Source organism: Clostridium tertium (assembly GCF_017873245.1).
Taxonomy (GTDB): domain Bacteria; phylum Bacillota; class Clostridia; order Clostridiales; family Clostridiaceae; genus Clostridium; species Clostridium tertium.
On the sequence record NZ_JAGGJY010000012.1, the window covers coordinates 57,672 to 115,342 of the forward strand.

The 57,671-nt window shown below is 27.8% G+C and carries 56 protein-coding genes and 1 tRNA gene (2 of these 57 cut by a window edge); 10 read left to right on the forward strand and 47 right to left on the reverse strand.

Translation table 11 applies throughout. From position 1 onward, the window contains the following. Positions 1 to 195, reverse strand: partial view of an ABC transporter substrate-binding protein gene (locus J2Z25_RS13180; protein ID WP_209740943.1) — the beginning only. The gene continues 834 nt to the left of window position 1, outside the view; 195 of the gene's 1,029 nt are visible here — the first part of the coding sequence; the start codon lies at positions 193 to 195; its stop codon lies beyond the left edge, outside the window. Positions 196 to 404: 209 nt separating this feature from the next. On the opposite strand from J2Z25_RS13180, the gene J2Z25_RS13185 reads away from it, so the two are divergent. Together J2Z25_RS13185 and J2Z25_RS13190 are read left to right on the forward strand one after the other, a co-directional pair. Then, on the forward strand, positions 405 to 782 hold the full coding sequence (locus J2Z25_RS13185; RefSeq protein WP_008679603.1) for a CidA/LrgA family protein: 378 nt from the start codon (positions 405 to 407) through the stop codon (positions 780 to 782). Next, positions 782 to 1,486 (forward strand): LrgB family protein, encoded by a 705-nt coding sequence (locus J2Z25_RS13190; protein WP_008679606.1) that lies wholly within the window; start codon positions 782 to 784, stop codon positions 1,484 to 1,486. Before J2Z25_RS13185 ends, J2Z25_RS13190 begins: the two co-directional genes overlap by 1 nt. Before the next feature lie 48 nt (positions 1,487 to 1,534). Here J2Z25_RS13190 and J2Z25_RS13195 read toward each other — a convergent pair whose 3' ends face one another. The 5 genes from J2Z25_RS13195 to J2Z25_RS13215 form a co-directional block, all read right to left on the reverse strand. Further along, positions 1,535 to 3,487: a DNA topoisomerase gene (locus tag J2Z25_RS13195; protein WP_209740944.1), complete on the reverse strand. Its 1,953-nt coding sequence runs from the start codon at positions 3,485 to 3,487 to the stop codon at positions 1,535 to 1,537. Positions 3,488 to 3,555: 68 nt separating this feature from the next. Beyond that, on the reverse strand, positions 3,556 to 4,158 hold the full coding sequence (locus tag J2Z25_RS13200; RefSeq protein WP_209740945.1) for a TspO/MBR family protein: 603 nt from the start codon (positions 4,156 to 4,158) through the stop codon (positions 3,556 to 3,558). 60 nt (positions 4,159 to 4,218) lie between these two features. Then, positions 4,219 to 6,222 (reverse strand): sensor histidine kinase, encoded by a 2,004-nt coding sequence (locus J2Z25_RS13205; RefSeq protein WP_209740946.1) that lies wholly within the window; start codon positions 6,220 to 6,222, stop codon positions 4,219 to 4,221. A gap of 18 nt (positions 6,223 to 6,240) precedes the next feature. Then, positions 6,241 to 8,160, reverse strand: a complete 1,920-nt coding sequence (locus J2Z25_RS18910) for a sensor histidine kinase (RefSeq protein WP_209740947.1) — start codon at positions 8,158 to 8,160, stop codon at positions 6,241 to 6,243. A gap of 151 nt (positions 8,161 to 8,311) precedes the next feature. Then, positions 8,312 to 9,229, reverse strand: coding sequence for an alpha/beta hydrolase (locus J2Z25_RS13215; RefSeq protein WP_195960120.1), 918 nt, complete (start codon positions 9,227 to 9,229; stop codon positions 8,312 to 8,314). A gap of 207 nt (positions 9,230 to 9,436) precedes the next feature. Between J2Z25_RS13215 and J2Z25_RS13220 the strand changes: the two genes are divergently transcribed. Together J2Z25_RS13220 and J2Z25_RS13225 are read left to right on the forward strand one after the other, a co-directional pair. Continuing rightward, on the forward strand, positions 9,437 to 10,795 hold the full coding sequence (locus tag J2Z25_RS13220; RefSeq protein WP_209740948.1) for a MurT ligase domain-containing protein: 1,359 nt from the start codon (positions 9,437 to 9,439) through the stop codon (positions 10,793 to 10,795). A gap of 16 nt (positions 10,796 to 10,811) precedes the next feature. Continuing rightward, positions 10,812 to 11,540, forward strand: coding sequence for a type 1 glutamine amidotransferase (locus tag J2Z25_RS13225; RefSeq protein ID WP_209740949.1), 729 nt, complete (start codon positions 10,812 to 10,814; stop codon positions 11,538 to 11,540). Positions 11,541 to 11,582: 42 nt separating this feature from the next. Here the strand turns inward: J2Z25_RS13225 and J2Z25_RS13230 are convergent, their stop codons facing one another. After that, a complete protein-coding gene (locus tag J2Z25_RS13230) occupies positions 11,583 to 12,233 on the reverse strand; it encodes a polysaccharide deacetylase family protein (RefSeq protein WP_280916512.1) in 651 nt (216 codons plus the stop codon). 518 nt (positions 12,234 to 12,751) lie between these two features. Here J2Z25_RS13230 and J2Z25_RS13235 point away from each other — a divergent pair. From J2Z25_RS13235 to J2Z25_RS13245, 3 genes are all read left to right on the forward strand, one after another. Beyond that, positions 12,752 to 14,047, forward strand: a complete 1,296-nt coding sequence (locus J2Z25_RS13235) for a D-alanyl-D-alanine carboxypeptidase family protein (protein WP_245173362.1) — start codon at positions 12,752 to 12,754, stop codon at positions 14,045 to 14,047. A 119-nt stretch (positions 14,048 to 14,166) separates the two neighbouring features. Next, positions 14,167 to 14,922, forward strand: a complete 756-nt coding sequence (locus tag J2Z25_RS13240) for a flavin reductase family protein (RefSeq protein WP_209740952.1) — start codon at positions 14,167 to 14,169, stop codon at positions 14,920 to 14,922. 154 nt (positions 14,923 to 15,076) lie between these two features. Then, complete coding sequence (locus J2Z25_RS13245) at positions 15,077 to 15,946, forward strand: 50S ribosomal protein L11 methyltransferase (RefSeq protein ID WP_209740953.1); 870 nt, start codon at positions 15,077 to 15,079, stop codon at positions 15,944 to 15,946. 60 nt (positions 15,947 to 16,006) lie between these two features. Here the strand turns inward: J2Z25_RS13245 and J2Z25_RS13250 are convergent, their stop codons facing one another. The 4 genes from J2Z25_RS13250 to glsA all read right to left on the reverse strand — a co-directional run bounded on the left by J2Z25_RS13250 (position 16,007) and on the right by glsA (position 20,844). Beyond that, positions 16,007 to 16,555: a lytic transglycosylase domain-containing protein gene (locus J2Z25_RS13250; protein WP_209740954.1), complete on the reverse strand. Its 549-nt coding sequence runs from the start codon at positions 16,553 to 16,555 to the stop codon at positions 16,007 to 16,009. 14 nt (positions 16,556 to 16,569) lie between these two features. Further along, positions 16,570 to 17,169 carry a dephospho-CoA kinase gene (gene coaE, locus J2Z25_RS13255; protein WP_008679630.1) on the reverse strand — a complete coding sequence of 200 codons (600 nt, stop codon included), beginning with the start codon at positions 17,167 to 17,169 and terminating at the stop codon, positions 16,570 to 16,572. Positions 17,170 to 17,185: 16 nt separating this feature from the next. After that, positions 17,186 to 19,798 carry a DNA polymerase I gene (gene polA, locus J2Z25_RS13260; RefSeq protein ID WP_209740955.1) on the reverse strand — a complete coding sequence of 871 codons (2,613 nt, stop codon included), beginning with the start codon at positions 19,796 to 19,798 and terminating at the stop codon, positions 17,186 to 17,188. A gap of 128 nt (positions 19,799 to 19,926) precedes the next feature. Beyond that, positions 19,927 to 20,844: a glutaminase A gene (glsA, locus tag J2Z25_RS13265; protein ID WP_097033781.1), complete on the reverse strand. Its 918-nt coding sequence runs from the start codon at positions 20,842 to 20,844 to the stop codon at positions 19,927 to 19,929. Between the two features lie 182 nt (positions 20,845 to 21,026). Here glsA and J2Z25_RS13270 point away from each other — a divergent pair, with 182 nt between their 5' ends. Continuing rightward, positions 21,027 to 22,259, forward strand: coding sequence for an aminopeptidase (locus J2Z25_RS13270; RefSeq protein WP_209740956.1), 1,233 nt, complete (start codon positions 21,027 to 21,029; stop codon positions 22,257 to 22,259). A gap of 136 nt (positions 22,260 to 22,395) precedes the next feature. Then, positions 22,396 to 23,340 carry an SDR family oxidoreductase gene (locus J2Z25_RS13275; protein ID WP_209740957.1) on the forward strand — a complete coding sequence of 315 codons (945 nt, stop codon included), beginning with the start codon at positions 22,396 to 22,398 and terminating at the stop codon, positions 23,338 to 23,340. A gap of 180 nt (positions 23,341 to 23,520) precedes the next feature. Here J2Z25_RS13275 and J2Z25_RS13280 read toward each other — a convergent pair whose 3' ends face one another. The 12 genes from J2Z25_RS13280 to J2Z25_RS13335 all read right to left on the reverse strand — a co-directional run bounded on the left by J2Z25_RS13280 (position 23,521) and on the right by J2Z25_RS13335 (position 35,674). Beyond that, complete coding sequence (locus J2Z25_RS13280; protein WP_111931520.1) at positions 23,521 to 23,976, reverse strand: DUF3284 domain-containing protein; 456 nt, start codon at positions 23,974 to 23,976, stop codon at positions 23,521 to 23,523. 107 nt (positions 23,977 to 24,083) lie between these two features. After that, a complete protein-coding gene (locus J2Z25_RS13285) occupies positions 24,084 to 24,248 on the reverse strand; it encodes a hypothetical protein (protein ID WP_008679636.1) in 165 nt (54 codons plus the stop codon). A gap of 76 nt (positions 24,249 to 24,324) precedes the next feature. Beyond that, on the reverse strand, positions 24,325 to 25,140 hold the full coding sequence (locus tag J2Z25_RS13290; protein ID WP_209740958.1) for a glycerophosphodiester phosphodiesterase: 816 nt from the start codon (positions 25,138 to 25,140) through the stop codon (positions 24,325 to 24,327). Positions 25,141 to 25,256: 116 nt separating this feature from the next. Beyond that, positions 25,257 to 26,474, reverse strand: a complete 1,218-nt coding sequence (locus J2Z25_RS13295) for an NADP-dependent isocitrate dehydrogenase (RefSeq protein ID WP_111931516.1) — start codon at positions 26,472 to 26,474, stop codon at positions 25,257 to 25,259. 216 nt (positions 26,475 to 26,690) lie between these two features. Continuing rightward, the gene (locus tag J2Z25_RS13300) at positions 26,691 to 27,731 is read right to left on the reverse strand and encodes a YeiH family protein (RefSeq protein ID WP_111931514.1); all 1,041 of its coding nucleotides are present in this window, start codon (positions 27,729 to 27,731) and stop codon (positions 26,691 to 26,693) included. A 106-nt stretch (positions 27,732 to 27,837) separates the two neighbouring features. After that, on the reverse strand, positions 27,838 to 28,731 hold the full coding sequence (locus J2Z25_RS13305; RefSeq protein WP_209740959.1) for a LysR family transcriptional regulator: 894 nt from the start codon (positions 28,729 to 28,731) through the stop codon (positions 27,838 to 27,840). 59 nt (positions 28,732 to 28,790) lie between these two features. Further along, positions 28,791 to 29,078, reverse strand: coding sequence for a hypothetical protein (locus tag J2Z25_RS13310; RefSeq protein ID WP_008679641.1), 288 nt, complete (start codon positions 29,076 to 29,078; stop codon positions 28,791 to 28,793). Positions 29,079 to 29,206: 128 nt separating this feature from the next. After that, the gene (locus tag J2Z25_RS13315; RefSeq protein WP_097033784.1) at positions 29,207 to 30,640 is read right to left on the reverse strand and encodes an amino acid permease; all 1,434 of its coding nucleotides are present in this window, start codon (positions 30,638 to 30,640) and stop codon (positions 29,207 to 29,209) included. A gap of 305 nt (positions 30,641 to 30,945) precedes the next feature. Beyond that, positions 30,946 to 32,109 carry a glycoside hydrolase family 113 gene (locus J2Z25_RS13320; RefSeq protein ID WP_245173364.1) on the reverse strand — a complete coding sequence of 388 codons (1,164 nt, stop codon included), beginning with the start codon at positions 32,107 to 32,109 and terminating at the stop codon, positions 30,946 to 30,948. Between the two features lie 156 nt (positions 32,110 to 32,265). After that, positions 32,266 to 33,501, reverse strand: coding sequence for an NCS2 family permease (locus J2Z25_RS13325; protein ID WP_370836641.1), 1,236 nt, complete (start codon positions 33,499 to 33,501; stop codon positions 32,266 to 32,268). Positions 33,502 to 33,962: 461 nt separating this feature from the next. Further along, positions 33,963 to 34,961 carry a GGGtGRT protein gene (locus J2Z25_RS13330; RefSeq protein ID WP_209740960.1) on the reverse strand — a complete coding sequence of 333 codons (999 nt, stop codon included), beginning with the start codon at positions 34,959 to 34,961 and terminating at the stop codon, positions 33,963 to 33,965. 20 nt (positions 34,962 to 34,981) lie between these two features. Beyond that, positions 34,982 to 35,674, reverse strand: a complete 693-nt coding sequence (locus J2Z25_RS13335) for an iron-sulfur cluster assembly scaffold protein (protein WP_008679647.1) — start codon at positions 35,672 to 35,674, stop codon at positions 34,982 to 34,984. 245 nt (positions 35,675 to 35,919) lie between these two features. On the opposite strand from J2Z25_RS13335, the gene J2Z25_RS13340 reads away from it, so the two are divergent. Further along, positions 35,920 to 36,003 (forward strand) — tRNA-Leu (locus J2Z25_RS13340). Positions 36,004 to 36,135: 132 nt separating this feature from the next. Here J2Z25_RS13340 and J2Z25_RS13345 read toward each other — a convergent pair. From J2Z25_RS13345 to J2Z25_RS13460, 24 genes are all read right to left on the reverse strand, one after another. Then, positions 36,136 to 36,567: a hypothetical protein gene (locus tag J2Z25_RS13345; protein ID WP_209740961.1), complete on the reverse strand. Its 432-nt coding sequence runs from the start codon at positions 36,565 to 36,567 to the stop codon at positions 36,136 to 36,138. Positions 36,568 to 36,826: 259 nt separating this feature from the next. After that, positions 36,827 to 37,408 carry a hypothetical protein gene (locus J2Z25_RS13350; RefSeq protein WP_209740962.1) on the reverse strand — a complete coding sequence of 194 codons (582 nt, stop codon included), beginning with the start codon at positions 37,406 to 37,408 and terminating at the stop codon, positions 36,827 to 36,829. A 1-nt stretch (position 37,409) separates the two neighbouring features. Further along, positions 37,410 to 38,729 (reverse strand): FtsK/SpoIIIE domain-containing protein, encoded by a 1,320-nt coding sequence (locus tag J2Z25_RS13355; RefSeq protein WP_209740963.1) that lies wholly within the window; start codon positions 38,727 to 38,729, stop codon positions 37,410 to 37,412. Positions 38,730 to 38,823: 94 nt separating this feature from the next. After that, positions 38,824 to 39,027, reverse strand: coding sequence for a helix-turn-helix transcriptional regulator (locus tag J2Z25_RS13360; RefSeq protein WP_410053772.1), 204 nt, complete (start codon positions 39,025 to 39,027; stop codon positions 38,824 to 38,826). 119 nt (positions 39,028 to 39,146) lie between these two features. Beyond that, entirely contained in the window at positions 39,147 to 39,635 is a 489-nt protein-coding gene (locus tag J2Z25_RS13365; protein WP_209740964.1) for a hypothetical protein, read from the reverse strand. A gap of 228 nt (positions 39,636 to 39,863) precedes the next feature. Continuing rightward, a complete protein-coding gene (locus J2Z25_RS13370) occupies positions 39,864 to 41,471 on the reverse strand; it encodes an FG-GAP-like repeat-containing protein (RefSeq protein ID WP_209740965.1) in 1,608 nt (535 codons plus the stop codon). 127 nt (positions 41,472 to 41,598) lie between these two features. After that, entirely contained in the window at positions 41,599 to 42,366 is a 768-nt protein-coding gene (locus J2Z25_RS18825) for a peptidoglycan recognition protein family protein (RefSeq protein ID WP_280916531.1), read from the reverse strand. Between the two features lie 51 nt (positions 42,367 to 42,417). Beyond that, the gene (locus J2Z25_RS13380; RefSeq protein WP_209740966.1) at positions 42,418 to 42,843 is read right to left on the reverse strand and encodes a phage holin family protein; all 426 of its coding nucleotides are present in this window, start codon (positions 42,841 to 42,843) and stop codon (positions 42,418 to 42,420) included. A 40-nt stretch (positions 42,844 to 42,883) separates the two neighbouring features. After that, positions 42,884 to 46,972: a phage tail protein gene (locus J2Z25_RS13385; RefSeq protein ID WP_209740967.1), complete on the reverse strand. Its 4,089-nt coding sequence runs from the start codon at positions 46,970 to 46,972 to the stop codon at positions 42,884 to 42,886. Between the two features lie 33 nt (positions 46,973 to 47,005). Next, on the reverse strand, positions 47,006 to 47,389 hold the full coding sequence (locus tag J2Z25_RS13390) for a hypothetical protein (protein ID WP_142691648.1): 384 nt from the start codon (positions 47,387 to 47,389) through the stop codon (positions 47,006 to 47,008). Continuing rightward, positions 47,390 to 47,650 (reverse strand): hypothetical protein, encoded by a 261-nt coding sequence (locus J2Z25_RS13395; RefSeq protein ID WP_209740968.1) that lies wholly within the window; start codon positions 47,648 to 47,650, stop codon positions 47,390 to 47,392. 42 nt (positions 47,651 to 47,692) lie between these two features. Further along, a complete protein-coding gene (locus J2Z25_RS13400; protein WP_209740969.1) occupies positions 47,693 to 48,391 on the reverse strand; it encodes a phage distal tail protein in 699 nt (232 codons plus the stop codon). A gap of 4 nt (positions 48,392 to 48,395) precedes the next feature. Next, positions 48,396 to 51,806, reverse strand: coding sequence for a phage tail tape measure protein (locus tag J2Z25_RS13405; protein ID WP_209740970.1), 3,411 nt, complete (start codon positions 51,804 to 51,806; stop codon positions 48,396 to 48,398). Positions 51,807 to 51,818: 12 nt separating this feature from the next. Continuing rightward, positions 51,819 to 52,001, reverse strand: coding sequence for a hypothetical protein (locus J2Z25_RS13410; RefSeq protein WP_209740971.1), 183 nt, complete (start codon positions 51,999 to 52,001; stop codon positions 51,819 to 51,821). Positions 52,002 to 52,057: 56 nt separating this feature from the next. Beyond that, positions 52,058 to 52,414: a hypothetical protein gene (locus tag J2Z25_RS13415; RefSeq protein ID WP_209740972.1), complete on the reverse strand. Its 357-nt coding sequence runs from the start codon at positions 52,412 to 52,414 to the stop codon at positions 52,058 to 52,060. Between the two features lie 48 nt (positions 52,415 to 52,462). Further along, positions 52,463 to 53,332, reverse strand: a complete 870-nt coding sequence (locus J2Z25_RS13420; protein ID WP_209740973.1) for a major tail protein — start codon at positions 53,330 to 53,332, stop codon at positions 52,463 to 52,465. A gap of 2 nt (positions 53,333 to 53,334) precedes the next feature. Continuing rightward, on the reverse strand, positions 53,335 to 53,679 hold the full coding sequence (gene gp17, locus J2Z25_RS13425; protein ID WP_209740974.1) for a tail completion protein gp17: 345 nt from the start codon (positions 53,677 to 53,679) through the stop codon (positions 53,335 to 53,337). After that, positions 53,680 to 54,027, reverse strand: coding sequence for an HK97-gp10 family putative phage morphogenesis protein (locus J2Z25_RS13430; RefSeq protein WP_142691654.1), 348 nt, complete (start codon positions 54,025 to 54,027; stop codon positions 53,680 to 53,682). Next, positions 54,011 to 54,349, reverse strand: a complete 339-nt coding sequence (locus J2Z25_RS13435) for a phage head closure protein (RefSeq protein ID WP_209740975.1) — start codon at positions 54,347 to 54,349, stop codon at positions 54,011 to 54,013. Before J2Z25_RS13435 ends, J2Z25_RS13430 begins: the two co-directional genes overlap by 17 nt. Further along, a complete protein-coding gene (locus J2Z25_RS13440; protein ID WP_209740976.1) occupies positions 54,346 to 54,624 on the reverse strand; it encodes a head-tail connector protein in 279 nt (92 codons plus the stop codon). The genes J2Z25_RS13435 and J2Z25_RS13440 overlap by 4 nt, the downstream gene beginning before the upstream one ends. 29 nt (positions 54,625 to 54,653) lie before the next feature. Then, positions 54,654 to 54,809, reverse strand: coding sequence for a Rho termination factor N-terminal domain-containing protein (locus J2Z25_RS13445; RefSeq protein WP_209740977.1), 156 nt, complete (start codon positions 54,807 to 54,809; stop codon positions 54,654 to 54,656). Positions 54,810 to 54,819: 10 nt separating this feature from the next. Continuing rightward, positions 54,820 to 56,022 (reverse strand): phage major capsid protein, encoded by a 1,203-nt coding sequence (locus tag J2Z25_RS13450; protein WP_209740978.1) that lies wholly within the window; start codon positions 56,020 to 56,022, stop codon positions 54,820 to 54,822. A gap of 44 nt (positions 56,023 to 56,066) precedes the next feature. Continuing rightward, a complete protein-coding gene (locus J2Z25_RS13455) occupies positions 56,067 to 56,888 on the reverse strand; it encodes a head maturation protease, ClpP-related (protein ID WP_209740979.1) in 822 nt (273 codons plus the stop codon). Next, positions 56,872 to 57,671, reverse strand: partial view of a phage portal protein gene (locus J2Z25_RS13460; protein ID WP_245173378.1) — the 3' portion only. Its footprint extends 481 nt past the window's final position; only the last 800 of its 1,281 coding nucleotides appear in the window; its start codon lies off the right edge, out of view; it ends in the stop codon at positions 56,872 to 56,874. The genes J2Z25_RS13455 and J2Z25_RS13460 overlap by 17 nt, the downstream gene beginning before the upstream one ends.

Sequence of the window (57,671 nt, forward strand, 5' to 3'; positions counted from 1 at the left end):
TTCTTCTTCGAATAATCCTTCATTTATAGCAACGTACATTGGTGCATAAAATACAGAACGAACAACTTCATTTAATCTAACCTTTGTTAATTCATTATTAGAATTTTTATTATCTTTTGAGCAAGAAATAAAACTAAGGCTTGTGATACCTATTAATGCTATTAGAGATGCAACTTTAATTAATTTACTTTTCATTCAAACCTCCTTAAGGTTTCTAATTGTTATCATAATTTATAATATGAGTTCAGAGCAAATTTTGTTAAAAAATAAGATATTTTAATTTATACTAGGTATTTCTGTAACTGATTACATTTAAAAGTAAGTTATGTAAATTTTATTATTGCATTTACATCTTTATTTAATAGTGATAAATTATTAATTGGATAGTTTAAGGAGGTCACAAAATGAAAATTTTTAGAGAAGCAATAATAATTCTTGGTATTTACTTAATTGGAGAGCTTATTTCTAAAGGTCTTTCGTTACCTATACCTGGTAATATATTAGGAATGATAATCTTATTAATATTACTATGTAGCAAGACAATTAAAGTTGAAAAAGTTGAAACTGTATCTAACTTCTTTTTAGATCACCTTGCCTTTTTCTTCATTCCTGCTGGTGTAGGACTTATTACATCCTTTGATTCTATTAAAGATAGTTTAATACTTATTATACTATTATGCATAATTACTACATCTATCGTTATAGTAGTCACAGGAAGTGTAGTTCAATTTGTTATGAATTTCCAAAAGAGAAAAACTAAGAAAGGATATGAATTAAAATAATGAACATTTTAACTGAAAACATCTTATTTGGACTAGTAATTTCACTAATAGCCTTTGAAATCGGACTTTTTATCTATAAAAAAACAAAAATCCCACTATTTAATCCACTACTAATATCTATAGCTTTAGTAATTGGATTTTTAGTATTATTTAATATAGATTTTGATGTTTATAATAAAGGTGGACAATTTATAAATATGTTTCTAGGACCTGCTACAGTAGTTTTGGCAGTACCTTTATATAAACAATTGCAATTACTTAAAGAACACTTATTACCAATAGTGACAGGTATATTGATTGGAAGTAGTGTTGGAATAGCTTCAGTTTTCTTAATAGGTAATATTTTTGGAATGGAAAATATACTTACTATCTCTTTACTTTCTAAATCTGTTACTACACCTATAGGAATAGAAATTACAAATCAACTTGGGGGATTAGCTCCTGTAACAGTATTGTCCATAATTCTATCTGGAATAATCGGTGCTGTAGTAGGACCTATTCTTTGTAAGGTATTTAAGATTAAAGAAAGGGTTGCAGTTGGAATTTCATTAGGAACTGCTGCACATGCTGTAGGAACAACAAAGGCATTAGAACTTGGTGAAACTGAAGGAGCTATGAGTTCTTTATCTATTGGAATTGCAGGTATAATGACAGTATTTTTAGCTCCAGCTTTATATAGTTTATTTTTAATATTTATAAAATAAATAAAACTAGTAAAGTTTAATTATATGTTAAACTTTACTAGTTTTATTTTATTGGTTCTTTATTTTTAATAGCTTTGTATTTAAAAGTCCTATATTAGAATTATTCAATACTCTAGAAGTATTCTTCCTAGTATAAGCTTCTAATTTAACCATAAATTCATCTGGTTTAATTTCTTTATCATTTACCATCTTTAAGCCCTTTTCCCAAGAAGCTGTCAAAGATGGATTTAAAAGCGAAGGAATAGATACACTAATTGCTTCATAAATCATTTCCCCAAGTTCTGTTGGAGTTATAACTTGTGTTTTTTTATTTGATTGTATGTATTCTATATTAATTAATTTTTTTAATATTTCAGCCCTAGTTGCTGAAGTTCCTATACCAGCGCCCTTTATATGCTCTCGTAACTCTTCATCTTCTATTAACTTACCTGCATTTTCCATAGCAATTATCATTGAACCTGTTGTATATCTCTTTGGAGGAGATGTTTCTCCCTCTTTTATTTCCAACTCATTTAGATTTAATTTTGTTCCTTTTCTTAAATTCTCTGGAAAGGCTTCTTGTTCTTCATCTTTTTCATTCCCAAGAACAATTAAATATCCTCTATCAACACATATCTTTTTATTTAAAATAAAATTTTCCTTCCCAACTGAAATTGTAATAGACATTTTGCTATATTGAGCTGGTGGATAGAAAATAGATAAAAATCTTCTAAGTATAATATAATAAACTTGTTTATCTAGACTAGGTAATTTACTTAGAGTATCTTTTCCCTCCCCTGTTGGTATAATAGCATAGTGATCTGTAATTTTACTATCATCTACGTATTTACTTTTCATTATAGACTTTGAATAATCTTTTTCTAGTATCTCACTTGTAATATTAGTTAATTCTTCTCCAATTGGCATATTTTTAAGTTTTATTATATTACCTTTTATTCCTTTTGCAACTGCAGTAGATAGCACTCTTGCATCTGTTCTTGGATATGTAACCATCTTTTTTTCATACAATCCTTGAACTATTTTTAATGTTTCATCAGGACTTATTTTAAATCTCTTTGTGCATTCATTTTGTAATTCTGCTAAATTATATAAAAGTGGTGCATTCTTTTTTTCCTTTGTTTTTTTAACTTCCTTAACTGTTCCAAAGCCAATATCTCTTAAATCCTTAATTAAAATTTCAGCATCTTCTTTTTTTTTGAATCCTACCTCATTATAAAGCTTTGGAGATTCAAAATACTCAGAGCCTTCTATTGCTTTCCAATCACCTTTTATAATAGACTCATCATTATCCCTAATAAAGTCTCCAGATATCTTATAAAAAGATGTCTTTTTAAAACTTCTTATTTCTCTTTCTCTTTCTACTACCATTCCAAGAACGCAAGTCATCACTCTTCCAACCGCTACCACCACATTCTTATCTTTTCTTAATACATTAGCTAGTGTCTTTCCATACATAAGAGTCAATAACCTTGAAAAATTTATACCAAAGATATAATCTTCCTTTGCTCTTAAATATGCTGAATGTGCTAATGAATCATATTCTGATAGTGGTTTTGCTTCTTTAATACCTCTTTTTATTTCTTCTTCTGTTTGAGAGTCAATCCAAACTCTTTTTTTTATCTTATTGGGTTTACCAGCCATATCATCTACTAATCTATATATATATTCTCCTTCTCTTCCAGAGTCAGTACATACATATATACTATCAACATCTTCTCTATTCATTAAACTACTAACAATATTAAATTGAGCTGAAGCTGAAGAAATAACTTCATATTTATACTCAGTAGGTAAAAAGGGTAAATCTCTCAAGTTCCAAAATTTTAATTTTTCGTCATAAGCTTCTGGATAACTCATAGTAACCATATGACCTACACACCATGTAAAAATGCTTTTTTCTCCCTCTATATATCCATTGCTTCTTTTCCCCTTAACATTAAGTAGCTTTACAAAATCCATAGCTACTGATGGTTTTTCTGCTATAAATAAAGTTTTCCCCATAGAAACTTCCTTTCCAAATGAAATAAACCTTCAGAAGAAGGCTTATTAATATTATACTACATATTAAATTACATTTCATTAAGTAACCAAATAAAATAATTCAAAACTCCTGCAAATATAAGCCATAACATATATGGAGTTATTAAAAATGCAGATATTTTATCTACTCTAATAAATTTAATAAATGTTATTATTACTAAAACAAATAGTATTATAATCCAAAAAAATGAAATTGCATATAGCCTAAATGTAAAAAATATAAAACTCCACATCAAATTAAATATAAGTTGAACCAGATAGAAAAAATACGCTCCCTTATCATCAACCCCTTGCTTATTTCTCATATATATTCTATATGCTGCAATTCCCATCAATATATATAATATGTTCCATACTATTGGAAATACAATAGCTGGCGGATTAAAAAAGGGCTTTTTTAAAGTCTCATATGTAGCAATAGAGTTTTTATTAAGATATCCTACTATAAATCCAGATACTACTGGTATTAGTATATTAATTATTAAAGGTATTAATTTAAATTTACCATTTACTTTAAATATATTTAAACTTTTATGTTTGTTAGGAGTTTTTTTATGTTTTATTTTCTTAGGCTTCTTAATATCCTTTTTATTAAATTTCTTTTTATTGAGTTTACTTTCCTTATTCTTCATTTAATGCACCTCTATATAATATTCATTATTATATATGCATTAGTATTTTAATTTATGAAATTAAAAATATATATCCGAAAACTCTATATCTATTTTTTCTTGTAATTCATTAATTTCTACATTATTATTCAGTAATACAACTTCTCCTTTAATATTATTATCATATGGGAATGTTATTTTGAATATATTTCCATACTTTATTCCTGCGTTTATTGTTATTTTCCCATTATGTAATTCTACTAATCCCTTAGTTAAAAATAACCCTAAACCACTTCCCTCCGATGGCCTATTTAATGATGTATTTACTTTTGTAAATTTATCAAATATAACCTTCCTCTTATCTTCTGGAATAGCTTCTGCATCATTTATAACTTCTATAATTATATTTTTCTTATTTTCTATTCTTAGCATAACGTATATATTACCTTTAAATTTACCATATTTTAAAGAATTAGATAAAATATTTAACATTATTCTCTCTATATAATCTTTATCACAATAAAAGTATATTTCTTCATACTCAGGATCAAAAGTTAATTTTGTTTCTCTGAGATTCATATAAAAATTACATGATAATACTACATTTTCTATTATATCTACAATATTATAAACTCTTTTATTAATTTCTAAAAATCCTTCTGAAAGCTTATTACTATCTATAAAGTTATTAATCGTTCTAATTAATCTTAGACAGTTTTGCCTTATTATATTATTATTTCTATTAATTTTTGTTACTTCACAATTCTTTAAATACATATCATTTAATTGAAGTGCAGAATAAATAACATTTATAGGCGTTCTTAATTCATGTGATATATTAGAATAAAATTCATCCTTAATATTTTCATCATTAATTTTTTTCTCAAGTTTTAAAATTTCATCTCTTTGCTTTACTAATTTAGTTACATCATTAAATAATAATATTTTTTTATCATCATAAATCTTAACTAAACTAACCTCTAGCTCTTTAATTTCTCCATATTCATCTTGTATGCTTACCTCAGCAGAAAAATTATTTATCTCATAATCATCAGGATATTCTATACCTATAATTTTATTTAATATATAGTTTAGTCTTAATTCACTTTGAGTACATACTATTTTACTAGGCATATTATAATATATATCATTATAATAATTTGAATGAACCATTATATCATTTTCAAAAAGTAACAATCCATCAGAAAAGGCATTGACAACATCGTAATACCTTTTTTCACTTTTTTCTAAAAGCAAATTTAATTCTTTTAATTCCTTTTCTCTTCTTTTTAGATTTTTATGTAAATTGGTTTCAATCTTTCTTACTCTATTTAAACTTTCATATGCACTGGAATAAGCATTAGATAATAAAGCTTCTTCAAATTTATCATAGGCTAAAAAATATGATAATAATTTTATAATCCATATAAAAGAAATTAAATTAACACCCAATATTCCCATTAATGTAATAAGACTATCACTTACTATTAGTAATACACTAGTATATATAATCCATTTATTTCCCTTATCTAGCTTCTTATATTGATATACTATAAATCCAAATAAAATAAGTAATATAATTTGATTTATAATAAATTGCTTATTAGGATTATATATATATCTTAAATAAGTTAATCCATTGTATGCTCTTAATGGAAACATATAAATTATAGGTATAACTATAATAAAAACTAAATTTTGAATTTTAGGAGAATATCTTTTTTTATATAAAATTATGCTTGATATTATGTTTATTAGCTCTAAATATGTAATAATCCCTATAAAAGACAAAGGAAATCCAAGTATTTCCTCTTGCCATAAATACTCTAGGTCTATGAACCTTAACATAGCTATATAAAAATAACCAACTCCAATGTATTTTAACAATCCTAAATCCTTGTTGTTAACTTTTACAATGCTTATTATGAATATTAGTATTGATATTGAAAAGCAAAGTAATCTAGTTATAAATATGTATTCATTTACCATTTTAAAAACTATATTAATAATAATTAGCATTACAAGTATAGGTATAAATACATTAAACATTAACCCTTTACGCCTATAATTTTTTTCACTTAACATCTATCTTCTAATCACCCTTCATTTATACAACTTAATTGTAAAAATAGTTCCTTTTCCTATATCACTAATTATTTCTACATCTCCATTTTGAGCCTTAATTAAATTATATACAACAAAAAGACCTACTCCAAAACCTGTTGAGCTATTATTTTTTACTCTATCTTCAACTTCATACTTTTTAAATGCTTTTTTTATAAATTCTTTGCTCATACCTATTCCAGTATCACCTACCTCTATAAGTACTTCCTCTTCTGAATCTTTTATATTTATAAATATAGTTCCATTCTCATTAGTAAATTTTAATGAATTTGATACTAAATTTAATATAACTCTTTGCATCATCTCTTTATCAAAATAAACATATATCTCTTCTTCATCAGTATCGAAAAGTATATTTATTCCTTTGCTCTTTATATGTGTAGAAAGAGAATCTAGGTAATCCTCAACAAATTCTACGATATTATCTAAAACTAAGTGAGCCTCTAAGTTTTCCGAATCTATTTTACTTGTATCTATAAGATTATTAGCAAACTTAGTAAGAAGAAAGCAATTTTGCTTACTTATTTCATTATAAGCACTTATTTTTTCTATATCATTATTTTCAATTAATATTTTCTCTAATTGTATTGCCGAATATATTACACTTATAGGTATCTTTAAATCATGAGAAATATTCGATAAAAAGTTTTTCTTTATTTCTTCTTTCATCTTTATGCTCTCTAACTCTTCTTTCATAGATACGAGCTTTATTTCTTCAGTTAAGTCTTTTAATAATAATATACATTCTGATTCTTCACCATTTAAAGAAAAGAATCTAACTTCTACTTTCTTATCATCTTTATCTATTGTCGTTGAATATGGCCCTTTATTTATATCAACTACTATTTTTCTTATATCAATATTAAAATCTATATAGTTATCTATTCTTCTATTTACAACTTCTCTTAAATTTTCTTTTTCTATTATTTTCAAAAAATTTGAATTACAATAAGATATCCTAAGATTATTATTTATTATCACTATAGGATCAGGTAAACAACCTAAAAAACTTTTATATACTAAATGTCTATCCTTTAACTTTCTATAAGCTTCTTCTAGTTTATAGTTACTTTCTATTATTTCTTTATTTATCTCTTCTAATTTTTTATTTGTCTCAACTGTTTCTTTAAAAATAAAATTATAATTTTCCTTTGCTATATTGACTATTACAAATAAAATTGTAGCTGTATAAATCAACAATTTTATTACACTAACTATATCAACTAGCAAATATATTTCTATATTTTTCATAAAAATTCTAATAATAAAATCTATCGTTATAATATTAAAATTTAACTTTAGTAAATATATTTTTTTATTAAATATTCCCTTATTTATATTAAGATATCTATATGTTGCTATTAGAAGCACTGCAGTTGTAATTATATATAATAAATATATAAAATTCTTATATGTAATATTATTTATTAAACTTAAAAATGAAACAATCCCAAATAATAAAATATACTCTAAATATATTTTATTACAAATTCCAGTATCATCTTTATATTTAGCTATTATATAATATAGAAGTACTATATTAAGAGATTTAAACTCATAACACCTACTATATCCCATCTTAGAAAGAACTATTTTCAATTCTTGAAATTGATTTTCAGGAGTTGAAAATACCATAAAAACTATACACATAATAAAAAGAAATATTTGCAATATTCCATATATTTGCTTCTTAGTTAGACTCTTTAAATGTATTATAAACATAAGTAAAATCATAACTATTATTATATTCAACGCTTGTACAATATCATATATGGCTATAAAGTCATATATTAAAGCTATCTGGTACATACTAAAGAAAATTAAGCTTATTAATATATATGATAATAATTTTTTCATATCAATATAATAAATTTTCATTCTAAAATTATTATAATCCACACTATTTCTCCTCGCTAGCAATTATTACTACATAATTTTACATCATTTACTTTTATATGTGAATAAATTTAGAAAATTTTGTAGATTTTTTGTAGATATGGTAAGTATATGAACTTATTATATAAGTTCATATACTTATTTCTTTAATATTCTATTTTTCTAACCATTTTATAATATCATTAATAACTTCATCTTTATTTGCTTCATTTAGCATCTCATGCCTTCCATCTTTATATAACTTATAACTAATGTCTTTTACACCAATTTTTTTATAGCTTTCATAAAGATTTATTATTCCTTCCCCAAAATAACCAACTGGATCTCTATCTCCCGCAAAAATATAAATAGGAATGTCTAAAGCTTTTACTTTTTCTAAATTTTCATTTTTATGTATATCCCATAATCCATTTATTAAATCATAATAAAAAGGAGTTGGATATATAAATCCACAGTACTCATCATTTATATATTTGTCTACTTCATTTTCATCTGAGCATAACCAATCAAAACTAGTCCTTGGATTTTTTACACTTTTATTAAATCCCCCAAATGATAACTTGTCCATTAATCCACTTCTTTTATTATTTCCTTTAATAAACATTTCAAATTTAGCAACAGCTAATCCAGCTTTAGTAAAGGCTTTTGGACTTCCATTGCTTCCAGATAAAATAAGAGCATCAATAGTATCCCCATACATTTGTATATATCTTTGACTTAAGAAAGATCCCATGCTATGACCAAATAATATTAATGGTATCTCTTTATTTTCATTTTTTATAATTTCATTTAATCTTCTTATATCTTCAATCATTGAATAAAATCTATTTTCTTTACTTATAAAACCCAGTTCATTTAAGTCATTTACACTTTTTCCATGCCCACTATGATCATGAGCATAAACTGTATATCCCTCTTCAACAAGTCTATTTGCAAAATAATCATATCTTCCAGCCCATTCTGACATCCCATGAACTATTTGAATAACAGCTTTTGGCTTCCTTGAATTATCACTCCATTTATAGCAACTAATATTTATTCCTTCTTTATTCTTAAAAACAAAATTTTTCATAGTAACTCCCCCGATTTTCTATTTATTATATTATCTCTTCTATATTTATCCCTGTCAAACTTCAATAATTAATAAAATCTTATAACAACCTTATTTGTAAGTATATAAAGTTATGATATACTATTCATAGTTAAAATCAAAAATTTATTATTATTTGATTATCTATTAATATTATTGTATATAATATTGGATAAGTATTATAAGGTGGTGAAAAAGATTAGTATTAAATCAATAATAAGCATTATAGCTTCAAAAATTACAATTTTTCTAACAAAAACAATACTAAAAGGGGGAACAACCTTTCCTGGAAAAGTAGCCTTAAAAATAGATAGAAATATACTTTCAAAGGTATCCAAAGGCTACAAAGTAGTTTTAATCACAGGTACTAACGGTAAAACTACTACGACTAGCATGATTTATAACATTATAAAAGAAAGCGGAAATAAGGTTATTACTAATAATACTGGTGCAAACCTTTTTCCTGGAATAGTTACAACCTTCATTGATAACTATAAGTTCTTTAATAAAGTTGAAGATTCTTATGCAGTTATTGAAGTTGATGAAGCTAACTTAAAATATATAACTGAATATATTAATCCAGAAATAATAACTGTGACAAACCTTTTTAGAGATCAGCTAGATAGATATGGTGAAGTTTACACTACTTTATCAAAAATATTAGAAGGAATACATCTTTCTCCTAATACTACATTAGTCTTAAATGGAGATGAATCTCTCTTAGGTAAATTAGAACTTCCAAATAAAACTGTATTTTATGGTTTTAATGCAAGTATAGGAGATAATAAAGATATAGAAATAAATGCTGATGCTAAGTTCTGCAAATTCTGTAAGTCTCCTTATGAATATAATCATATTACATATAATCATTTAGGTGACTTCTACTGTACAGGCTGTGGCTTTAAAAGAGCTCCTTTAGAATATGCAGTAACTGAAATTTTAGAACTAACACCTGATAGTTCAACTGTAAAGCTTAATGATTTAGAAGTTACTATAAGCCAATCAGGTGCTTATAACATTTATAACGGTCTTTGTGCTTATGCTGTAACTAAAGAAATTGGAATAAATGATACTTCAATAAAAAAATCATTACAAAACCAAGATTCTAGTTTTGGAAGACAAGAAGCATTAAATATTGAAGGTAAAGATGTAAAGATTATTTTAGTTAAAAACCCTGCAGGATATAATCAAGCTTTAGATACGCTTTGTTTAAATAAAGATCCTTTTGCTGCAGCATTTCTTTTAAATGATAATTATGCAGATGGTACTGATGTTTCTTGGATATGGGATGTTGACTTTGAAAAGCTTCATGACCTTAATATTAATGAAGTATTTGTTTCTGGTATAAGATGTTATGATATGGCAGTTAGACTTAATGTAGCTGGATTAAATAAAGATAACTTTATAATTGAAGAAACTTTTGAAAGGCTAACAGAAAAAATTAAAAATAGTAAAAATGATAAAATTTATATTCTTGCTACTTACACTGCTATGATTAACTTTAGAAAATATCTTCATTCAAAAGGTTACATTAAAAAACTTTGGTAAATAAGGAGGTTTATAAATGGAATTAAATATTTGTCATCTTTATCCTGATTTACTTAATGTTTATGGAGATGTTGGTAATATTCTAATACTTAAACATAGAGCTGAGCAAAGAGGAATAAAGGTTAATATAATTAATACGTCATTAAATGATGAATTTGACTCAGAAAATACAGATATACTATTTTTTGGTGGCGGTCAAGATTTTGAGCAATCAATAGTTTCTAATGATTTAAAAACTATAAAAAAACCTAGCTTGCAAAAATATATTGAAGATGAAAAGGTCGTTATTGCAATTTGTGGTGGTTATCAATTGCTTGGAAAATATTATATGGCTCCAAATGGAGAAAAAATTGAAGGTTTAGGAATTCTTGATATATATACAGAAGGTGGAGATACTCGCTTTATAGGAAATACAGTTATATATAATGAAGAGTTTAATGAAACATATGTAGGTTTTGAAAATCACTCTGGTAGAACTTATACTAACGGGTTAAAACCACTAGGAAAGTGTGTACATGGCTATGGAAATAACGGTGACGATGGAAACGAAGGTTGTATATATAAAAATACATTCTGTAGCTATTTCCATGGATCATTATTATCTAAAAATCCTGAGTTAGCAGATAGATTTTTAAATATAGCTTTAAGTAAAAAATATGATAATGTAAACCTAGAAAAAATAGATGATTCTCTTGAACTAAAAGCAAAAGAAGTTATGATAAAAAGATTAGAAAATAAGAAATAAAATTAAGGCAAACTATTATACACAGTAGTTTGCCTTAATTTTTTATTTATTTAATACATTTATATCTTTTAAATATTGAATTTCCCAGTCTTCTATTTCATTTAATGACTTAAATCTATAGCCTTTTTCTTTATAAAAATCAATTATACCTTGAAGTGATTCTACAGTAGCATATTTGTCCCCTAAATCATGCATAAGAACTACTTCAACATCATATAATCCACCTTCATCTCTTATTCTTGAATTAATAAACTCTGCTGATATATCTTTAGATTCCGCATCTCCTACTGCAATAGTCCAATCTATATAATATTCACCATTTTTTGATATACTCTCTTTTATTTTAGATAATACATTAATATCACAAACCTTGTTATCAGCACCACCTGGTAATCTTATAAAATTTAAGTTTCTTTTTCCTAATATACTTTCAATAGTACTCTTGCATTTATCTAAATCTTTAAAATAATTTTCTTCACTTTTATATAGAGATGTATAATCATGCATATTGCAATGAGGCATTATGCACATTCCACTTTCATTTAGTGATTTTATCATATATGGATATATATTAGCAGAATCTCCAACAACAAAAAAAGTTGCTTTTATATTATTTTCATTTAATATATTAATTAACTCTTTAGTTATATTTACAGATGGTCCATCATCAAAAGTTAAATATACAGTTTTCATATGATTTTCTGTATACAATGCAGAAACTGGGATATAATTTATATTGTTAAGAAATATAAAAAGTGCAATAAAACTAATAAATCTACTAAACTTTTTGATATTAACCACCTCTTTCTTATATTTCTATTTTGTACAATTATTAAATTTATATTACATGTAAATTAAACCACTTAACAATCATTCTATATGTTGTTATTATGTAAAGTGGGTGTTATACTTAAATTTGTGTATAAACCTAATAGCTTCAAAATAAGAAATTAAATCATATTCATGTTTAAGTTGTTAATATACATCTTATTTATAGTATTATATTAAATAGACAATAAACCTATTTAATATTAATTACATATGCTTTAAGTGAATATTTTAAAAGAAGCCATATATTGTTTAAATTTTTATATAAATTACTAAAATACATAATTTAAAAAATATTATATTAATATAATTAGGTTATCTATTTTTGTTAGCTATATAATTTATTACAACTTATATATATTAAAATCTTTAGAAATGGGGAGATGAAATTGAAAAAGAAAAATTTACTAAAGTCGCTGGCAGTTGCTCTTTCTATTTCGTTATTAGCTCCTTTTGCTAATAAAGTAAGTGCACAAGAGACAAATATTCAAACTCCAGAAATTATTGGAGAAGCCGCTGTAACAATGGACATTAATACAGGTGAAATTATTTATTCAAAAAATGCTGATTTAAAATTATCACCTGCAAGTACTACTAAACTTATGACTGCTCTACTTTTTGCAGAGAACAAGTCAAAATCAGACACATTAACTTTTAGTGATACTGTCGTTAAGGTAACTGAAACATCCCTAAATAACTACAAAGCAATAAATCCTGGAGATAAAATTTCAGCAGAAGATACTATGAAAGCTGTAATGATATTTTCTGCAAATGATACTGCTTATTTAATGGCAGAGTCAGTTGGTGGTACAGTAGATAACTTTATAAATATGATGAACAATAAGGCTGCGGAATTAGGACTTAAAAATACTCATTTTGTTAATCCATCAGGATTAGAAATTGATCCTTTAAATCCTAGCAATACTGAAATAAATCAAACTACAGCATATGACTTAGCTCAAATAGGAATTGCTGCTTTTAAAAACGATTGGGTTAGAGAAACCATGGCTCCTAAGAGTGGTGAAATTAGTGTTAGCCTTTCAGGCACACCTATAATAATTGAATCTAGAAACAAATTACTTGGTAAAAATGGTAATATAGGTGGTAAAACAGGAACTGAAGAACAAGCTGGACACTGCTTTGTCGGATTTTATGAAAGAGATGGTAGAGATCTAGTTACTGTAGTTCTAAAATCTGAATATGGTGCAACTGGTCTTAATGTATTTGAAGATACAGAAAAATTAGCTAACTATAGTTATTCAGCACCAAAAGAAATCTATAAAAATGCTGGTGATGAAATTGGCACTGTAGATTTAACTTACAAATCATTTAGATTCTTTGGTCCTGAAAAGCAAATAACAGCTCCTATAGTTGTTAACGAAGATGTAGAATACTATAAAAATGATTTTAATGATAAAAATGCTACTCTTTCTTATAATGGAGATGTAAAAGATGCTTGGAAATTAAGTGGTAATAAAGAAGTTAAGTTAACATTTTCTACTCCAGGACATACTGAAGATGTTTTAGGAATGGTTAAACTTTCATCTTTTGAGCTTATTAAAGCTAATTTACCTATATATTTATTATCATTATTAATTATTGTAATTATATTAGTTTTAATATTATTTATAGTAAGAATAATTAATATGAAAAAAAGAAGAAGAAGAAGATATTATTAAAAATAAAAGGTGGATTTAATTAAATCTACCTTTTATTTAATTTTAATTCTTATTTATATAAATTAGAATAAATATATGCTATAATCCTAAAGAAAATATTTTAAAGGGGAGATTCTATTTTGAATAAAGTTGATTTTAAAGGAAGCGTCGTTTTAAACCCTGTCCCTGTAGTTTTAATTACATCTAGAAATAAATCAGGGAAAGATAATGTTTTTACAGTTGGATGGACTGGAACAATCTGTACAAAGCCTCCAATGCTTTCTATTTCCATTAGACCTGAAAGACTTTCTTATGAATACATATGTGAAACTATGGAATTTATTGTTAATATGCCCTCTTCTGAAATGGTTAAAGCTGTAGATTACTGTGGAGTTAAGCCGGGTAGAAAATTCGATAAAATAAAAGACATGGGATTTACAATGAAAGAAGGAACAAATGTTAATGTTGCCTATATAGATGAATGCCCTGTTACTATCGAATGTAAGGTTAAAGATATAATAAAATTAGGCACACATGATATGTTTATTGCAGAGGTTGTAGGCTCTCATATAAATAGTAACTTAATAGATGAAAAAGGAAAAATCCATTTTGAAAAAGGTGATTTAATTTCATATTGTCATGGAGAATATTTTAAACTTCCTCAAAACTCTATTGGATCTTTTGGATTCTCCGTTTCAAAAAAAATTAAGGATTCTAAAAAACAGAAGGACAGTAAAATAAATAATAATAAAAAAATAGAAGAAAATTCTAAAAATAATTTCTTGAATAAAAATAATTCTCCTAAAAATAGTTCAAAATCAAATAGTAAAAAAAATTATATAAATAAATCAAAAAAAGCAAGTAATTCAATTAAATTTAAAAAGAAAAATAAATAATCTCTAAATATATTATGGAATATATTTTTTGGATAAATTTACATACAAATTTGTTTTAATAAATGCTTATTATTCCAATAGATTCCTTGACTTTAAGTAAAAATCTATCTATACTCAATAATGTTACAATGAATTAGATTTGGGGGATTAAGCCATGTTTATATTAACATACACTATTAAATATGAAGAACTAGATGAGAAAATTGAAAAATTACAAATTAATGATATCTTCAATGTATTTTATGAAAGTCCTTTAGAAATTACTACTGATGAGTATGGATATGGTTATCTAGAAAAATCAGTTTCTACTATCGATATTAAAGTTGCTTATGAGCTAGATAAAGATAACTTATCTTCATTTAAAGATACTGTTTCTTCTATTTTAGAGACAGATTGTATAAATATTGAAGAAGTAAATTATGATTATGAAAATTATGACTTTCCTATGGTACATATAAATGATAACTGGGTTTTAGCTTCCCCTGATGAAGTTATAAATGATAAAAATACGCATAAAATTTCTTTTATTTCTCAAGGTGCATTTGGTACTGGATTGCATGAAACAACAAGAGACTTATTAAATGTTATTTTAACTGAAATTGATTTATGCAATAAATCAGTACTAGATATAGGCACTGGATCAGGAATTTTATCAGTTGCATCTGCTATTATAGGTGCATCAAAGGTTACTGCTTTAGATATAAGAGATGTAAGAGAAGAAGTTGAATTAAATGCTTCATTAAATGGATTATATAATATTGAAGTTTTAGTTGGCAATGCATTAAATGAAGAAGTTAAAATAGATGATAAATATGATTGGATTTATATAAATATAGGTGGAGAAGAAACTGAATTGTTTATGTACTTTATAAAAGAACATTTATTATCCAATGGAAAACTTCTTGTATCTGGACTTGTAGAATGGAGCTTTGATAAAGTTAAATCTATAGTTGAAAGTCATGGATTTAAACTTGAAACAAAATATCAAACTAATGAATGGATAACTGCCACCTTCAATTCATAATTGATAATGTATAATTAATGCTAAAAAAGACTTACCTTTCGATAAGTCTTTTTTTACTTCTTATTTTTCATGAAGGTATTTATATATGTTATAATTTGCTTTAACTTTATCTACATACTTCTTTGTTTCCGGAAATGGTATATAATCTAAATTTTCACCATCTTGTGAATACTCTTCATCACTTAGCCATTTATTAACATTTCCACTTCCACCATTATAAGCTGCTAATATCAAATCTAAATTTTCATTAAATTCATTTTCTAAGTTTTTTAAATACCAACATCCCATTTTTATATTTAACTCTGGATCAAAAAGCATAGATGGTATAAAATAATTTATTCCAATTTCTTTTGCTGCCCATTCTCCTGTTGTATCCATAATCTGCATTAGTCCTTTGGCATCTCTCTTTGAAACAGCTTCCTTATTAAAATTACTTTCTGTCTTAATAACTGCTAATACAAGATACGGATCTACTTCATATTCCTCACTATACTTATTTATATAATCAGCATATTTGTATGGATACACATAGTTCTTCATTACTAATGTTATTCCAATATAAGCAATAAATACTGTAATTAGAATAGTCAAGATACGTTTAAACTTCATTGCTTTCTCCCTACTTATTTAATTACCTTTAAAAAATCCACTACCTTATCAACTTGATTCTTAGTTTTTAATAAGTCACCATTATTATCAATAATAATATGTGCATACTCTTTTTTCTTATCTAGCGATATTTGTGCATTTAACCTATTTACAGCTTCATCTCTAGATAATCTGTCTCTATTTTTTAATCTCATTATCTGAGTGTTATTATCTACCCATACTACAATTATATAATCCATATAATCATTAAGGTTATTTTCTATCAAAGTTGGAGCATCTAATATAACAATTGACTCTCCACTTTTTTCGTACTTATCTAGCTCTTCAAAAATTTCATCTTTTATATATGGAATAATTATCTCTTCATATTTTTTTCTCTGTTTTGGAAATCTAAAAATATGATTTCCAAATTCTCTTCTTCTAAATTCCCCTCTCCAATCGAAAAAACCTGATCCAAATTCTATTTTTATCTTATCTAGAATTTCAGGGTATTTAATAAGGACATCTCTAGAGATTGTATCTGCATCTATTATTTTAAATCCTTCTTCTCTAAGCATTCTTGACACAGTGCTTTTGCCAGAACCAATTCCTCCTGTTAACCCTATCTTAATCATTTTCAGTTAAGCCCCCTTATTTAGCCTCATACCATGTTTTACCCATATTAGTATCTACTTCAAGAGGTACTTTCATATCTAAAACTTTTTCCATTTCCTCTTTAACTATTTGTTTTACCTCTTCAAGTTCATTTTCTTTAACATTCAATATAAGCTCATCATGCACTTGTAAAATCATTGTACTTTTTAGCTCTTTTTCCTTTAATTTATTATAAACATTAACCATAGCTAACTTAATTATGTCAGCTGCACTTCCTTGAATAGGAGCGTTCATAGCCAATCTTTCCCCTAATGCTTTCACTATTCTATTAGAAGATTTAATTTCTGGTATAAATCTTCTTCTATTTAAAATAGTTAATACATATCCATTTTCTTTTGCTTCTTGCATTACACTATCTAAATATCCCTTTATCTTAGGATATCTTTCGAAATAAATCTCCATATATTCAGAAGCTTCTTTTTTAGTTATGTGTAAATCCTGTGAAAGACTAAAATCACTTATTCCATAAACTATTCCAAAGTTTACAGCCTTAGCCCTACTTCTCATTAGTGATGTAACATCCTCTATTGGCACTTTAAATACTTCAGATGCAGTTTTAGTGTGTATATCACTATGATGCTTAAATGCATCTATCATATTTTCATCATTTGACATATGAGCAAGAACCCTTAATTCTATTTGTGAATAGTCACAAGATAATAAAATGTCACCTTCTTCATCGGGTATAAATACCTTTCTTATTTCTCTTCCCATTTCATATTTTATAGGGATATTTTGAAGGTTAGGCTCTGTACTTGATAATCTTCCTGTAGTAGTTACTGTTTGATTAAAGCTTGAATGAATATGCCCATCACTATCTATAACATTTTTTAATCCTTCCACATAAGTAGAATTAAGTTTTGTTATTTGTCTATAATAAGTTATCTTTGGTATTATTTCATGTTTATCTTGAAGTTTTTCTAAAACCTCAGCATTAGTTGAATAACCTGTTTTTGTCTTCTTAATTACAGGTAAATCTAATTTTTCAAAAAGTATTTTTCCTAATTGTTTTGGTGAATTTATGTTAAATTCCTCTTCTGCCAAATCAAATATTTCTTTTTCTGTTCTAGTAATCTCTTCTTTAAATTTTATTGCTAAGTCATCTAGCATATTTTTATTTATATTGAATCCTAAAGCTTCCATAGAAGAAAGAACAAATATTAATGGATGTTCAACTTTATAATAAAGTTCTTCCATTTTTTCCTCCTCTATTTTCTTCTTTAATAATTCATATATATCTCTTAGTTTAAAGTTTACCTTTCCTTCTAAGATTTCACCTTCGCCAGTAATATCTTCACCTAGATACTCATTTATTAATGTTAATAAATCATATGATGATCTAGCTGAATCTATTAAATAAGCTGCTATAGCAGTATCAAATTCAAATGTCTTTATTGATATGTCCAGCTTATTTAACACTGTAACTAATGACTTTCCATCATGAATTATTTTAGTTAATTCTTCATTTTCCATGATTGCCTTTAAAGCTAAATTTGCTTCATCTTTGTTAACACTATAAATATTCTTAAAATTAATTAAATATACTTTATCTTCATTAGATAAATATATTTTACTTAGTTCTATTTCTGAGTATTTTGTACTATTTATAACATCATATGTTATATAACACACCTTATCTAATGACTTTGATAAATTAAGCAATTCCTCTAAATTATCTATAGTAATCAAATTTAAAGATTCTTCAGTTACTTCTAAATCTTTATCTGATTTAGGAAGTTTATCGAACATGGACTTCATTTGCAACTTAAAGAATAGCTTCCTTAATCCTTCTTTATCATATGATTCTTGACTTTTTATCTCATCTAAGTCAAATTCAATAGGTACTTCAGTTATTATAGTTGCTAGCTTTTTACTAAAAATAGCTTGTTCTCTAAAATTCTCTAGATTTTCTTTTAACTTTTTCCCACTAATATTATCTATATTATTTAATACTTCTTCTACAGAACCATAAGTTTGAATTAATTTATAAGCTGTCTTTTCTCCAACTCCAGGAACTCCAGGTATATTATCTGACTTATCTCCCATAAGACCTTTTACGTCTATAAACTGAGTTGGTGTTACTCCAAATTCTTCAACAAAAGTTTTATGATCATATACTGCTGTTTCAGTAACTCCTTTTTTTGTTATAACTACATTTATGTTATCTGATGCTAATTGTAGAGCATCCCTATCTCCAGTTACTACATAAACTTCAATATTATTTTTTTCTGCATACTTGGCTAAAGAACCTATTATATCATCTGCTTCAAATCCATCAATTTCATATTTACTTATAGATAATAAATCTAAAAGTTCCTTTACTATAGGAAATTGCTCTGCAAGTTCAGGTGGCATTTTCTTTCTGCCTGCTTTATAATCTTCATATTCTTTATGCCTAAAAGTTGGTCCCTTTCTATCAAAAGCTGCAACTATATAATCTGGTTTTAACTCTTCCTTCATTTTAAATAACATATTTGTAAATCCATAAACTGCATTTGTATGAATTCCATCACTAGTTGTTAACTCTGGAATAGCATAAAATGCTCTATTTAGAAGTGAGTTAGAATCTAATATCAATAATCTTTCCATATCTTCCTCCAAATTAAGGTGTTAACTCCTTAAATTTATGTTTATTATAAATTATACTATTTTTATAATAACAAATCATTACATTTTAATTAATATATCTATTTGAATTAAAATCTATATTTAAAATATTAGAAAATACTTAAGTCTAATTCTTCTGATAAATCTTTAATTACATGTAATCCTGATATACTATTTCCTTTCTCATCTAATGATGGTCCATAGATACCTATTCCATATTTCCTTGGAACAGTGGCAAGGATTCCTCCTCCTACCCCTGATTTTGCTGGAATTCCAACATGAACTGCAAACTCACCAGATGCATCGTACATTCCACAAGTAACCATAATAGTTTTTACTATTCTACATACCTCTCTTGACATAACTCTTTCATTCTTCCAAGGAATAACTCCATCATTAGCAAGAACTGATCCAAACCTAGCTAAATCTCTTGCGGATACTTCTATTGAGCATTGCTTAAAATACAAATCTAATATTTCCTCTACATCACCATCTAATATACCACTACTCTTCATAAAATATGCTAAAGCTCTATTCCTATTTCCTGTTTCCTTTTCTGATAAATATACTCTTTCATTTACTGATATACTTTCATTATTTGTAACAAGTCTTATAAAATCTAATATTTTTTGAAACTTTTCATTAACATCTTTACCATCTATTAATGATGTTGTAACTATAGCTCCAGCATTTATCATAGGATTATAAGGTCTTCCTGTGTCTCTAACCTCAAGGTTTACTATTGAATTAAATCCCATTCCAGTTGGCTCTACATTAACTTTCTTAAAGACATTCTGTCTTCCATTATCTCTAAGTGCTAAAATTAATGTAACAACTTTTGATATGCTTTGAATAGTAAATTTCTTGTCACATTCTCCTGAATAATATTCCTTTCCATTTAAATCAACTACACATATTCCTAAATCATCAGGATTTGCCTCTGACAATGCTGGAATATATGATGCGAGTTTACCATCACTTCCATATTTTCTGTTTTTATCAACTAATGTATCTAACAAATTAAACATTTATATCACCTCATGCTATCTTTTGTTTTATGTTAAATTATTTTGCCCCATATCTAAGTATTTCTATTATATTAATAATTATTATTATACACAAGGGAATTTATACCTCTATATTTTTAACTAGACTATTTTACTATATTATGTAAAAATAAATAATATAAATAATAAATCGAGGTGATTTCATGGATATGAAAAATATGTTATTAAAGTATGCAACATTAGCTGTAAAAAAAGGTGTTAATTTACAAAAAGATCAGGTTTTACTTGTTAATTCACCAGTAGAATGTATAGATTTTGCAAGGGCTATTGCAGAAGTTGCTTACAAAGAAGGCGCTAAAGAAGTTGTTGTTCATTATGGAGATCAAAAATTACAAAGACTTAAACTTGAATATGCATCAATGGATACATTAAAAGAAGTACCAAATTGGGTATCTGAATCATATAACTATTATGCTAGAGAAGGATGTGCAGTTATTTCAATTTCTGCTTCAGACCCAGATGCTTATAAAGATATTCCTATGGAAAAAATATCAACATTTCAAAAGCATCGTCAATTAGCTTTAAAGGAATACTATGATTATTCAATGGCAAACAAGATACGTTGGACTGTAGTATCTGTTCCAACTGAGGCATGGGCATTAAAAGTATTTAAAAACTCTAACTCTGAAGAAGCTGTATCAAAGCTTTGGGATGTAATATTTAATGTAGTTAGATTAAATAATGATGATCCAATCAAAGCTTGGGAAGAGCATAACAATAATATAGATAAAAAATTAGAATTTTTAAATTCTAATAAGTTCCAAAAACTTCATTATAGAAATTCTAAAGGTACTGATTTAACTATAGAGCTTCCTAAAGATCATATTTGGCTTGGAGGATCAGAAAAATGCACTTCTGGTATAGAATTTAATGCTAATATGCCAACTGAAGAAGTTTATACTCTTCCTAAAAAGCATGGAATTAATGGAACTGTTACTTCATCAAAGCCTTTAAGCTATGGAGGAAACCTAATTAATAACTTTTCTCTAACATTTAAAGATGGAAAAGTTGTTGATTTCAATGCTGAGGAAGGATATGAATCATTAAAAGAATTATTAGCTAGTGATGAAGGTGCTCGTTATTTAGGAGAAGTTGCATTAGTTCCTTTCGATTCACCTATATCAAATTCTAATATAATTTTTTACAATACATTATTTGATGAAAATGCAGCTTGCCATTTAGCATTTGGTAAAGCTTATCCAACTTGTATAATTAACGGAGAAAATCTAAGCACTGAAGAACTTGCTAATAAAGGCGCAAATGATTCAATAATCCATGTTGATTTTATGATTGGAACAGATGATTTAGACATAACAGGATATACTTATGATAACACTGAAATTAAAATATTTAACTTAGGAAACTGGGCTTTTTAGTTCTTCTTAATATTTCAAAACCTTTAATCATATATTAGTACATATTAAAGTATTTTACTTTATATATATTAATTACTTAAATTTGTTTATACTATGAAAATATTGTATATACTATATCTATGGGAGGGGTTTTGTTATGTTATTAAAGGAGGAAAAAATGGTTAAAGTTTTAGTATTAGGTGGAAGTGGATTTGTTTCTGAATCTCTTGCAACCTATTTAATTAATCGTGGCTATGATATTGATATTTTAACTAGAGGCTTAAGAAAGGTAAATTATTCAGGATACAAAGATCATATTATTTGTGATAGGAAAAATAAAGAAGCTCTAAAAAATGCTTTATCTAATAAGAAATATGATGTGATATTTGATATTTCCGCTTACTCAAAGGATGATGTTGAAATTTTATTTTCATGTATTAATCCATCTTCTTTAAAAAGATATATTTTCTGCTCATCTGCAGCAGTATATATCCCAAGTGCTGAAAATATTAAGGAAGATGCTAATAAAGGAGAAAATTCTACTTGGGGTAGTTATGGATATAATAAATTGCAGGCTGAACATTATATAAATGAATTAATAAAAAATAAAGGGTTACATGCAACAATATTTAGACCTAGCTATATTTATGGTGAAGGAAATGACTTATATAGAGAATGTTTTTTCTTTGATAAAATAAAAAATGATGAGGTTATATTAGTTCCAGAAGATGATGTTAAAGTTCAATTTATTCATATTCAAGATTTAGTTAAGGCATTTGAATGTGCAATATATAATGATAATGATAATAGATCATATAATTTAACTAGCCCTGATTTATATTCTTGGGATGAAGTAATTAAATCCTGTGCATCTATTTTAAATAAAGAAGCTAAAATCAAAAAAATTCCTTTATCTAATTCAGAAGTTAGAAGTTACTTCCCTTTTAGAAGCACTAACTTTAATTTAAATATAATGGATCTTAGAGAAAATGGATTCCATTTACCAGTTATATATTTAAAAGAAGGATTAGAAATGTCATATAAATGGTATCTTGATAAAAAGCCTTTTTACCAAGACTCTAAACTTGTGAAAGCATTATAGTAAAAATAATTTATTTTATAACCATCATTTAATAGTTAATTTTAAGAGGTATTAAACAAATAGCACCCAATAAGATACAGTTATTCTTATTAGGTGCTTTTAATTTATTATTATAATTGTCATATAAATCAATATATTATTTTTATACCTAAGTATTTAATCTAGAACTTTTTATTCTATTTAATTTTTAGAATTATTACTTCTTCCATCTCTTCTTTCTAATTCTTGTTCTAATACTTCCTTTATTCCTTCCATCTTAACTTTTAATTTTTTCTTTGCATTAAATTTTTGAAATAATAAGGTTAAAGACGATGTGAATCCCATCATTTCTTGTGTCTCACTTAATAATATCTCTGTAGAATTTGAATCTATTTCTTTAAATTCATATTTCGAAATATATTTATCATTACTTATTGTATTAGTCACTTCATATAACTTATTTTTTTCATATCCAGTTATACTAGTTTCCATTTCAATTTTTTGTTTTCCAACATGTTTTATTACTTTTTTATAACTTACTTCTGTTGGATTTTTATCATTAAATTTAGGCATTTCTTTTTTATTTAAATCAATAAAAACTTTAAATACTCTTTCTATTGGATAATTTAAATTTATACTTATATTATAATTACTCATTAATAGTCCCCCTTATAACTTATATTCCTAATCTTATTATTACATCTTTTCGAATAAATTTCTATAAAAAAATAAAAGGATTACATCCTTTTATTTTTTTATAGAAATTAACTTTTATCTTCAGATCTTGGTTTATTTTTTCCAAGTTTTCTAGATTCCTTAGAATAGCCTACTTCGTCAGCAGTTTCCATTTGCATTTTCTTTAGTTCTGTTCTAGTTTTTTGTCCCGACTTCTTATTTTTTTTAGAATTCTTATTATTTTTATGTGCCATATAAAAACACCTCCTATCTTATATATTTTTAAGATATTAAGGTACTTTTATGCTAAGTAATAATTAGAAATTTTAGTTATTCCTCATATATTATATTATCACAATTTTCTTTGACTTTTTCTAAATCAGTTGTTGATTTTATCGTCCATCCTAAAATAGGTACATTTCTATTACGTTGAAATTTAACTACAGCTTTTGGTAAATAATCAACTTCATAGGCTATAAAAGCTGGTTTACTTTCAAAATTTAAAAGTAAGTTTTTTAATAAAAACTTTTTGTATTTAGGTAAATCAGAATCATTAAAAGATCCAGATAATTGTCCTCTTGGTATTTCTGGTGCATTCTTTTTAAACCATGATAAAACAAATGGATTAAATGCTTGAACAGCTATATCTCCCTTATAATCCTTTATTATATTATAAACTTCACTTTCAAGAATTCCAACTTTATCCTCATTCTTTATTTCAATAAGCAGTGGAACTTTTCCATCTATAAGCTCCAAAACTTCATTTAAAGTAGGTATATACTCATTTGTATTTAAAAGTTTTAAATCTAAAATATCTATATAATCTAATTCATTTACATTTTTATTTGATCCTGTCATTCTTTCTAAGTTATAATCATGAAAGACAACAACTTTATTATCTTTAGTTAATTGAACATCTAACTCTATAGCAACATTTTCATCCATAGAATTTTTATATGCTTTTAAAGAATTTTCAGGTATATCCTCATTATTATGTAGACCTCTATGAGATATTTTAGTACTCTTAATCCACTCTAAACTTCCATCTTCTATTGGCGTAGCTTTAGTTAATAAAAATAGACTTATTAAACATAATAATACTATTCCCAAAGCAACAGATGAAATTATAATTATTTTTTTCTTCATAAATCTTCTCCTCACGCTCAAATTTAAAACCATTAATTGCCATAATAAAATTATATCACTTAAAATTCTAAAAAATAGTAGCTGCCTAAAAAATAAGCAGCTTATATCAGTATCATTTATTTATTTTTATAAAAATCCTCTAACCTAATTCTTATTTGCTTTATAAAATCATAAGAATTAGTTACAGTAATACTTTCCAAGTCGGATAAAAGTGCTAAATCTTTTGTCATATACCCTTCATTAATTGTCTTTATAGATGCCTCTTCCAGCTTATTTGCAAATTCTACTAATTCATTTAAATTATCTAGTTCCCCTCTTTTTCTTAATGCACCTGACCAAGCAAATATTGTTGCTATAGAATTAGTAGATGTTTCTTTTCCTGCTATATGTTTGTAATAATGTCTTTGTACAGTTCCATGAGCTGCTTCATATTCATAATAACCTTCTGGCGATACTAATACAGAAGTCATCATTGCAAGAGATCCAAAGGCTGTTGCAACCATATCACTCATAACATCACCATCATAGTTTTTGCATGCCCATATGTACCCTCCTTTTGATTTTATCACTCTTGCTATTGCATCATCAATTAATGTATAAAAATATTCTATATTAAGCTCCTCAAATTTCTCTTTGTACTCTTTGTCAAATATATCTTGAAATATATCCTTAAAAGTATGATCATATTTCTTAGAAATAGTATCCTTTGATGCAAACCATAAATCTTGCTTTGTATCAACTGCAAAGTTAAAGCAACTTCTAGCAAAACTTTCTATAGATTTATCTAAATTATGCATTCCTAAAACTACTCCGTTCCCATCAAAGTTATGGATAAGCTCTCTAGTCTCTTGTCCAGATTCATTAGTAAAAACTAATTCTACTTTTCCCTTCTCTTCAACCTTCATTTCTACATCCCTATATACATCTCCATAAGCATGTCTTGCTATAGTTATAGGCTCTTGCCATGTTTTCACGTAAGGTTTTATAGAATCAATTATTATAGGTGCTCTAAAAACTGTCCCGTCTAAAATAGCTCTTATAGTTCCATTAGGACTTTTCCACATTTCCTTTAAGTTATATTCTTTAACTCTTGCTGCATTAGGCGTAATTGTAGCACATTTCACTCCTACACCATATTTTTTTATTGCTTCTGCTGCCTCTACAGTAATACTATCATTAGTCTTATTTCTATACTCTAATCCTAAATCATAGTACTCTGTTTTTAAATCAACAAATGGATTTAACAATTCATCCTTTATCATGCCCCATAGAATCCTTGTCATTTCATCTCCATCCATTTCAACTAATGGTTTTGTCATCCTTATTTTGCTCATATATAGCCCCCCAATATTTAATTTTTTAATAAGCTAATTATACATTATAAGTTAGTTTTTTACAATTAAGTTTATTTTTTATGTCTATTTACACAGAATATTTATCTTATTAAATATTAACAACTCAAATAATATAAAAATCATTTATAAAAAAATCTGATACTAATTTATTTATAATTTTTAGTATCAGATTATTGTTTTATTTAATCATTATTTTTAAAAGCAAATTGATATTAAGACTATAGCAAATATTATCTGACAAACGCCTACTGTTCCTCCATATAACATTGCTTTCGGTCCTTCTTTTATTAAATCATTTATTTTAACTCTCATTCCAATTCCTGCTAAAGCTATAATTTCAAAATTACTGCTAATCCATTTAAACATAGAAGATATAAACTGTGGTACAGCCCCTATCGTATATAATATACAAATTATAAAGAATCCATTAATAAACCATGGAATATTGATTTTTCTTTTTTTAATTGCCTTACTATTATCTTTATTTTCTTCTTTAATAAGTTCAGTATTTGATTTTTCCTTAGCAGAAGACTCTTTAGATAAATCTATTTTTTCAAAAACTAGTACGACAGCCACCAATAATATTATTCTTATAATTTTAAATACTGTTGCCAATTTTACAACATCATCTGAAACAAATTTTGCTGAACCTATTACTTGACCTACTGATTGTAATATACCACCCATCATTGCAGATGTTTGAAGTGTTTCATTGTTATATAATGCTGCAGTTATAAATGGAAGTAAAATCATTAAAATAGTTCCTATAACATTTACTATTGTTATAGATATTACTTTATCAGAATCATCAGCATCTATTACCGGAGCTGTTGCACCTATTGCAGATGAGCCACAAACTGCATTTCCTGACGACATAAGCAAACAATATTTTCTGTTAAATTTAAGTTTTCTTCCTATCCAATATGTTATTGTAATCGTTAATATCATTTGTAAAACAACAAATATAAGTCCATTAAACCCAAGTTCTAATATCTCACTTAAATTTAAATTAGCACCCATAAGGACTATAGAATAATTTAAAAGGTCCTTTTCTGCAAATTTAGTACCATTATCATATTTATTTCCTTTAAATATTGTATTTCCTACTACTATACCTATAAATATAGCAAAGCTTGCAGCTCCTACTGTCGAAAATCTTTTCCCTAATATTTCTGAAATAATACCTATAATTAAACAGATTATCAATCCAGGTAATATACTCTTTATTTTTTTCATTATGTATTCACCTCAAAATCTATAAATTTTAAATATCGTTATTATGACATTATTATAGATATTATTTGCTTAAAGGTGAAATACTATTATTTTATTATTATAATAACTATTTACTTATATACTTTTTATCCCTAGTATATTCTATAAACATATTCATATTGTTGGATATAAATTTATCTTTATGCATTATTAGATATAAATCTCTCTCGATTTTCCCTTCTTTAAGTCTAAAATAAAATAATTTTCCTGTATTAACTTGCTCTTCTATTACTCTATACGAAACACATCCCACTCCAAGGTTTGCCTCAACAGTTCTTTTTATAGCTTCTGTATTCCCTAATTCTAAAAAAGTGTTAAACTTTATTTTATTCTTTTTTAAAAATATTTCTGTGTGTTCTCTTGTTCCGCTTCCTACTTCTCTCATTATTAATTTTTGATCTTCTAACATTTTACCTGATACTATTTGTAAATTTCTTAATTTATTTTCATCTCCACAAATAAATACTAATTCATCCTTCCATTCAACTTCTTTTATTATTTCTTCTGAATTGATTTCACCTTCAACAAATGCAAAATCCACTTTATTTTCGAGAATCAACTTTTCAATATTTTTTGTATTTTCAATAATTAAAGATATTTCAATATCTTTAAACTTACTAGAAAAATCCTTAATTATATCTGGAAGTATGTATATTCCTATAGTTGTACTTGCTCCAATAATAATTTTACCTTTTTTATTATCTGTAAACTCCCTTAAACTTTTAACTCCTTCATCATATAAGTTTAACATTCTCCTTGTATAATTTAAAAAAACTTCTCCTTCATGAGTTAAAAATAACTTTTTACCTATTCTATCAAACAGCTTTACACCAAGTTCAGCTTCCAATTCATTTATACTTTGACTAATTGAAGGCTGGCTTATATACATTTCTTTTGCTACTTTAGTCATATTTAAGTGCCTAGCAGTTTCATAAAATATCTTAAGCTTTCTAAAATTCACAGTTCACACCCCTTTATCATAAACAGAAGAACTCAGCAACTGCTGAGTTCTAAAATAATTTATTTATTTAAATCTTCATATTCTACATCAATTACTTCACCAACAGAATCATCAACTTTATTTGAATAATCATTATCAAAGTTTGATTTAGCTTCGTATCTATAACTATTACTCGTTGTACTCTTACCCCTCTTACTATCAAAGTATCCTTTTACCTTAAATACAATATATAAAATTACTATAAAAGGTAATATCCATACTAAAAGTTGGATAGCTAAAGCTGCAACTAATCCTATTAGTAAAACTCCACCTACTAAGTATAATCCTGTTTTTAATCCACTACTCATAATAAACCTACCTTTATATTTTATATTATTAGTTTCCGCTACAATAAAGGTATTATACCATATGGAAAAAAATTTTTCAATAAAAGATAACTTTTATTTCTTTAAAAGGTTTATTATAACTCTTAATATTATTTTGATATAGTTTTATCTTTCTTTGCAATTTTCGGTAAAATAGCTCCTAATCCTAATAATACAACTATTGTAATTATTGTAAGAGAAATTTGGAACCACCATTCACCTGAATATGTTTCAACACCTTTTGGGAACATCCCCATTAAACAAGCAAAAGCAGTGAATATAAAGCACCAAATTCCAAAGCCTAAAGCTACTTTATTATTCTTTACAAATTTATAATCTGAATTAAACTTATCTGACAGCTTTTTAAGCATTATAAATGCTAAGAATACCCATAAGTATCTTAATGGCATTACTACTGAATTTAGTTTTAATAACCAATCAAATAATGCGTTCATATCCCCAATTCCTAAAGCTGGAACCATAATTAATATACCAACTAATATTGCAGTCATAGCATATCCGTTTATAGGAGCACCATATTTATTAGTCTTAGTTAATTTTCTTGGTATATAATTTTTATCAGCATCACCAATTAAAACCTTAAGTGGTGCATCTATTGAAAATACTAATGCTGATATTTGTGCAAGCATATTTGCTATTGCATAAATTATTAAGAATAAATTACCTAATCCATAATATTCACCTAACATCTTAAATGCATAGTATTGACCATTCATCATAAGATCTTTTGGAATATTATTGGCATCAAACATCATTCCCATAGCCATTGATCCAAGTAAAGCTGAAATAGCAACCATAGCAGCTAGTACTATCATTCCTCTTGGAAATTCCTTACTAGGCTTATTCATATTATTTACATATGGAGATATTTTTTCAGCACCTCCAACTGCAAAAACTAGCATCGATAATGTTGTAAAATACGTAAAATCAAAATTAGGTATAATTGATTTTAATGTTATATTTGTAGTAGCAATTTCTATTCCTCTTATAGCTGGTGCTGCTACCATTAATAATATGTATAGCATAGACATTACAAAAACTGAAGTACCTGCAATAGTCCCAATTTTCTTTAGAGATGTAATACCTCTTGATGCTACCCACAAGAATACTAAAAATACAACTAATGTTAAACTTTGTGCTAAAAGTGTGTTCATATTGCTTATAAAAGTCCCATCTTGTTTTACAGCCCATCCAAGTGCTATTAAAACAGCCTGAGGCTTTTGAGCTAAGTAAGGTACATGTACTACCCAATAAGTCCATCCTGCAAAATATGCTAAAGTTGGTCCCATAGTTTGTCTAATCCATGTACTTACTCCTCCTTTCCCATCTTTAAAAGTTGATCCTAATTCACCAACCATTAAGGCATACGGAACAAAATATAAAGCAATTATTAATATCCATGATACAACTACAGTTAAACCCTGATTTGCAAAGTTATTTACTACATTTCCAAATCCCCAAACTGATACAAAGGCCATTAATGCCAGGTTGTACCACCTAATTTTTTTAGCGTCTTCTCCCATAACGCGCCTCCTTAAACTCTTAAGTATTAAATCATTAATCCATAATTATTTTACCAACACCAATATATTCCGACAATAATAAATATTTTATTCATTTACATATTTTTATTATATTAGTATTTTTTTAATATTTTATTGATAATATTAAATATTTTATTAATTATTCATAATATATTCTTATATTTCCCTAAAAATTCTTATTATATTATAAAATATACAAAACTAAATATATCTTAGATATTTTAACATTTTACATTGATTAATTATTCTACTTTATACTAAAGTACTTCTTATTATACAAATAATTAATCTAAATCAAACCATCTATTTATAACCTCTATTGTCTCTTCACTTGGATAATACATTTTATCTCCATCTTTGTTTCCTACTGCAAAAATTGAAAAACCTAAAAGCCACGACTCTGATTCATAAGTTCTTCTGTATGCTTCAAAACCATTTGCTTGCTCTTGTGTGTTTATTTCATTTGAAAGATAAGGATTCCATGGTTCTACTGACGCCTTGTTAGTTCTTGGAAATCCTAATTCACCAAAGAAAATTGGTTTGTTCCACTTATCATAAAAGTTTTTAACTTGCTCCTTAATTTCTTGCTTTCTATTATATCTTTGAGATGAAATCAGTGCATTTTCAAGATTAGCAACAGTATTTACATCATTATCAGTTAACTCAAAATATGAAGCAATAGATATAAAATCTACTTTCGAAAATATTTTATTATTTAATTTTGCATTATATTTTTTATTTAAATCATTTACTTGATTTTTGGTAATTTCATCATCCCAATTAGCTGTTGTCCAAAAGCTTGTTCTATATGTAATTAATCCTTTATAATACTCTCTTGTAAAATCAATCATATCGCAAAATTCATCTTCCATTCCCTCTAAATGAGTAAATCCTGTAGCAATATTTATTGCGTCTACTCTATAAGGAATGGCTATTTCATCTATTATAGGTTTTAATACATTTTGCTTCCAATTTATAAAAAAACTTTCTTTATCAGAAGGATTGTAATCTGTTTCATATTTGCTACCATTTGCAATCCATGGATAAGGCTCCAAAATTACATTTATCTTTTTTCCTTTAAGCTCTTTTAATAATAACTTTGCTCTTTCCAGACTGTTATTATCTACATTCATAGTACTTGAATCTATATCATCTATATTTATAACAATTGGTAAATTTATTGTGTTTAATTCTAGAGTTCCAATATCATTCATTGCTTGCTCTACTGTATAATCTGTTGAAAGGTTAGCTGACTTAATTTTTTCATTAAATTCATTATTTAATATTTTTCCTTCTCTTTTATTTAGAAAATTATTTATTATTCCTCTGCTTGTATAGTTAATTGCATATAAATAATACCCTGATATAATAAGAACAATAATTATCCCTGCAATTATTCTAACTTTTAAATCATCAGTTCTTTCTTTTTTAGTATTATTATTCTCCATAATTCCCCCATAATATCTATTTAATTTATTCATTATACAATATACCATTTTTTTATTTATTTTATAATTTTTATTATTTTAATTTTAACTAATAAAAGCTTAGGAATATATTCATTATTCCTAAGCTTTCTTAGTTATGTTAATTATTATATAAAGTTATATTATAAATTTTAAAACAAACACAATTCCCACTATTACTGTTGGGATAGTAATATCTTTATATTTTCCAGTAAATAATTTAATTATTATATAAGATAAAACACCAAATACCATACCATCTGAAATACTATAAGCTAGTGGCATCATTATAATAGTTAAGAATGCTGGTAATGCTTCTGTCCAATCTTCTAAATCTATTTCCTTAATAGGTTCTAACATAAATAATCCTACTAATACTAACGCACAACATGTTACTGCTGGTGTAATAACTCCAAATAATGGTGCAAAGAACAATGCTAATGTAAACATAATTGCTGTTGACACGGCTGTTAAACCAGTTCTTCCACCTTCAGCTACTCCTGATGCACTTTCAACAAATGTGCTTACAGTACTAGTCCCTAAACAGGCTCCTAATGTAGTTCCAATTGCATCGGCAAAAAGAGCTTTTTTAATATTTGGAACTTTTCCTTCACTATCTAACATTTTTGCTTTTGTAGCAACTCCAACTAATGTTCCAATTGTATCAAACATATCCATAAATAATAATGTAAATAATACTATTAACATATCTATAGAAAATACATTATGCCATTCAAATTTCATAAACACAGAACTAATTGAAGGTGGTGCACTTATAACTGAATCAGGTAAATTAGTAATTCCCATTGGAATTCCTATAATTGCAGTTATTATCATCCCTATAAATAAAGCACCTTTAACATTTCTAGCCATTAATATACCTGTTATAACTATACCTATAATTGCTAATAATGCAGGTCCCTTTGTTATATCTCCAAGTGAAACTAGTGTACCTTCACCTTTAACAATAACGCCTGCGCCCTCTAAACCTATAAGTGCGATAAATAAGCCTATCCCTACTGAAATTGCTTTTTTAATATTTGCTGGTATAGAGTCAACTATAGCTTCACGAACATTGAAGGCAGTAAGTAAAATAAATATTAGACCTTCTAAAAATACTGCTGTTAGTGCAAATTGAAATGAATATCCCATTCCAATAACTATAGTAAATGCAAAGAAAGCATTTAATCCCATACCTGGTGCTTGAGCAAATGGAAGCTTTGCATATAATCCCATTATTAATGTAGAAACAATAGCCGAAACTGCAGTTGCTGTAAACACGGCTCCACTATCCATTCCAGCTTGTGAAAGTATAGAAGGATTAACGATTAATATATATGCCATTGTCATAAATGTAGTTACTCCAGCTAACATTTCCCTTTTTATATTAGACTCCTTTTCAGTTATACCAAAATATCTGTCTATAAGTTGATTAGTTTTTGTTTCTTTTCTCATTTTATCACTCTTTCGTATTATTTTATAAATCCATGGACTATAATACATCATTTTTAGATAAATTCCAAGCATTAAACGAATATTATTTTATTTTTTTTTATTATTTTCTGTGATAATATTTACATATGTATACTTTTATATTTTTTTCAATGTTATAATTCGTAAATTGATAATTTTTATTTTTTTAAATATATTATTTTTTTTATCCATTAATAAATATTGCTTACTTTATTTTATAAAAAATTATTTTTCTTTTATTTCTATTATTTTAGTTTTAAATTCTATACTTGATTTTAAAATAAAAAAGATTGTGGTAATAACGAAGTCTTTTCTTCATCTTTACCACAATCTTGAATTTAATATATCTATTATATTATTTTTTATTTCATTGCTTCTTCTATAGCAACTGCAACAGCAACAGTAGCTCCAACCATTGGGTTGTTACCCATTCCGATTAATCCCATCATTTCAACGTGAGCTGGAACTGATGAAGATCCTGCAAATTGAGCATCTGAGTGCATTCTTCCCATTGTATCTGTCATACCATATGAAGCTGGACCTGCTGCCATGTTATCTGGGTGAAGAGTTCTTCCTGTACCACCACCTGATGCTACTGAGAAGTATTTCTTTCCTTGATCAACACATTCTTTTTTGTATGTTCCAGCAACTGGATGTTGGAATCTTGTAGGGTTAGTTGAGTTACCAGTAATTGATACGTCAACTCCTTCGTGATGCATTATAGCAACCCCTTCTCTAACATCATTTGCTCCATAACATTTAACTTTTGCTCTTGGTCCATTTGAATATGGAACTTCTCTAACTATTTCTAATTTACCTGTGAAGAAATCAAAGTTTGTTTCAGCATAAGTAAATCCATTGATTCTTGATATAATATAAGCAGCATCTTTTCCTAAACCATTTAATATAACTCTTAATGGCTCTTTTCTTACTTTATTAGCTTTTTCAGCTATTTTTATAGCACCTTCTGCTGCTGCAAAACTTTCGTGTCCTGCTAAGAAAGCAAAACATTTAGTTTCTTCTCTTAAAAGCATAGCTCCTAAGTTACCATGTCCTAAACCAACTTTTCTATCATCTGCAACTGAACCTGGGATACAAAAAGCTTGTAAGCCCTCTCCAATAGCTTCAGCAGCATCTGCAGCTTTTACACATCCTTTTTTAATAGCTATAGCAGCACCTAAAGTATAAGCCCACATAGCATTTTCAAAAGCAATTGGTTGAGTTGATTTTACGATATCGTAAACATCTATACCCTTTTCATCGCAAACTGTTTTTGCATCTTCTATTTTAGTCATTCCGTACTTTTCTAATACAGGAATGATTTGATTAATTCTTCTTTCATAACTTTCAAATAATGGCATAATACTTTTCCCCCTTCAAACTATTCGTGTCTTGGATCGATAACTTTTACAGCTTCGTCAAATCTACCGTATTGTCCTGTAGCTTTTTCCATAGCTTCATTAGCATCCATTCCCTTAGCAACCATTTCCATCATTTTTCCTAAGTGAACGAATCTATATCCAATAATCTCATTGTTTGCATCTAAAGCAATCTTAGTTACATAACCTTCTGCCATTTCTAGGTATCTTGTTCCCTTTGCAACTGTTCCGTACATAGTACCAACTTGTGATCTAAGACCTTTTCCTAAATCTTCAAGTCCAGCTCCTATAGGTAGTCCACCTTCTGAAAAAGCAGTTTGGCTTCTTCCATAAACTATTTGAAGGAATAATTCTCTCATTGCTGTATTAATAGCATCACAAACTAAATCTGTATTTAATGCCTCTAATATAGTCTTTCCTGGTAATATTTCTGAAGCCATAGCAGCTGAATGAGTCATACCTGAACATCCAATTGTTTCAACTAATGCTTCTTCAATTATTCCATCTTTAACATTTAAAGTTAATTTACAAGCTCCTTGTTGAGGTGCACACCAGCCTACTCCGTGAGTTAATCCTGAAATGTCTTTAACCTCTTTAGCTTGTACCCATCTTCCTTCAACAGGAATTGGTGCAGGTCCATGATTTGGTCCCTTAGCAACAACGCACATTTCTTCCACTTCTCTTGAATACATCATATTATATCTCCTCCCTAATTATAGATTGCTATAGTCCTATTGGTTTATGAACACATTTTAAAATATGTAGACTACAAGTAATCGGGACAAATCCCATCCCACCATGGGCAAATTTATCCTATCTATATAATACCAGATGTCTAAATCTCAAACAACATAATATTATAAAAAATTTCCCTTCTGTTCCATAAAATTTTACTACTTGCTATTTTAATCTACTTCTGATATAATAATTTTTGCAGCCGGTCGGCATGGCGGAACTGGCAGACGCACATGACTCAAAATCATGCGGTTTTACCGTGAGGGTTCGATTCCCTCTGCCGGCACCAATAAGCACTTAAACTCTTGTATTTAAAGGTTTGAGTGCTTTATTTTTGTATTTAGGGTGCAACTAGGGTGCAACGCAAAAATAGAGTAGAAATTTAATCTACTCTGAATAATAAAATAAAATTAAGTTAATACTATTTGTATAGCATTTTTAAAATCGTGCTTGTGTGATTTATAGTTAAGGTTGGTTGCTTTAACATACTATAAATCGCATGAGCATTATTTTTGTATTTTTTCTTATCTTTCAGTTGCTCTCTTAAGTAATTTTCTATTCCTATAATTTGCCCTCTAGATATTTCTTTATGTTGCAATTTATATTTGAATAGATCTCTTACTTTTTTATATTCTTCTTCTACTTCTGGCTCTCTTGTATAGTCTATAATTGTATAGTCTATAATTGTATCTTCTAGTTTCTTCTTATATAATGTAGGATTCATGTGTCCGCATCTTATAACCTCTTCTGCATAAAAACTTTTTCTAGGTGCAACTTTAATTTTATTTACAATATAAAAGGTTAATACCTTTATAGCTGCTACCCCGACAATTATTAATAGTAGTATCTCCATTTTCTTTCTTCCTTCCTATGTTTATTTAATACCCTATTGTAGTCCTCCTTTCTATGTTTTGTATAAACTTTTTCGTGTGTTTTGTATAAATGTTTTCTAATGTAATAGGGTATGTACTGTTGTATATTGTGTTGTTACTACACCTTATACAACAATTTCTGATACAACATTTTAGATTAGCTATATAGCCTAGGTATGTGATTCTTAGTATTGAATAAAATATAGAAATAGCGAGTGAAGCGAGTGTTGTAATGAAGTATTAGTACAAAAGTAACCTTTCTAAGTTTGAGTACTGTAAATCTGTATAAATAACCTCAAAATTATTACTATTGTATCTTATACCTGGAGTTGGTCGTGCTATTATTATTATAGGAAATGTCCCCTTAAACTCTTCATATAATTCTCTTTCATTATATAGTTTCTCGTACATAGTACTTAATTTAATGTTATCTGTATAATGAGTGTAATCTACCTCTAAAAGTGTTATATACGTATCTCCATCATACCTAAATCTTACATATGCATCTGGAATAATATTGCCCTTTAAATATTGTGGTTGAAATTTAACCTCTAATATATTACATCTCAGCCTTTTTAGTTCTTTTAGATAATCTAATATATATAAATTATGATCTGTTACTTTCTTATTCAAATAATATACTTTTTCTTTCTTAGCTTTGCTTAAATAAGACTTTATAAGATTCCATTCTTCTAATTTCTTAAGCCTTCTTCTAGCACTTTCGTAGCTACTATTAAAAAACATATATTGTGCTAAACTAATTGTTATAGCATTATATTTTTCTAAAAATAATAATATTTCTTTATCTCTATCTAATAACATATTAATCCTCTCTTATTACTCCTTTCCTCTCCTTCTTTTTAATAACCTTAGTAGTTGCCACTTCATCCCCTTCTTCTATCTCTTTTAGTTTAGGTACACATAAAGGTAGTTCTCTAGCCACTCCATTATTAACAACTATAGGTTTTTTATTTATTAGGCTTATTCCATCAATTATTGTATTTTTAGCTGTTATAATCTCGGCTACGTATTTATTTAATATAGTAAAATCTTCATCTATCCAAGGGGATTTACATTGTATATATCCATCTGTAGTATTAGCTATTATTTCTCTCTCTCCTAATTCAATAGCCATATTGTTTCCTATAATATTTTGGCTATCTATAGCACTAGCTTGTCTAAAAGTTATTCTAGTCATTTGTGATTTAATATCTCCATTTCCTCCTAAATTACTAACTGTTGACCTTTGAACAATCCCTATAAAATGAATTCCACTAGATCGTCCTAATTTAACTATCTTTAAAATATTACTCCAGCATTTAGCTTTCAATGTTTTTTCTTCCTCATTATCACTTTCATCTGGCATATAGCAGCTCAACTCTTCTATAACGCAATATATTCGCTTCATCCTTCTAGATTTAAATTTTCTATTCCAATGACTTAAATTTCTTATTCCATTAGAAGTAAATAACTCCGACCTATTTTGTATTTTTTTTACTAGCTTATCTAGTATAAAACTTGTTTCCCCTAGTGTTTTAGCATTAAACTTTACTGATTTTAGATTAGCTAAAAATCCTATTTCTTGTTTAGCTGTTTGACATAAATATAATTCAATATACTTACTAGAGTTATATTCTAAATTGGTAATAATACTAGCAAGTAAATAAGTCTTTCCTGTGCCTGTTTGACCCGCTATAAGTAAATGAGGATTATTATTTATATCTATTAAATAATTTTTTCCATCTAGTTTTTTACCTAAATATATTTGGTTATCTAGTGCTCTTACTGGCTCAAACTTAAAATTTCCTATGTCTTTATTTATTATTGTTATTTTTACCAAACTGCTAAACTTTATATTTTCTATAGTAACTATTCCTTTAAATTTATTTTCTATAGCTTCCTTATACTTCTCAACCTCTCCTAGACTTAATCCAGTTGGTATATGAATAGTTAAAATGTAACCATTGCTAATAAAGTTTACCTCTATAATTTTAGGAATATAATTAGATTTCTTGCTATATAATTTTAATTCTTCCATTAACTCATTCCATGCCTTAATTACTTTTCTTTTCTTTCTATAGTTAATAGTAAATCTATAATATATACTTGTTGCTGCTAATCCTCCAACTATTGCTAGTTCCATAAATACCTCCTAAAACTTACTTAATATATATCTATGCCGTATTAATAGAAAGTTTCCTATATTTATAGAATTTTTCAAAAAAAATATATGATACTTATATGTACCATATATCCTCAACCTTCTTATTTAATTTTTTAGCTACATTTAAAGCAGTTTGTAAGGAAGGATTAACTATTCCTTGTTCCCACGAATAATAAGTTTTACTATTTACATCTATATATCTAGCAAACTCTTGAGGTTTCATCATGTATTCTTTCATTCTAATCTCTTTAAGCCTATTATTAATCAACCAAAGCACCTCCTAAAATATATTATACATTCTTGAAGAATAAATTTACAATAATTGTTAATATTTTAGATTAAGTTATTAATATAAAATAAAAAGGACTAGCTTAATTTCTAGTCCTCTTAATCATATTAATACCATTTATAAGTTTTTAATTTTACATCATAAGTTAAATAAATTTCTTTTCCACTTTCATCAACTACTGTTATTTCATATTCTAAATATTCTAAATCATCTGCATTCCCTGTATCTGGTCCAAAAGTTTGAAATTTAGGAGATGTTTCTCCACTCATTACAGTATCAAAATTACTTAAATAAGTTTTCTCATTTTTATCCTTTAGTAATACAGTTACATTAAATCCCTTTATTGCATACTTAGAATTATTTGTGAATGTTGCTTCCATATATCTATTTCCTATTGAATCAGGCTCCAAGATAGTAACATTCATAGGAACTTCTTCTATTGTAATTGGTGGTTGTTCCTTTTCCTCTTTTTTCGGCTCTTCAACTTTAACATTAGGCTTGCCACCTTCAGAATTCTCTACTTTCTTGGTTGAGCCACATCCAACTAATGATAGAGTTAAAATCCCTGATAAAATAGTAATTAGCGCTTTTCTCATAACATACCCCTCACATTCCATATTTTTCATTGCACTTTATATTGTATAATAATAGGTAAAAATGTCAATATTTAAATGAGGTGATTATATGAAAAGAGATTTTATAAGAATAGATTTAAGTATATATTTAATGCTTATGTGTGTACTTAGTTCCTTAATAATTGGATTAATATTAAAATAAAGCACCTAGAATTTAATCTAGGCGCTTTTCATTTTACTTATTAAATATTATATAACTCTTCTAATAGATATTATGTTATTTCTTATAACTCCATATCCAGACCAATATTCATTAAGAGAATTTACTTTTACATTTCCGCCGTTATAATTATCTCCAGATTCATGTACAATTTGTCCATTTCCAATATAAATTGCTACATGATCTCCATTAGTGCTATCTCCTCCTGGCCATGTAAAGATTATTAAATCTCCCGGTAGTAATTTACTGTAATTTCCGCCTTTAGCAGCGCTAATATCCACAGCATTACCATAATATTTTTGAGTGCCTGTCCAAGTTCCTATTTTTATACCCATTACTGTATAATAAACTGATGAAGTAAAGTCTGCACAATCCATATACGGAGGTGGATTATTTTTATCTAATTTTTGAGTAGATATTACAGAATCCATATAATATGGTATTCTCCCTACCCAGTATAAAGCTTCATTCACTACTTTTTGCTTATTGTTAGATTCGGGGTTTACTACAGTTCCATCATACATTGCTGTTAATCTTGTAGTTTGTCCATCAAATTTTCCTACAGCAAGTCTTCCTTCTACTCTAGCTGATTCATAATTAGTTAACTCTTTTTCTTTTTTAGCTGCAAATTTACTGTTTGATTGTAATTCAAATGTAAATGCACCAGTAACATTATTCCCATAGTCATACAATGCAATTATTTTATCTTTACCACTACTATTATGTGTTGAAACTACCTTTCCATTTATTAAAGATCCATTAAATGAATTGGAATACCATGTCTCAGATAATGAATAAGCTCCATTGTTATTTATTAATGATAATATCCTAGTAGTAGCGTTTCCATAATCATAGAACATTGCAACTTCATCTTTACCATTTCCATCATAATCGCCAGATACTGTTTTTCCTTTAATCTGACTTCCTGCAAATTGCGTTGCTCTAAAAGCTTCCCTACTTGTAAATTTTCCATCTGACCCCATTGTTAATTCAAAAACAACAGTAACATTATTTCCATAATCGTAGAATATTAACACTTCGTCTTTACCATCGCCATTAAAATCTCCAGCTACCATTGCATTAACCATATCTCCAACAAAATCTGTAGCATTCCATACAGTTTTTGAACTAACAGATTTTCCGTCACTATTTAGTGAAAACTGAAACATTGTGGATGTTCTATTAAAGTAATCATAAAGCACTAATATCTCATCTTTACCATCACCATTAAAATCTCCTGATACAACTTTGTTTGTTATACTACTTGCATTAAAATTATTTACACCAGATTCATAAATTGATACATTATAATACTTTCCACCATCTTCATATAAGCGATGAATCCCTGTGTTAGCATTTCCATAATCGTAAAATGCCATAACTTCATCTTTTCCGTTTCCGTCATAATCACCATAAGTAACTCTATCTTTTATTCTTTCCGGATCATAATTGGCTCTTGTTTGAGTCCATAAATCTGCTGTACTACTATAATTATTGATATCCCAAGAGTTGAACTTTACATTTCCATCTCCACCAGCATTATATGCTTTAACTTCTTCCGAATGTAGAAAACCTAATGAGAAAATTGATGTAAAAACTGCAACTGTCAAAAATGTTTTGAGTTTTTTCTTAATCATTTTAATTCCCCCTTAATGTTTTATGTCTACATAATAACATATTATGGAAAATAAGTAAATAATATGATTATCGTAAAAATAAAAAAGACTAGTAAGTAAGATTTCTCCTCCCTACTAGCATTAATAACTACTTTCCTAATTTTTCACAATACTCTATAGCTTTATCTAATGTTTCTTTTCTATTAGCTCCCTTTATTTCTACATTAGTATATCCACTTTTATTTTTAGCCTCTCCTACTGCAATTACTGTTTTATATTGTCCATAGAAAGCATATGGTCTTAAACAATTAATAGTAGGACAATTTAATCTATCTGCCATTATCTCCGCTATAGCCTGATCTGTTGAATTTGAATATTGAATTATATAATCCACTTTAATTTCCTCCTTAATATATTGATTAATATTTAAATTATTTAATTCTATTTGAACCATGTTTAAGAATCTTTGCCATCCCATATCTAATGTTCTATGAGGACAATATTTATTACTAAAATCTTGATGTTTTTTTACATTATTAATATTCCATCCATATTCTTTTAATAATGCTGCTACTTCTTTAGCTGCTCTTTTCTCTGCTTTTATAAATCTCTCTCCACCAGATCTTGAATAACAAATTTCTAATGCTATATAATTTCTATTTCCTTGTCCACTTCCTCCATCTCCTGCATGCCATGCATTTCTATTGAATGGAATACATTGTATAGCTTGATTATCATCTACTGCTATATGAAATGATACTTCATTTTGATTATCTGCTCTAGCCATATAATTTCTTTCATTTATAGCTGGAGCATCATTTGCTGTATTATGAATACAGATTCCTTTCGGTGTCATTGAATAAGGACACTTAGTTGAGTATTGACTTTCTGGTATTAAATTTTTAATTAACGCCATTTAAAATTCCACCTTTCAGATTTAAAATTTTATAAAATAAAAGAAGTAAGATTACTCCTGCTCTTTAATTTCTTTTTTCTCTCCATCCTTTAATTGTCCTAATGCTTCTTTAAGTTTATCTGGAACTTTAAGCCCTAAAGCTGCACAATTCTCTAATAAGCTAATACCTTCATTTGCTATATAGAAATAACATACTAATGTTCTGAAAATCCAAGTGCCAGTATTCATAAGTCTGTCTAAAGCCACTGCAACAATTAGAACAATAAAAATAACAGCTTTTCTTGCTATTCCTCTCAACCCTATATCGCTAGATAACTCTTTATTTATATAACCTTTAATAACACCTGTAATATAATCAAACACTATAAAAAGTACTAATATTCCTATAGCAGTATCCCATGTACCAAATAGCCATGTTAGCCATGTACCTACTATAGCTACTCCATATTTAATATAATAATTTAATACATTTTCCATGTCTTTTACCTTCTTTCTTAATTTTTGTATAAAAAAGAGCTTACATTTGTAAACTCTCTAATGCTTCTATTCTTTTTTGCTGTTCTTGTACTATTCCCCAAAGCATACTACACATACTATAGGAATCAATTCCGGGAGTGTTTCGTGGATTTAATAATAATTTAGCTTCTTCTGTTAGTTCTTCTAATATAAATCCTAACTTTTCATCTGCATATATTTCCATTCCTTTTCCGTCTTTATCTATTGCGGTAGGGAATGATTCTAATCTTTCTATATCTGCTTTTAATTTATATTTCTTTATGTGATTATTCTTAAGTATATTTATAAAGTCAATATCGGTAGGCTCTGTTATATCTGTCTTAAACTCTCTACTAGAAGCATTATTAAAAGCACTAGCAATAAAGCTTCCATAACCATTATCGGAACTATTTCTACTTTCTACTGCGTATATATCTCTTCTAAATTTAAGAGTTCCCCCACTTCGGTTCCCCCATATTCTTAATGCTGTATTTGCTCCTGGTTCAAATGCCATTGCCATTTTATTATTTCCTGTTGTATAAAAGGCTAATTCACTGTTATCTATAGAAATATATGTTTCTCTATTTTTTTGAATTCTTAATATATTTTGATCCGCATCTATTCTACACTCTTCACCGAACAATTTTATAATGTGGTCATATGGTTGTAATCTACCTTCAAAAATTAAATTCCCAGCAGAATCTCCTTGTAACATTACTTGTCCGGAATTATTTAAAACTGTTAATGCTCCATTGCTTATTTTAACTCCAGAACCATCTATAATAGTGTTTCCTGAGTAAACCTCATTCGGATTTGGTGTCCAAGGTAACAATAACTTACCTTCTGTTAGTAATAAATCTTTTATCCAACAAACATATCCACCAGTGTTGTTTTTAGAACCTAAATGTCTAACAGCGACTTTCATTTCATTTGAATATTGTGTTGTTATTGTAATACTTTCTCTTCTACTACTTCCAGCTTCTACTATATTTGATGTTATTCCCCTACCATTTTCTTGGGGAAGTTCAATTATTAATACTGCTCCAGATGTAGATACTTCTGGAGTTAATACTGCTGAAAGTGTATATGTTGTATATGGTTTTACTTGAACAGTTTGATATATTGCAGTAGCTTCATTTACTCTTGTATAAATTCCAACTTGTCCTGAATTTCTTTGCCAATAAAAACTTCCTACATAAGGATGCCACCAATAAAATTTATCGTTATTAATTAAATTACTATCTTTTATTAAGTTGTATCCGCCACTACTACTAAAATCGAATTTTAATTGATTTGCTGTTAACTCCATACTTGCTTTAGTAGCATAAGTGTTAGTAGCATCTCCTTTGCTTAAATAAGTATTAGAAACCTCTGTTTTTACGCTATTCGCACTTTGAGTAATTGCTGTATTCATAGCTATTGTTGTAGAATAATTTTTTAATTTATTGTCCGTAGAGTTATTCGCACTATTTATTGCATCTATCTTTGCAGTATTTAGTTCTGTTTTAGTGCTATAAGTATTACTTACAGTAGTCTTAAATCCATTTAAGTTTTGTTCTAAAGTAGCTTGTTTATTTTCTATTGTTGCAACTTTTCCAGATACTCCACTTAAATCTGTGGTTAGGTTTCCTATGCTGCTTGTATGACTTGCTACTGTAGTATTAATTCCATCTACTGTAGCTTTAATACTTGTATAGTTGTCTTTTAATGTAGTTACATCACCTTTAGTTATAGAGCTTTCTTTTATTAATCCTTCTATCTTACCTTGTGCTATACTTATTGCTGTTGTATTTGCTTCAATTTTTTCATCTGTATCTTCTGGTGCTACTGTAAAATCTGTTACTTTATTTCCTCTTTCTAGCTTTGGTTTAGAAATATATACTTCACAATTTTTATCAAATCCAATAACAAAAGCCACTGATTTAGTGTCAACATCCTTTGCCTTTCCAGTAACTACAACTTTAATCCATTTACCTTTAACAATCTCATTCTCTAAGTTTTTTCTTGTACTTCCAGCACCAGCATTTCTGTCTTTATAGAACCATACCCCAGCTTGGAAAGTTCCATCTATTTCTTGTTCAACATCCTCTGGAATATAGTACATAAAAGACATTGTAAATTCTTCTCCATATTTTGCTGGAATAACTCCTCCACCTGTATAAAGATACCTTGTACTTGTTGTAGTTGCATTTGTTCTTAATATTTTTACAGATTTATAACCATCACACAATATTTCTTCATTTATACTCATAAATTGTGCATCATATCTCCATGTACCACTTAAAGGTTTGTTAAAGTCAGCATTTCCTTGTAGATTCCTTCCCCCTATCTCCATATTATCTACATTGCTCTTAAGACTATTAAAAGCTACCTCTAAACTTTGTCCAGTAAGATCTATTGCTACTTTACTAGCTTGTATTAGGCTAGTATTAGTATCTTTATTTAATCCAGTTACTAAGCTAGAATAATTAATCTGTTGTTCTCCTATAGCATTATCTGCTACCATATTAGATTTAATTAATTTATCTGCAATAGCTTTTTCTTTAATTCCAGTATGGTCTATAAGTGTTGTAGTACCATCTTCACCACGCAAAATAAAGTTAAAATTTCCTTGGGTGTCTTGTCCCATTTGAATTCTAACTTTATTAGATTTATCTTTAAATTGCATAGTAGGACCTACAATACTTAATCCACCATCTGCACTAGATAAAGTAATTTTATTTGTATCAATAGTTCCTGCCTTAAGTTTATTTAAACTAACACTCTCTATCATGGCATCTTTTATTACCGCATTTGCAATAACAACATTGCTAGATGTAAGGTTTAAAAACTGTCCATTTTCTCCAGTTACAAATTTACTTAAGAGTGTTTGTAGGTCTAACGTTCCACCTGTTGCTACATCAAATTTTATATTTCCTGCTATTAAATCAGTTATTTCAGCTTTATTTGCTTGTAAATTAGTAATCTTAGCATTTACCGCATTAAGTTCTGTTATATTAGCCTTAGTTGCTTCAAGTGTTCCTATTCTTGCTACTGCTGCATTTAAACTATTTATATCAGCTTTATCTATTGTTAGATTCTTTACAGCCACTTTAATAGCTTCTTGTGATATAGTTCCATTATCTTCCGTTATATTATTTACTGTGTCTGCTGTATCTTGAAATTCTTTTTGTATATCAATAAAATCTAACGTAGTATTAGCAATCTCACATGAATTACGCTCTGGCTCATCTGGATATTCTGTAATTTTTACTATCCTTTGTTTTTCCCTTATTTTCTTATCTTTAGATATAAGAGTTATAGTATCCCCTAGATTGTAATCTAAAATATTTTTATACTTAAAATTTAGATTGGCTAAGTCAATTACATCAGCACTATAAGACTTTCTAGGTTTAGATAATTCTTGTAGCTTTGCTGTTGCATCTTCTCTTAAATTTTCTAGAACTGTATACCTCTCATCTTTCCATATTAAAGTTTTTACTTTATTGGAGTATTGAAAGTTTTCTACTTCTACCTTTATATTTTCTTTGCCTATAGCGATTATTTTTGTATAGAAGTCATAGGAGTTACTTTCTATATCTAAAGCTTTTAAATTAATTTCATCCGAGAAATAAACACCCTTATCTTGCCCTTGCTTTTCCTTAACATAGATAATCTTATTTAAAGTATCAAATTCTATTTCTACTCTATAAATCTTTTTAGCTTCTTGTATCAAATCCCAACTACTACAATTAGTTTTCTTTACAGTTCTTTTCTTGCTAACATTATTAACCTGTACTGTCCATCCTGTACCAGCACAAGCTAGATTAAGACAATTCTCTATTGTTTGCTCTGTAGTATTAAAATGTTCCCATGCCTTACCTTCTAGATCCTCCACATTCATTTGTGCTTTAATAGAAGTCCAATCACCGCGGTCTACTATTTCCTTAATAACAAATTCATCAGTCTTATTTCTTATATATCCTTCCTCTACTATTCCATCTATAAATTTAGAAGGATATAAAAAAGAAAGTGTCTTATCTCCAGTTTTAAGAACACTTTCTATGCAATAATCTTTATATTTAGTTAACCCCTTTAATTTGTTTTTATTCTTATCATATAGTTGTAACATTCTTCCCCTCCTTTCTTAGAAGTTTATAGAATGCTACTTAAGCAAAAACTCAATACTTGTTAATTCAGCTGTAGTTAATTCTATATTAGAATTTAAAAGAAGGTCTAAAGATATATCATAAGTTTCTATTTCATTTTCTATACTCTGCAATTCTCGTATATCTTTATTAAAATTCTCAACATCTTTAATTAGAAAGTTATTATTTTCTATTTTTACTTTCCCATCTTTGTCTTTCTCTCCATACTTATCAATTAATACTGCTCTTTCCTCTTCGTATATCTTAATTTCTCTTGAAATAATTTCTATATTCTTTTTGATACCATAAGATATTTTTACAGGTAGTTTATATCCTGCTAATGTCCCTAAAGTATTTAATCCATTTAACATTTCAAAATTACTAATTTTGATTTTACTCATTTATAGTTCCTCCTTGTATCCATTAATATTTATCTCACCTTTAATAGTAAGTCCATTACTATCAAAACTTGCTATAGGTTCTGTACTAGCTAAACATATTTTCTCAGCTGTAATTGTTCCCATTTCTTTACCATCAATATTAAAATTAATCTTTTTACTAGTATTAAGAGTTTCTAATTCTGATACTCTTTCCTTAAGATTAACTACTTCTCCCTTTAACACTTCAATCATATTTAATAATGTCTTTTTTCTTATAAACATACCTACTCCTCCTAATAAAAAAATGTATTCAATTTGAACACATTAGATATATCTTGGTTTATATTTTATTGTTATATCTACATTGTTTTTACTTACTGTAATAGTATTAGCTCCTGGCTTTAATCTTGGGAATCCCCACATATCAGTATCTCCATATTTATTAATACCATCTACTGTTACTGTTCCTTCTTCTCCATTTACTATAAGCTTTTTATTAGCTTTTAGATTCTTTAATATTATAGCTTCTTCATCCAATCCATTAATAGTTAAGTCTATTAAGTCTATAGAAGGTGTTACTTCTAATATTACTGGAGTTTCTAAATTACCAGAAACATTTATAGTTTTAGATGTTATTCTATTAATAATTTCAATACTCTCACCTTTATAGGCATATGCTACAAAACTAAGATTTAATTTTCTTGTTTCCTTTTTCAAAGTATTTTCTATGATTGAATTTATTAGAAAACTTTTATAGTAAAAATCATCTTCAAAATTTAGAACACATTCTTTACTTTTGTTTATTAATGAACCTACTTTACTTTTTACATCACTTTCATTCAAACCTTTTACGTATAACTTTATATCTACTAATACAAAGTTAAATTTCTGCTTTGAGAAAATAGGTAATAAAGAATTCTTAAGCCATAAGTATTTCCCTTCCACATCTATAGATGAAGGTTGAATATTCTTCTCCATTAATAAGGCTCCAAAATTTTTTGTAGCTATATTATCTATTAACAATTTATTACCTCCTTGTTTTAGTGTTCTTAGCTAGTCCATTACTTACTATAGGTATTACAGCTTCTCCAACTACTCTGTCATTCATCATTAATATTACCCGTTTATCAGTATTTAATATCTCCTGGAGTCCATTAATAACAGATTTAGCAGTTTGAATTGCAGTGTCTTTTATCATGTTTTCGCTTTGTAAATGATTTTTGACTTTACTTCCTCTAGGTAATTCAACTACTTCATATCCTCTTTCATTAATAGCTGTAAGACCTCCTTGGAAATAAGAAGTTCCTAAAGCGTTACCAACCATATTACCTGTCATTCTTTCTGTATAATATACAGTTTTAGCATATTTAGTTTCTGGTTGCCATCTATTCCATTCACCAAACATTCTTTGCCAGAATCCTATTATCTTTCCAGTTGAGCTATCAACATTTTTTTGCAGCTCATTATTCATACTAAATATTTTATTCACAGCTTCTTTTCTTGTGTTTTCAGCTTGATCTACTATCCCATCTCTTTGCCTTTTAGCATCTTGAATCATTTTATCCGCCTGTTCTGCTGTTATAGCACCTGTTTCATCTCTCCCTCTAATTACTAATGCTAATGTCTTCTCATATTCATCATTCGCTATCGCTATAGCTTTATCTCTACTCTCATTTAATTGCCTTATATGTTCTCCTGCTTGTTCTGCGGTTATCCTTGTATCGTAATCTTTCATTCTTTGAAGAATAATTTGTGCTTCAATCTCATTTTCACTTAATGCTTTTACTGCATTTTCTCTCATCATATTTTGCAATGCTGTAATCTGCTTAAATTCATCATTAGTTATATCTCTTTTTTCTTGACTTGCAATATTTAATATTTCAATTATACTATTTTCATAGTTCTGCGCTTGAGCTTTTCTATCTTCATAAAACATAGCTGTCTTATTAAGTATATTAACTTGTTCTTCAGATGTTAAAGAATTTTGAGTATTAAACATTTCTTGTAATTGAGCTATACTATCATTTTTTTGTTTTTCATAACCAGCTATAATTTGAGTACTCATTTCGCTAAATTTAGTAGTCATATCAGTTTTAATCTGATCCGATATAACAGTTGAATTAAGGTATAGGCTTTGCATTTCATTTTTAGCACTATCATCTAGTTCTACATATGCTCCTACTGCAGTTTTAGTAGCTTCACTTATTTTTGTTACTGTTGCCTGTGCTGAATTAGCTGCATAAGTTCCTGCTGTGTTCATTGTTTGTGCAGTATATTCTATTTTATCTGCAAATAAATCAACCTCTGGAATAACCTCTTGACTTAAACCCTTATAAATTGCATATCCTGCTCCTGCTATTGCTGCTCCTGCTAAAACGTAAGGTGCTGCCGCAACTACAACTCCACCTAATGAACTTGCTAAACCTGCAACTCCACTAGCTCCACCAGCTAATTTTGCTGCTGTTCCAACTGTTTCGGTTGCTATTTTAGCTGCTCCTAATTTACCTGATAGTTTACCAGCTACTTTTAATACTCCTCCAAATCCTTCTGCTAATTTACCTACACTTCCGACTACTGGTCCTACAGTAGCACTTAAAGTTGCCAATTTAATTATATTTTCTTTAGTAGCAGGACTTAACTCATTAAACTTTCGGATTAAATCTTTTACTACAACTAATCCGTCTTTGATGGTTGGTAGTAATTGAACCCCTATATCCCTAGCCATCTCTACAATTTCATTTTTTAACATTTCAATTTGTGATTCTGTTGTTGCATATCTTTGATTTGCTTCATTTGTTAACGCTGAGTTATCTTCCCATGCCTTAGTTCCCATATTAATAGAATCCTCTAATAATGTTCCAGCATTAGCAGCTCTAAGTAAACTATCTCTAAGCCTTACTTCTTTTATTCCCATTTCCTCTAACATTTCTATTGCAGAAGAACCAGCACTTTCAGCGTTGCCTAGTCCTCTTATAAATGCAATAAGCGCTGTTGCTGCATCTTTTTCAAATGCTTTTTTAAACTCTTCGCCTGTCATTCCTGCTATTTTTCCGAAGTTCTCTAATTCTTTAGAGCTTTTTACCACTGAATTAATTTCTGATGTAGTCATTCCTAATGAAGCTGCTACTTCTTTAAATGCTTTTGAATTATTAGAAGCCATTAATTCTAATTCTCTCATAGACATTCCAGTTAATTCAGATAACTTTTTAGCTTTCTCAGAACCTATTGTTGCAGCTGCTTGCATCTTTACCATGACTTTAGATATAGCACTACCACCCATTTCCGCTTCTATACCAACAGAAGAAAATGCACCAGCTAATCCTAAAGTTTGTGCTTCTGTCATTCCTATTTGCTTACCAGCACCTGCAAGCCTTAATCCCATAGCAACAATTTCACTTTCTGTTGTAGCTAAATTATTACCTAAATGAACTATAACAGAACCTAATTTATCAAACTGATCCTGTGGCATTTGTGTTACATTTGCTAATCTGGCTAGTGAAGTTGCTGCTTCTTCACTGCTCATATTAGTGCTATCACCAAGCATTACCATACTTTTCGTAAAACCTAAAATACTTTCTGTCTTTATTCCTAATTGTCCTGCGGCTTCTGCAACTCCTGCTATTTCTACAGCGCTTTGTGGCATTTCCTTAGACATTCCTCTAATTCCTTCGCTTAATGCACTAAATTGTTCTTCTGTTGCATCTACAGTTTTTCTTACACCTGCAAATGCACTCTCCCATTTTACCTGTGCATTTACTGCAGCCGCTCCCATTGCAACTATAGGTAATGTTACAGTTTTAGTTAATGTCCCACCTGTCTTACTAGCCTTTTCTCCAAAGTTAGATATATTTTCTCCTGCATTCTTAAGACTTTCTCCTGCTTGAATCCATTTTGAATTTTGCTTATCTAATTCTATATTTGTTTTCTTCAATTCTCCTTGAACTTTAGATAGTTGAGATTCAGCTTCATTTAATTTCACTTTATGGTTATTTACACTAGTAATATTCTTATCTACTACAGCTTTTTGTTCTGTATATTCCGCATTAACTTTATCTAATTGATCCTTTAACTTTTTAGCTTCTTCTGATTCTTCTCCATACAGTTTAACTGCATCTTTATATTCTTTCTGTAAATTTTGTTTAGTAGCTTTCAATTCTTGTAGTTTTTTATTATTTTCTTCAGCTCTATTACTAGCCTTTTCTATACTGTCTTTATATAAATTAATTTTATCCTTAAGAGTTTCAGTTTGCTTTGCTAAAGCTTCTTGCTTATATTTCAAATCATCTGTATTTTTCCCAAACTGATTTAATCTATCTCCTGCAAGCTTAATTTCGCTTTGAGTAAGCTTATATTGACTATTTATCTCTTTAAGCTTTTTATTATGTTCGTTATCATCTATAGTGAATATGGTACTTACTTTTCTTATAGATTCACTCAAATTTTCACCTCCTTAAAAAAGGTCTGAAAAGCTTTCTACATATATTTCTTTCTCTTCTTCTTCTGAATTTCCAGAAATTATATCAATTACTTCTCCTACAACTTCTCTTAAATTGTTCTTGAAGTAGTTACTATGCAATTCTTCTAAAATTAAAACTTGTCTTAATGTAGAATTTAAGAACTGTTCCTCTGACATACTTAATTGATGTCTTGCTACATAGTAAAAATAATCTAAGTTAAAATCTTTAATTTCTACTTCTTTCCCTCTGCTTTTTGATTTTTTTTTACTTCTGACTTTATTTGAAACTCTGAGACATCGTTTAACTCTTGATTAAGTAAATCTAAAGTTATATTACTTAATGTTTCAATTGCTTTTATGTTAATAAGCATATTGTTTTTTATATCTTCTTCTGATATCTCTTTATTTGACATGCATCTTAATATAGCTGGTAGCTTTTCGAAGTCATTTTCAAAAGCATATGAGTAAATCAATAGAAAGGCGTTTCCGTATTCCTTATGCATTTTGATAAGTGCATTAAAGTCTAATTTCAACTCTATTTCTTCATTATTTAAATTAATTTTGTAAGTTTTTATTTCATTTACTAACATTAATAATTCCTCCAAATAAATTAAGGTAGTCGTATTGACTACCTTTTATTAAGCTGTTGTAAAATCTATTATTGTATCTGCTAATAGTTGTCCATGTATATCTCTTACATTTGTTACCATTACTGCATACTTTGTAGAAGCAGTTAAATTTTGTTTAGGATCTATAGTAATTACTTTATTAGCTCCATCTATTTTTATGGTTGAATCAACTACAGTAAAATCATTTTTTAATAAGCTAACTGTATAACTTACAATTGGGTTATTGAAAGTTAATGTTATATTATTAGCAACATTAACCGAACTTGCTCCATCTGTTGGATTTCCTGTTACAGTAAGCTCATTTATTACTTCTGTACTAGGTATTACTACAGTTTTACCCCAATTCTTTTTATGAGTTTCTTCATTAAAGCCTTCATCAGTTGTTTTTACTGTATGTTTCCATATACCATTTTCTAAAGGCATAAATAATCCATTTAAAGAAACTGTTTGATACTCTGTCTTTCCTTCTTTTGTCTTTGCTTTATCTTCTGGAATACTTAATTTCCCTTTAAATAATGTTAAATATTCTTTAACTCCACCACTTAATGTTTTTTCTACCATCAAAGCAATATAAGGTGGTTGGTCATATGCACTCTCAATAATCCCTCCATTAGCTGCTTTCTTTTTGCCTAGTAATGTAGCATAATCATTTGTACCTATTGAAGCAAAGTCTAAAGTAACTTCTATTTCTCCTAAAGAATTTTCGCTATCATATAACCTATTTTCAGCATATATCGTTGCTTGTTCTTCATTAGCTGTTATAGATATTTCTCTAAGTCCTGGTAAATATTTAGCAGCTTCATAAGTTGGTGTTTCTTCTTCTGTAGTTAAAATTGCATAATATGCTTTTTCTACACCCGTAGTAATCTTTTTAGACATTCTTATTCCTCACTTTCATAATTAAATCTTAATATATAATGAAAGAGCTTAGAATCTTCCTCAAATCGAGAACCTCCAAACTCTTTCATAAATTCATTTTCTTTCATTAAATTTTTAATAGCCTTAACTATCGCTGTATAACTTCCTTTAGTAAATACATCTATTTGTATTCTATAATTAGTTTCTATTTCTTCATTTTCTGCGTATAAAGAACCCTCTTCATTCAGTACTTCATATTCAATATAAGGTGCTGTTGTATTATCAGGAGCTTTTAAAAGATATATTTTATTTCCTACTAAATTCGTTATTCTTTCATCAAATAAAGCTTTTCTTATTAATTCTTCCAATTACTTAAGCACCTCCTTAGCTATAATATTTACTGCCTTATCAGATACCTTATCTACTGCATTACTAAAGAATCCTATATGTTTTTTATTCTTGCTAGATCCAAACTCATTCTCTATATCTTGAACTGTATCTCCTTTTATTTCAAAGCCTAAATCTCCATCAAATCTTTTTATGGTACTTTTCCATCTCTTTTTCATTTGGCCACTTGCTTCTGGTGAGTTATCTATTACTGATTGCTTTACTATTTCAGCACCTTCTTTTAATGCTTTTCTTTTCTTCTTATCAGAAATATTCATATCATCTAAATCATTAAAAATATCATCAAAACCTTTAATTTGAATTGCCATTATTAATCACCTGCAATTTAGTCTTTATTTTCAATTCTTTATTTAGATATTTTATATTATCAATTTCAATGATTTCATATCTCTGCCCTTTAAAGAGAATAAAGCAATCTGCATCTACATTTTTATGGTACCTTGTATGAAAAACTGTTATATTCTCCGATATGTTTTGTTTACTACTCCAATATTCTTTACCATAAAGGTCATTAACATCTGCCCAAGCCTTTTGAAAAGTAACATAACCCTCTATAGGAAACCCATCATCATCATAAGTAGTTTCTTTTCTTTGAAACTCTATTCTATGCCTTAATTGCCCTACATTCATATAACATCACCTTGACTATATTTAAGTTGAATTAATATAGTATCCAATCCGAATGCTACTTTACTTACATTCTTTCCTATAGTTTCAACAGCTCTATTTTCATACCAATGATTTACTAATATTTTTACAGCTAACTTATACTTTTCTTTATTATAATTTTTCATTATCCCAGCATCTGTTAGATATTCTTCTGCGGAAGCTTGTAATGATTTTATTAGTGAATCTTCCTCATTACCATCTACCCTAAGAAATAACTTTAATTCTTCTAATTCCATAATTCACCTCATAAAAAAGAGAATGAGAATTAAATCTCACTCTCTAAAATAGCTTGTATAATATCAGCTTTCTTCATAGTTGAAGTAACTTTTATCTCTTTATTTTCTGCAATAGATTTTAACTCAACTACAGTAAGTGAATTATAATCTGTTTCAGCTCCTTCATTATTCAATGATAATGTCATTGGAGCATTTTTAGGGAGTTACAGCAACTTCAACTTCCGCTTTTACTATAGCTTCTGCATCAACTGTTTGAATATCTAATCTTTCCCTTACTTTTATTCCAGTTTGGTCTTTACTCCATAGATCTCCTGCCTCTGTTGATATTTCTATAGTCATATTTTCTCTGTCAAATATAGTAATAGCCTCTTTTAAATCTCCACAAATAAATGGATGTTTCCAAGCAGTCTCTTCTCCTGAACTTCCAACTCCCTTAGATTTTAAAACCTTATTAGACACTACAGTAACTGGATAAATTCCAAATAATAATTTTTGAGTTAAATTTGTTGGATTAGGTTGTAATACATATTTACCATCTGAATCTTTTAATTTATCTAACCAATTGAATCCATTTTGGTTTGTTAAAATACCTGATGTAACAACAATAGCTGGATCTAATTTAACATTAAATATATCTTTTAATCCATCTAAATCCTTAATAGCAACCTCTTTTGAAGTTGTAATTTCATTAATCTTATTTACTATTAAAGCATTTCTAGTTGCCTTACTTTTCTTAGCTATCCATCTTCTTAAATAACCTAATATATTTTCAGCAGTATCTTGTAGTAATTCTCTTGTTACCTTTAAAATTCCACCTTTCTTCTTAATTTTGTATGATATTTTTGCAAATTGTGGAGTTGACACTTCTTTAAATTCTGCTTCTTCTTCTACATTGTCAAAAGGGGTTTGGTCTGCTGCTTTTTCTATAACCCTAGTTCCTGTTTCTGTAGATACAGTTTCAACATTAACTAAATTTTCTAATGCATCTTGACTTCTTCTTAATTCCTTTATTGAAGTTTGAATGTCTTGAGGAACTGTTAACCCTCCATCTGCTTCAGTTCCTTCTTTCATTGAATTTTTTAATATTTGCATATCTTTTTCTGCTACTGGTGTCTTTGTTAACCCAGCTTTTATAGCATTAACAAAAGCATTACCAACTTCCTTTGCTTTATTAACAACTCCTGATATAACCGTTGCATTATCATTTTCAATATCATCTTTTATTTTCTCTTCTGCTTCATCTTCTAGATCATATAGAACATCAAACTTCGCTTGAAGATTAACTAATTCACCCTTAGCAGCCTTTGCTTCTTCTACCTTATCATTATTTATTAAGTTTTTAACTTCTGCTTTTTTAGCATTAATTTTATCTAATAATTCTCTTAATTCTTTATTCATTTACTTTCCCTCACTTATTTATTAATTTTTGCATAAAAAAAGAACTAGATTAAGTCTAATTCCATTAATAATTTAGCTTTTTCAGCTTCTATATCATTTTCTTTCTCTTTTTCTTTTTCATTTATTTTTTCATTTATTTTTTTAATAACTGTATCAACTATAGAATTAATATCAATAGTATTATCATCTTTCTTCAAATCCTCAGGAATATTTTTATATTTATCAAAATAATTTGAAGCACACGCAACAGCTATAGCTGAATCTTCAACTTCAATATTAAAATATTGAGCTGCTTTATCTCCTGTTAGCCATGTTTCTTCATGCATCATTGTTCTAATATCATCTATATTTACTCCTTCTTTTAAGTTTTCAGAGTAAACATTAAGAATAGTTTCACAACAAGCATCTAAATCATCAGCCATTTTTCTAAATTCTGCTGCATTAAAACCTCCCCATATTCCCATCCAAGGATCATGTATCATTGTTTGAGCTGTTTTAGGTATTATAACTTTATCGCCAGCTAACATTATTACAGATGCAATACTTGCAGCTAATCCATCAACTCTAACAGTTTTATTACATTTTTTTCTTTTAAGCTGATTATATATGGCAAGTCCCGCATAAACAGAACCTCCTCCACTATTTATATAGATATTTAAGTCCCTATTTTCATCAATAGAATTTAAAATCTCTAAAACATCTTGTGGACATTTATCTTCATCACACCATTTACCCCAGCTATCACTAACAATATCTCCATAAAAATAAAGTTCTTGATTAGTTAATTCATTTCTAAATTCCATATTTCCAACTTTATTAAGTTTTCCATCTTTTCCTTTAGATTTGAATTCAAGTGTTCTTCTCATTAGCTTCACCCCCTTTCTTGTATTGCTTACCTACATCTGTTATAGGAATATAGTTACCATTCATAACTAATACATCTCCTCCTTCCTCTGATGGATATCCTAGTTCATCTCTACCTTCATTAGGCATAATTAAACCATTGTTAACGCCTTTAGAAAGTATCTCCATTTGTGTTTTACTATCTGTTCTTAACAATACCTTCTCATTAAATTTAAAATGATATCCCTCTTCTATTTCTTCCTTAGTTAATAACTTATAATTAAGTTCTTCTTCATATTGCTTTAATATAAATAATACAGTATCTACATAAAAGCTAAGTTGTTGCATTTCTGAATTAGAATAAGAACTTTTTTCATAATCATTTAACTGATTAGGTTTAATTCCAAATGCTCCTGCTATTTGCAATGCATTAAATTTCTTTAATTCAAAGAACTGACTATCAGTAAGTTTAATATCCAAAGGTACTAATTTCATTCCTAAAGGAACAGGAATAATCTTTCCAGAGTTTTCAGAACCATTTGCAAATCTTTCGAATCCTCCTACAAGTTTTTCCTCTGCTGCTTTATCTAAATCACCTGTATATTCCAAAACAGCTTTAGCAGTAAGTCCACTTTTATATAGGTTATTCATAAAGTTTTGACTTTCTAAACCACCTTCTAGAGTGCTTTTCAATACTTCTCTTACAGGAACTCCTAAAATACCATCAAAGCTATATGAAGTTTTAAAATGCATTACATCATCACTATTAAATAAATACTGTTCTGTTGAATATTTATCAGTATATA

Bases quoted from the DNA above. Each gene is read 5' to 3' on its own strand.
- J2Z25_RS13435 (WP_209740975.1), bottom strand. From the start codon at position 54,349: ATGAATGTAGGGCAATTAAGGCATAGAATAGAGTTTCAAAGAAAAGAA.
- J2Z25_RS13205 (WP_209740946.1), bottom strand. From the start codon at position 6,222: ATGTTAAGTGAAAAAAATTATAGGCGTAAAGGGTTAATGTTTAATGTA.
- J2Z25_RS13320 (WP_245173364.1), bottom strand. From the start codon at position 32,109: ATGGAGAATAATAATACTAAAAAAGAAAGAACTGATGATTTAAAAGTT.
- J2Z25_RS13200 (WP_209740945.1), bottom strand. From the start codon at position 4,158: ATGAAGAATAAGGAAAGTAAACTCAATAAAAAGAAATTTAATAAAAAG.
- J2Z25_RS13245 (WP_209740953.1), top strand. From the start codon at position 15,077: ATGTTTATATTAACATACACTATTAAATATGAAGAACTAGATGAGAAA.
- J2Z25_RS13335 (WP_008679647.1), bottom strand. From the start codon at position 35,674: ATGATGTATTCAAGAGAAGTGGAAGAAATGTGCGTTGTTGCTAAGGGA.
- J2Z25_RS13355 (WP_209740963.1), bottom strand. From the start codon at position 38,729: ATGGAACTAGCAATAGTTGGAGGATTAGCAGCAACAAGTATATATTAT.
- J2Z25_RS13270 (WP_209740956.1), top strand. From the start codon at position 21,027: ATGGATATGAAAAATATGTTATTAAAGTATGCAACATTAGCTGTAAAA.
- glsA (WP_097033781.1), bottom strand. From the start codon at position 20,844: ATGTTTAATTTGTTAGATACATTAGTTGATAAAAACAGAAAATATGGA.
- J2Z25_RS13395 (WP_209740968.1), bottom strand. From the start codon at position 47,650: ATGTTTATAAGAAAAAAGACATTATTAAATATGATTGAAGTGTTAAAG.
- J2Z25_RS13330 (WP_209740960.1), bottom strand. From the start codon at position 34,961: ATGCCATTATTTGAAAGTTATGAAAGAAGAATTAATCAAATCATTCCT.
- J2Z25_RS13190 (WP_008679606.1), top strand. From the start codon at position 782: ATGAACATTTTAACTGAAAACATCTTATTTGGACTAGTAATTTCACTA.
- J2Z25_RS13455 (WP_209740979.1), bottom strand. From the start codon at position 56,888: ATGAGAAGAACACTTGAATTCAAATCTAAAGGAAAAGATGGAAAACTT.
- J2Z25_RS13440 (WP_209740976.1), bottom strand. From the start codon at position 54,624: ATGGAATTAGAAGAATTAAAGTTATTTCTTAGGGTAGATGGTAATGAG.
- J2Z25_RS13410 (WP_209740971.1), bottom strand. From the start codon at position 52,001: ATGTCAGAGGAACAGTTCTTAAATTCTACATTAAGACAAGTTTTAATT.
- J2Z25_RS13380 (WP_209740966.1), bottom strand. From the start codon at position 42,843: ATGGAAAATGTATTAAATTATTATATTAAATATGGAGTAGCTATAGTA.
- J2Z25_RS13365 (WP_209740964.1), bottom strand. From the start codon at position 39,635: ATGAGAAAAGCGCTAATTACTATTTTATCAGGGATTTTAACTCTATCA.
- J2Z25_RS18825 (WP_280916531.1), bottom strand. From the start codon at position 42,366: ATGGCGTTAATTAAAAATTTAATACCAGAAAGTCAATACTCAACTAAG.
- J2Z25_RS13370 (WP_209740965.1), bottom strand. From the start codon at position 41,471: ATGATTAAGAAAAAACTCAAAACATTTTTGACAGTTGCAGTTTTTACA.
- J2Z25_RS13450 (WP_209740978.1), bottom strand. From the start codon at position 56,022: ATGAATAAAGAATTAAGAGAATTATTAGATAAAATTAATGCTAAAAAA.
- J2Z25_RS13185 (WP_008679603.1), top strand. From the start codon at position 405: ATGAAAATTTTTAGAGAAGCAATAATAATTCTTGGTATTTACTTAATT.
- J2Z25_RS13295 (WP_111931516.1), bottom strand. From the start codon at position 26,474: ATGAGCAAAATAAGGATGACAAAACCATTAGTTGAAATGGATGGAGAT.
- J2Z25_RS13325 (WP_370836641.1), bottom strand. From the start codon at position 33,501: ATGTTAGCTGGAGTAACTACATTTATGACAATGGCATATATATTAATC.
- J2Z25_RS13390 (WP_142691648.1), bottom strand. From the start codon at position 47,389: ATGAGTAAAATCAAAATTAGTAATTTTGAAATGTTAAATGGATTAAAT.
- J2Z25_RS13300 (WP_111931514.1), bottom strand. From the start codon at position 27,731: ATGAAAAAAATAAAGAGTATATTACCTGGATTGATAATCTGTTTAATT.
- J2Z25_RS13350 (WP_209740962.1), bottom strand. From the start codon at position 37,408: ATGTTATTAGATAGAGATAAAGAAATATTATTATTTTTAGAAAAATAT.
- J2Z25_RS13345 (WP_209740961.1), bottom strand. From the start codon at position 36,567: ATGGAGATACTACTATTAATAATTGTCGGGGTAGCAGCTATAAAGGTA.
- J2Z25_RS13290 (WP_209740958.1), bottom strand. From the start codon at position 25,140: ATGAAGAAAAAAATAATTATAATTTCATCTGTTGCTTTGGGAATAGTA.
- J2Z25_RS13310 (WP_008679641.1), bottom strand. From the start codon at position 29,078: ATGAGTAGTGGATTAAAAACAGGATTATACTTAGTAGGTGGAGTTTTA.
- J2Z25_RS13285 (WP_008679636.1), bottom strand. From the start codon at position 24,248: ATGGCACATAAAAATAATAAGAATTCTAAAAAAAATAAGAAGTCGGGA.
- J2Z25_RS13215 (WP_195960120.1), bottom strand. From the start codon at position 9,229: ATGAAAAATTTTGTTTTTAAGAATAAAGAAGGAATAAATATTAGTTGC.
- J2Z25_RS13315 (WP_097033784.1), bottom strand. From the start codon at position 30,640: ATGGGAGAAGACGCTAAAAAAATTAGGTGGTACAACCTGGCATTAATG.
- J2Z25_RS13225 (WP_209740949.1), top strand. From the start codon at position 10,812: ATGGAATTAAATATTTGTCATCTTTATCCTGATTTACTTAATGTTTAT.
- J2Z25_RS13275 (WP_209740957.1), top strand. From the start codon at position 22,396: ATGTTATTAAAGGAGGAAAAAATGGTTAAAGTTTTAGTATTAGGTGGA.
- J2Z25_RS13230 (WP_280916512.1), bottom strand. From the start codon at position 12,233: ATGAAAACTGTATATTTAACTTTTGATGATGGACCATCTGTAAATATA.
- polA (WP_209740955.1), bottom strand. From the start codon at position 19,798: ATGGAAAGATTATTGATATTAGATTCTAACTCACTTCTAAATAGAGCA.
- J2Z25_RS13385 (WP_209740967.1), bottom strand. From the start codon at position 46,972: ATGTTACAACTATATGATAAGAATAAAAACAAATTAAAGGGGTTAACT.
- J2Z25_RS13415 (WP_209740972.1), bottom strand. From the start codon at position 52,414: ATGTTAGTAAATGAAATAAAAACTTACAAAATTAATTTAAATAATGAA.
- J2Z25_RS13420 (WP_209740973.1), bottom strand. From the start codon at position 53,332: ATGTCTAAAAAGATTACTACGGGTGTAGAAAAAGCATATTATGCAATT.
- J2Z25_RS13195 (WP_209740944.1), bottom strand. From the start codon at position 3,487: ATGGGGAAAACTTTATTTATAGCAGAAAAACCATCAGTAGCTATGGAT.
- J2Z25_RS13250 (WP_209740954.1), bottom strand. From the start codon at position 16,555: ATGAAGTTTAAACGTATCTTGACTATTCTAATTACAGTATTTATTGCT.
- J2Z25_RS13430 (WP_142691654.1), bottom strand. From the start codon at position 54,027: ATGGCAATTCAAATTAAAGGTTTTGATGATATTTTTAATGATTTAGAT.
- J2Z25_RS13235 (WP_245173362.1), top strand. From the start codon at position 12,752: ATGAAATTGAAAAAGAAAAATTTACTAAAGTCGCTGGCAGTTGCTCTT.
- J2Z25_RS13445 (WP_209740977.1), bottom strand. From the start codon at position 54,809: ATGACATTATCATTGAATAATGAAGGAGCTGAAACAGATTATAATTCA.
- J2Z25_RS13280 (WP_111931520.1), bottom strand. From the start codon at position 23,976: ATGAGTAATTATAATATAAGTATAAATTTAAATTATCCAATAGAAAGA.
- coaE (WP_008679630.1), bottom strand. From the start codon at position 17,169: ATGATTAAGATAGGGTTAACAGGAGGAATTGGTTCTGGCAAAAGCACT.